Origin of the sequence: Fulverythrobacter ferritrahens (assembly GCF_020539485.1) — a bacterium.
GTDB classification, from domain to species: domain Bacteria; phylum Pseudomonadota; class Alphaproteobacteria; order Sphingomonadales; family Sphingomonadaceae; genus Andeanibacterium; species Andeanibacterium ferritrahens.
In genome coordinates, this window is the sequence record NZ_JACDXU010000001.1 from 1,526,904 (window position 1) to 1,584,574 (window position 57,671).

Below are 57,671 nucleotides of genomic sequence, written 5' to 3' on the forward strand. Positions count from 1 at the left end.
GATCCTGTTCGATCTGCCCGGCTTCATCTGACTGCGCAGAGGCAGTCTGCGGGACAAGCGCCCAAGCCAGCGCTATTCCTGCGGCGGACCACCACCCGTTCCTGCGGATCACGCCGTCCATCCCCATTTCCATCTCCAAAGACCGAATATCACGATGCCGGCGTATTCGCGGCATGTGGCCCAACGTGCCGCCCGGGACGCTGCCTTGGCGGGGGGATCGCCACTATTCGCATGGCAGGTAAGTTATTTACGGTAATTGGGGGTGTTACACATGTTACACAGTCCATATCGTTACCGGACCGACAGTGCGCAGGTGCAGCCGGCAGTGGCCGACTGCACCCAATTTCAAAACCTATCCTTTGAATTCAGTTGGCTTCCGACCAGCCCAGCCCAAGGGCCTTCTGCAAGGTGATGAAATCGATCGTCAGCTGCGCGCGGGCCTGAGTAAGCGATTGCTGCGCGGCATTATGCGCCAGTTCCGCCTCCAGATATGCGGGCTTGCCACTTGCGCCCAGATCGAAGCGCTGGCGTTCCAGTTCCTCGATCCTGGCCGCGCTGGCTTCCGCGCGAGCAAGGCTCGCCACTGTCTCGCGCGAGGCTCGGAAGGCTGCCAGCGCATCCTCCACATCCCGCAGGGCGCCAAGCACGGTGCCGCGATACATCGCCTCTGCCTGATCGCGTCGGGCCTCGGCCTGGCCAACCTGCGCCTTGGCCTTGCCGAAATCGAGCACGTTCCACTGCAGCATCGGCGCGGCGATGGCGGTGAAATCGTCAAGATGCGTGAGATCCTCCACCCGGCTGCCGCCGATACCCAGGATGCCCATGAAGCTCAGACGCGGGAAGCGAGCGGCTTCGGCAACGCCGATCCGCGCCGTCTCCGCGGCCAGACGACGCTCCGCCACGCGGATGTCAGGCCGGCGCTGGATCAGGTCTGCCGGATTGCCCACGGCAATGCTGGCGGGCGGCAGCGGAATGGCTGCTGGGCGTTCCAGCAGGGGATCGACCGCCCCCGGCACTTCGCCCGCAAGAATGGCCAGCGCATTGGCATAGCTATCCGCCTGGGCCTTGAGCGGCGCGACCTGTTGGCGTGCCTGTTCCAGCGCGGAATGGGCGCGTTCGACTTCCACCGAAGTCCCCGCCCCCAGCTCGAAACGCTGGCGGGCGAAATCCGCCAGTTCCTTGCGCTGCTTCACGGCCGCCTGCGCAAGGTCGAGCCGCTGCTGGCGATCGCGATATTCGAGATAGGCGCTGGCAACGGCAGATGTCAGGCTGACCCGCGCGTCCTGCGCGCTCGCCTCCGCGCCCGCCAGTTCAGCGCGGGAAGCCTCGTCCTTGCGCCGCTGTCCGCCGAAAAGATCGATTTCCCAGGCAGCGTTGAGGCCCAGATTGAAGATATTGGTAGAAGTCGTCCCGCCCGATTGCTCGGTCGTGGCAGTATCGCCTTCCTGCGAGCCGCCGCCGAGATCGGGGATACGGACATGGGCGGCAACGCCCATCGCTGAAACCGACGGCTTGCTGCCCGCCTTTTCCACGGCCAGCGCCGCACGTGCCTGCCCGATGCGGGCGCGCGCCGCGGCCAGGTCGGGATTGCCCGCCAGGGCACGCTTTTCCAACTCGTCCAGCACGGGATCGCCCAGCGCGGTCCACCAGTCGGCCAGAGCCGGCTCGGCCTGCGCGAAGTCGCTCACGCCGCGCACATAACCGTCCCCGCCCGAAGCGGAGCCCAGCGCAGGCGGCCCGGCATAATTCGGCCCGACGGTGCAGGCCCCGAGGCTCAGCAGGGCGGGAAGGATCAGGTAGCGGTTCGAATATCGCATCTGTTATCTCAATGGGCCGGAGCGGCGGAAATGTCCTTGGGCAGCGGCTTCAGCAGCAGGACAAGCGGAGTGACCATCAGGATGCCCACCGCGAGCAGCCAGAACATGTCGTTATAAGTCATCACCAGCGCCTCGCGGGTGATGGAGCCGGAAATGGCGCGCAAGGCCGCTTCAGGCCCGCCCAGCATCTGCGCCATGCCGGAAACATGCTCCTGCACGGCAACGCTGTTGGCCTGCATCGTTTCCTCGATGCGGCGCGAATGGAACCACAGGCGCTGTTCCTGCACCGTGGCAATGGCAGCCAGGGCAAAGGAGCCGCCAATATTACGCGCCGCATTGAACAGGCCGGACGCATCCCCCGCATATTGCGGCGGCACGGAAGAGATCGCCGCCTGATTGAGGAAGAGGAAGGCCAGCACCGTTCCCACGCCACGCAGCAACTGGGAGTCCACGAAATCTCCGCCCACGGAGTTGGCAGTGAGCGCCGTATCCACCCAGCAGCTGAGCGACAGGATAAGCAGGCCAGCAATCACGGCAAAGCGGATGTCCAGATATCGCATCATCAGCGGCGCCAGGAACATCAACATCATCGACGGGATGCCGGAGATCATCACTACCTTGCCCGCCTGAAGGGCGTTGTAATCCGCAATCGAGGCCAGGAATTGCGGGATGACATAGGAGGTGCCGTAGATCACCATGCCCAGCATCACCGCCATCACCACCACCGCACCGAATTGTCGGTCAAACAACAGGGCAAGCCGGATGATCGGGCTCTTCGAGCGGAATTGCCCCACGATCATCATGGCATAGCCGATGGCGGAAACCACGGTCAGCTTGATGATGAGAGAGGAGGAGAACCATTGTTCGCGATTGCCTTCCTCCAGCACCACGGTCATGCAGCCCAGACCCACGGAGAGGCCGACCAGACCCAGCCAGTCCGCATCCTTGAGCAGTTCGGGCCGCATCTTCTCGTTCGGCAGGCCGACCAGCAGCAGCACGACCAGAAAGGCACAGATCGGGACGTTGATCAGAAAGGCATAGTGCCAGCTGAATTCCTCGGTCAGCCAGCCGCCCAGCAGCGGCCCGACAACCGGTCCAAGAATGGCCGTCACGCCGAACAGCGCAGTGCCGATGGGCTGCTGATGGCGCGGCAGGCGCGTGGCGATGATAGTCATCGCCGTGGGGATCATGCCACCGCCGGCAAGGCCCTGCCCCGCACGGCCGATGATCATGGTCGTCAGATTGTCGGCAATGCCGCACAGCACCGAAAAGGCCGTGAACAAGGTGGCCGAGATCAGCAGGAAGCGGCGCAGGCCCAGCAATCGCTCAAGCCATGCGCAAAGCGGCACGACGATGATTTCCGCGACGAGGAAAGAGGTGGCGATCCACGTGCCTTCCGTGCCGCTGGCCCCGATCTCGCCCTGGATCGTGGGCAAGGCCGAATTGACGATCGAGATGTCCAGTGTGGCCATCATCGCACCCAGCGTGCCAGCCATCACGGCCAGCCATGCGCTGAGATCGGCATTTGCGGGGCGCCCGCTCTTGGCGGCGGGCGCATCCATCGAGGTGGCGGCGGAAGCCATTACTTCTTCGCCTGCTCCAGAGCCTTCTGTTCACGCTCGATCTTCTTGAGCGCATCCTTGGCCGAACGCGTATCGACCGAGACATGAACCGACATGCCAGGCAGCAGCAATGCGCGGGTTTCCGGTCCGGCATCCACTGCAATCCGCACCGGAATGCGCTGGACGATCTTGGTAAAATTGCCGGTGGCGTTCTCGGGCGGCAGCAGGGAGAACTGCGCGCCGGTGCCCGGAGCGAAGCTTTCCACCTTGCCGTGCAGTTCCACGCCTTCCAGCGCGTCCACCTCGATCTTCACCGGCTGGCCGGGGCGCATCAGGCCCACCTGGGTTTCCTTGAAATTGGCCGTGATATAGAGTTGTTCGAGCGGCACGATCGACATGGTGCGCGCACCCGGCTGCAGGAACTGGCCGGGCTGCACGGTCTTGTTGCCGATCCGGCCCGCGATGCTGGCACGCACCACGGTGAAACCGAGATCGACTTCGGCCGCAGCACGCTGCGCCTGGCTGCCTTCCGCCTGAGCGCCCGCCTGCGCGATCTGCGCCTGCAGGGTGGCCACACGGCGCTGGGCGCTCACAAGGTCCGCCTTGCGGGCTGCAAGCGCGGCTTCCGCGCGCTCATACTGGCTGCGCTTTTCCGCGAAAGTCTCGCGCGATTCAGCACCCGTGGCGGCAAGTGCTTCGTAACGGTCACGAATGATCTTGGCGAAGCGCAGGTCGCTTTCTGCGGACACGAGCCGGGCCCGGGCGCCGTCCACGGCGGCGAGTTGCTCGGCGATCTGGGCGCGCAGCCCTTCGGCGCTGGCCTTGGCGACATCGATCTGGGCCTGCGCCTGGGCGACCTGGGAGCGATAATCGCGCGGATCGATGCTGAACAGCGCATCGCCGGCTTTCACGGCCTGATTATCGGCGACGAACACCTTTTCGACATAGCCGGCTACCTTGGGAGCCACGATCACCGCGTCGGCCTGCACATAGGCATCGTCCGTGCTCTGCTGATAGCGGCCGACCATCCAGAAATTGGCGAACCAGCTCGCACCCAACACCAGCGCGACAATGCCAACGCCCAGCAGGACAATCCGCACTCCCCTGCGCTTGAAGGGGGACTGCTTCGGTTCAGTTACAGACGCGGCATCGTCTGCACCGAGATCTTCGGCGGTGGGGCTCGTCACTGTCTCATGATCCTTTCGAACGACTCGCCAAGAGTCGGAACTGCTTGCCAGATGCTCGCTATTGCAGCATATGGCAATACCATATATTGTGGGCCCTCAACAATGTCCGACCTTGAACATCTCGTAACCGCCTATGCGGACCTTTATCTGGAACTCATGCGGACAGTGGATCGCCGCATGGCGGAGCAAGGCGCATCCCTCTCGCGGACCAAGCTCTTGCTCTGCCTGCAGAAAAGAGGCGCACTCCGGGCAACCGACATCGCGGAATTCTTCAACCAGTCCCCCCGCACCGTGACCGAAGCGGTAGATGGGCTCGAGCGTGACGGGCTGGTCGAGCGCAAACCCGATCCGGAAGATCGACGCGCCAAATTCATCCATGTGACTCAGAAAGGCCACGAAGCGGCCGCCAAGACGGAGCCGCTGCGGCGCCAGCTGATCGATCAGACTTTCGGCACGCTGACCAAGGAAGAACAGGCCACCATGCTGCGGCTGCTCAACAAGGTGGCGAGCAATCTGACCAAGGCCGACCACGCGGGCTGACCCCCTTTCCCCGAGGCTCGGGCCCTCCTAACGCTCCAGCTTGGTTGCCAGAATTACGGACGTGGTGGTCCGCTCCACTCCTTCCAGCAGGCCGATCTCGTCGATCAGATCGTTGAGATGGGCGGTATCCTCCGCCTCTAGCAGAGCGATCACGTCATATTCGCCGCTGATGGCGAACACCGCCTGCACCATGGGGATTTCCACCAGCGCCTGCTCCACTTCCCGGTGGCAGCGCGGCAGGGTCTTTATCATCATATGCGCGCGCACCCGGCTGCCCGAGAAGGCGGGGCCGAGGCGCACTGTATAACCGGCCACCACGCCTTCATCCTCCAGCCGGGCGAGCCGCGAATAAAGCAGCCCGCGCGATATATCGAGATCCTTCGCCAGTTGCGCGATCGGCCGCCGCGCATCGACGCGCAGCAGGGCCAGCAGCCGCTCGTCCGTCTCGTCAAGGCGCGGAGGCGAACCAGCCATCAATCGGCAAAGCCTTCATCCGCATAAATCGCGGTCTGGGCCGGTTCGGCGGAAGAGGCCTTGCCGCGATACATGCCCAGATCGTTGATCGCGAAGGCCGCCGTGCCATCCGCGCCCATTGCGATCAACCCGCCATCGCCGCCGATTGCCCCCACGGCCATGATGGTGGATTGCGCTGCCTGGCTGATGCTCTCGGCATTCCATGCCACACGGTCGCACACCTGGCGGGCGGCGCTTTCGCGGATAAAATATTCGCCCGTGCCGGTGGCCGATACCGCGCATTGCCCATTCTTGGCATAGGTGCCGGCCCCGATGATCGGGGAATCGCCCACCCGGCCCCAGCGCTTGCCGGTGGTACCGCCAGTGGAAGTGGCCGCCGCGAGGTTACCCTCCAGATCCAGCGCCACGGCGCCCACCGTACCATACATATGGGTGGGATCGATCCCGGCCTGCTGCTTCTTGCGCCAAGCATCGAACTGCTGCCAGCGTTCCTCCGTGCGGAACCACGAGGGATCGACCTGTTCCAGCCCCTGTTCCTGCGAGAATTTGTCCGCACCGGCGCCCATCAGCATCACGTGGCGGCTCTTGTCCATCACCGCACGGGCCAATGCGATCGGGTGGCGCGTATGCGTGACCCCGGCCACGGCGCCCGCCTTCTGCGTCTTGCCGTCCATGATGGCGGCATCCAGCTCATTCTTGCCTTCCGCCGTGAACACCGCGCCGCGCCCGGCATTGAACAGGGGATCGTCTTCCAGAACCTGCACCGCAGCCTGCACCGCATCCAGCGCCGCGCCGCCCTGTTCGAGTACCTTGCTGCCCGCCGCCAGCGCCGCGTTGAGGCCCGCGCGATAGGCAGCGTCCTTTTCCGGCGTCAGGTCGCCGCGTTCCAGCACCCCTGCCCCGCCGTGGATGGCTAGAGACCACATCGGCACGATCCCGAACTTGCCCTTGCTGGCGAAATAATCGCGCACGAAAAGCGGATTGTCGACCTTACGTTCGGGGAGATGCAGCACCGATTTCGGTCCGATGCCCACTACGCGAATGCGCGGCGCCTCCAGCGGTCCCCCTGGGGTCAAACCTTTGAGCGAGGAACCGTCCACCAGCCAGGCGATACCCTGCGGATCGGTTGCATAGATGCGCGCCGAACCATCGGCGTCCAGCGCCAGGGCCGCACTTTCATCTACGCCCAGGCCGAACATCGGGGCCTTGTCCGCCCCTTCCCCGGCCTGCGCCTTGGCGAGGAAGGCGAAGAGGCGGCCCAGTCGGTCACGTTCCTTGAAATGGGTATCGGTCACAATCCGGTGCAGCGGCTGGAGATGGAGGAAATCCTCTTCCATCGTCACGGCCGGGCCAAAGGGATCGGCAAGCGCAGGCGGGCTGGTGATGCTGCCGCCATCCATCGCGCCGTAGAGTTTCTCTCCCAGCATGGCGAGGCCCGCACTGGTGCCCGCGATCGGCTTGCCCGCCGCGACATGCGCGTCCAGCAGTTTCGCGATTTCCGTGCCCTTCCAGAAGCGCACATAGTTGGACTGGTCCCCGCCCGCGATAAAGATACCGTCCGCCTTGCGGATAGTGTCCAGCACCTTGCGGTCGGTTGCGGCCTTGCGGCTGGAGAAAACGAAGGTCTGCGCCGAGGCCACACCGCCGATATCGGTATAGAATTCGTCGCCGATCTCGCCCGCATAGGATGCGCGCAGCACCACGATATGCCCACCTCCTGCCTTGGCCACAAACCAGCGCATCGCATCATTGTTGCGATCCCCGCCGCCCATCAGCAGCAGCCCGCCCGAAACCTTGCCCGGAGTCGGGGCAGCGGTGTTTCCCACCACGTAATATTGATAGCCGCGATCCTTCGCCGTGGCGGGAAATGCAGTGAGAACGGGGAAAAGCAGCGCCGCCACAACCAGCGCGATCAGCTTGCGCAACCGCATACAGCCTCCAGACCGGACACCCGAAATCCCGCAGGATGTGGGCAAAATGTTACAGGTTGATGCTCTCTATGCGCAATTTGAGGCTAAAGATCGACATATTGATTGAAATTTTCCGCACCGTCTGTTGAATCCCTCTGCCTGAGCGAAACGGAGGGGTCGCCCCGGGCACTGATTTACAGGGCAATATATGGGGTATTCGATGTCCGTTCCGCGCAAATTCTCCCTCAAGGCCGCGCTCTTCCTGGGCGGCTGCCTGACGCTGGCCGCCACGCCTGCCTGGGCCCAGGATGACGATGCCGCCAATAGCGGCGAGATTCTGGTCATCGGTTCGCGCATTCCGCGCTCCGTGCAGGAAGGCCCTGCACCCGTTAACACGATCACTGCCGACACCATCCGCGACAATGGCTATACCAGCGTGCCGGACATCCTGCGCGCCGTGACGCAGAATGGCGGCGAAACGCAGAGCCAGCAGAGCTTCAGCGGCGCCAGCTTCACGCCCGGCGCACAGCAGGTGGATTTGCGCGGCCTTGGCCCCAATCACACGCTGGTTCTGGTCAATGGCCGCCGCATCGCGGACTTTCCGCTGCCCTATCAGGGCCGCAGCAACTTCACCGACATTTCCAACCTGCCGGTCGGGCTGATCGACCAGGTGGAAGTGCTGAGCGGCAGCGCCTCGGCCATCTATGGTTCCGACGCCATCGCGGGCGTGATCAACTTCAAGATGAAGAAGGAAGTGGACGGCACGACGCTGGATTACCGCATCGGCCTGACCGAACATGGCGGCGGCGAATCCCATCGCGCCACCATCACCACCGGCTGGTCAAACGATCGCTTCCACATCATCGCGGGCGGCGAATATCTGCTCCAGCTTCCGCTCTGGGCCTATGACCGCTCGATTCAGGACAGCACGGCGGACAACCCGACCCTGTCCTATGACCTCTCCCGCCGGACCTTCCTGCGCTACGATCCGGAAAATGACGAATATGTCGATCCGGGCAAGGCGACCTGCGACAAGCTCTCGTCCCTCAATGGCGGTTCGACCTATTACGCCCAGCGCGCCCGCTATGGCGCCTATGACCCCGATCTCGACGATTACGGCCCCGGCTATTTCTGCGGCAGTTCCACGTCGATCGGTTATGGCACGATCATTTCCCGGCGCGAGGGCTTCAACGGCTTCGCTTCGATGGGCGTGGAATTCTCCGACAATGAGGAACTGTTCCTCGACGTGCAATATGGCGTCAGCAATGTTTCGCTGATGCCCGACGTGCTGAACTGGGCCTACCAGCCGAGTTCGGGCAGCAGCGACACCACTTTCTACAACGCCTTCGACGGCCGTCTGGATGACTGGTCCCGCCAGTTCACGCCCGAGGAATCGGGCGGATTCAGCAATGTCATGACCCGCAACCGGCAGGAAACCTTCTCTTTCACGCCGGGCATTCGCGGCCAGTTGGGCAAGAGCTGGAATTACGAGCTGTCGTTCAACCACAGCCAGTATCGCTCGCGCGTGAAGTTCCCGCAGATCATCGCCGCCAAGGCGAACGACCTGTTCCTGGGCGAGCAGCTGGGTGTCGATCCGGACACCGGTTATGCGATCTACGACGCCGATCCGGCGCGGCTCTACACCCCGCTGACCGAGGCTGAATATAATTCCATCGCGGTCTACAGCGTCTACAATCCCCGCAGCTGGACGGACAATCTGCAGGCCACCATCAGCAATGGTGAGCTGTTCGATCTGCCCGCTGGCCCTGTGGGCTTTGCCGCCGTCGCCGAATATGGCGGCCAGGGCTACGAGCTGAATCCCGATCCGCTGGCGCTGACCGATTATTATTATGGCCTGAAGGACAGCGACGGTTACGGCACCCGCACTCACTGGGCCGTGGGCGGCGAGCTTCGCGTTCCGGTGACCAGCTTCATCGAGCTGTCCGGCGCGGGCCGCTACGATTCCTTCAGCTTTGCCGACAATACGATCGACAAGTTCACCTATAATGCCGGGCTGGAAGTGCGGCCCATGTCCTCGCTGCTGCTGCGTGCCGCCTACGGCACCGGCTTCCGCGCGCCAGACCTGCATTATGTCTTCACCGGCCCCGGCAACACTCATCCGGCGGCGACCGACTATTATCTGTGCCGCACCGAAGAACCGGACGAGGATCTGGGCGATTGCAGCTATGCCGATGAAGGCATCGTGGCCCAGCGCAACGGCAACAAGAGCCTGAAGCCGGAGAAGAGCCGTTCGTTCAACGCGGGCCTCGTCTTCGCGCCCTCGCGCAATTTCGATGTGTCGGTCGATTACTTCTGGGTTTCGCTGGCCGATCAGGTGCAGGATCTCAGCATCGATACGCTGCTGCGTGACGAGGCGGATTGCCGTATCGGACAGACCATGGGCGGCAGCGCGGTTGATATCAATTCGCCCACCTGCCAGGACGCCATTGCCCGCGTGCAGCGCTTTGCCGGCGGCGTGAACCAGGGCCGTCTGGATGCGGTCGCGGTCAATCCTGTGAACATCGCCCGCGAGAAGACTGACGGCATCGACATCACCGTCCGGGGCAGCCTGCCGACCAGCTTCGGCACCTTCGGCCTCACCCTGTCGCACACCCATGTGTTCAACCACACCTTCCAGCAATATCCGGGCGATACGCCGATCGACAAGCTGGCCTATGACAGCGGCTATTACATGCCGCGTGACAAGAGCACGGCCAGCGTGAACTGGACGCTGGACCGCTTCAAGGCCACCGTGGAAGGCAAGCGGCTGGGCAAGATCCCGAACTATGACGAGGACGCCTATATCCCGGCGAGCTTCCTCTATAACGCCACGATCCAGTACGACATCACCGATCACCTGCGGGCATCGCTCACGGTGAAGAACCTGCTCGACAGCAATCCGGTGAAAGACCCCACCTATGCCAGCTATCCCTATTACGACATCAGCTGGTTCGACAGCGTGGGCCGCAGCGCCTTCCTGCAGGTGACCTACAAGATCGGCGGCGCCGGCCTCTAAGGCTGGTCCTTACCCCGCATTCCCCCCGTCCGCCCGCTTCGCGCGGTGCGGGCGGGTGATGCGGTGCATCTGGATGAAGCCCGGGGCCAGTGGCAGCCACAGGGTCAGGAAACGCAGCAGCAGAGTGGCGGAAAGCGCCGCCTCGATCGGCACACCCAGCAAATGCAGCGTGCTGGTGCTGGTCGCCTCGAACGTCCCCAGCCCCAGCGGGATCGGCCCCAGCGTGACCACGATTGAGGCGAGCGAGAAGGCGATCAGGGCGGTGGATATGCCCGTTTCCACACCCAGCCCCCTGAGGCAGGTATAGAGCGTTAATATATCGGCCAGGAAGACCAGCGCGTTGAAGCCGGTGACGCGCAGCAGCAGCGCCCGGTCCCCCACCAGCGCACCGGGCGCCTCCGCCATGGTCTGCAGCAATTGGGCGATGGGGCGGATATGCTCCACAACAGGGGGCAGCGGCTTGCTGCCCCGGCGGCGGAGCCATAGTGCCAGAGCGGGAATGGCCAGCGCCACCAGGATGAAAGTCGTAACCAGTCCCGCCATCAGCGCAGTCGCCTGCCCGTGCAGCCACAGCAGGAACAGGCAGGCCAGCGCCAGCAGCAGATAGGCCGCGTAAAAGGCGCGGATCGAGATCAGCAGCACCGCCATGGAAGTGCCCCGCGTTGCCCCGGCGGCAGTCAGCTGATCGACCAGCAGCACATTGCCGCCCATCCCCGCCATGGGCAAAGCCTGATCGGCGAACAGCTTGGAAAAGGCGATGCGGATCAGCAGTTTCAGGGCAGGCGCGCGCCCATCGCCCAGGCGCAGCACTTCGCGCCATCCTAGTGCGAGGCTGACATAGGTGGAGAGCTGGAGCAGCACCGCCGCCAGCAGCCAGCCAGGCCGGGACTGGCGCAGCAGGCGCACGTAATTCTCAAGCTCCCCCATGCGCAGCACGATGCCGAGCAGCGCGGCAACTACCACGATGCCCACCACCCAACGCCGCCAGCCTGTCATGCTCAATCGGCCTGTAAATGGTGGCGGCGCTTGGCCACTTCGGTGACCAGCGCATAGAGCAGCACCAGTCCCAGCATCGCAGTAATCTGCATCGGCGGCAGCGGCACGAAGGCGAACAGGGCCGCAATCGGCCCGCTGTAGGGCAAGGCCAGCGCCAGCGCGGCCACGAAGACGCTGCTCCACAGCAGCAGCCGCGCGGGCGTGCTTTGCCAGAACGGCCGCTTGGTGCGCAAAACGAAGAGCGCCATCAGTTCGGTCAGCAGCGAGACTACGAACCAACTGGTGCGGAAATCCGCCTCATCCGTGTGGAACACCAGCCGCAGCAAGGCGAAGGTCGCCAGATCGAACAGGGTGCTGATCAGCCCGAACAGGATCATGAAATTGCGGATGCGGCGAATGTCCCACCTCTGGGCGGAGGCCAGCCTTTCCTTGTCCACCGCATCCCCGGCAATGGCTATGGCGGGAAGATCGGACAGGAAATTGTTGAGCAATATCTGCACCGGCAGCATCGGCAGAAAAGGCAGCAGCACAGTGGCCAGCGCCATGCTGATCATATTGCCGAAATTGGCGCTGGTGGTGATCGCGATATATTTCAGCGTGTTGGCAAAGGTTCTTCGCCCATCTTCCACGCCGCGCCGGATGGCGTTGAGGTCTGGCCGCAGTAGCACAATATCCGCGCTTTCCCGCGCCACATCGACCGCGCTGTCCACCGATATGCCGACATCCGCCGCGCGCAAGGCTGGTGCATCGTTGATCCCGTCGCCCATATAGCCAACCGCATGGTTGGCCTTCTGGAAGGCGCGCACGATGCGTTCCTTCTGCTGGGGTTCTACTTCGGCGAACACCGATATTCCGCCGATCCGCGCAGCCAGCGCATCGTCATCCAGCGCGGCGATCTGCTCGCCCGTCACCACCTCGCCTTCAGGAAATCCGATAACGCGGGCCATATGGCCGCTGACATAGCGATTGTCCCCGCTGACAATTCGCACCGCGATCCCCCGGCGAAGCAGCGCGGCCACCGTGCGTTGGATGCCGCGCTTGGGCGGATCGTAGAACAGCAGGAAACCTTCAAGACAGGCGGAACCTTCCTGCCCGGTGGAGAGCGCCAGCGTGCGGAAGCCCTCCTCCGCCTTGGCACGCAGGAACGTCTCAACCTTCTGGCGTGCAGCGGCATCGAGCGGCAGGGCCGCCCCGCCCGAGCGGATCGAGGTGCAGCCTTCCAGCACTTCCTTGACCGCCCCCTTGCAGATCCATTCCGCGCTTCCCCCGTCGATCCGCGCCTTTGCGCTGAAGCGCCTGCGCGTGAAATCATAGGGGATCTCCTCGATCTTCTCGAAGCCCGAAAGATCCACGCTGGCGGCGGAGGCCGCGCTCAGGATCGCTTCGTCCAGCGCGCTGGCCATGGAGGTCTGCAAGCGGGCATTGGCCGCCGCCAGCCGCAGCACTTCGCCCGATTGTTCCCCTTCCGGGCCGACTGCCGCGCTCAGCGCGATGGCGCCCTTGGTGAGTGTGCCGGTCTTGTCCGTGCACAGCACATCCATTCCGCCCAGATTCTCGATCGCTTCCAGCCGCCGCACCAGCACGCCATGGCTGGTCATCCGCCGCGCGCCCGCTGCCAGCGTGACGCTGACGATGGCAGGCAGGAGCTGCGGCGAAATCGCCACCGCTAGCGCCACGGCGAACAGCAGGGAGGTTACCAGATCCCGCCCCAGAAACAGACTGCCGGCCAGCACCAGACTGACCACCACTACCATCACCCGCATCAACATCGCCCCGAAACCGGCAAGGCCGCGCGCGAATTCGGTCTTCTCCTCTGCCGCTTCCAGAGTGTGTTCGATGGCGCCAAACTGGGTTTGCCGCCCGGTCTTCACCACCAGCATCCGCGCCGTGCCGCTGCGGATGGACGTGCCCTGAAACAGCGCCCCCAGCCTCTCGGAAACCGGCGCCTCCGCAGCGGAACTGCCGGGCGATTTCTCCACGGGGAAAGCTTCCCCGGTCAGCACCGCCTCATCCACCAGCAAGGCATCGCTCTGCAGGATCGCGCCATCCCCGGGGACAAGATCCCCCGCCTTGAGCAGCGCCACGTCGCCCGGCACCACATCGTCGAGCGGCACGGAAACTTCCGCTCCGCCGCGCAGCACCCGCACCTGCCGGACCAACCGCGAACGCAGCTCCGCAATGGCGCGGGATGCCCCATATTCCTGCGTGAAGCCCAGCACCCCGCTGCCCGCGACGATGGCCAGGATAATCACCGCATCCACCCATTCGCGCAGCACCAGCGAGAGCAGCGCCCCCACGATCAGGATCATGACCAGCGGCGTGGCAAACTGGCTGACGAACAGCCGCAGGGCCGGATGGCGCGGGCCGGTGGCTGCGTGATGCTCCACCCGGCGCTGCGCCTCTGCGGGGGTCAGCCCGCCGGGCCTGCTGCCAAGTCGGGCGGCCAGACCGGCTGCCTCACACGCCCACCATTCATCTCCGTTCGGCATCGTGGAAGAACTCCGCCGGCGACGCGGGCGCGCCGTCAGCCCTGCAATAACCTCTATTCGCAGGGCAAAACAGCCTGAGTGCACTTCCCTGCGCCTTGACGCAGGTCAATGTGGCCGTTGCAGCTACAATGCAGTATCATAAGCCAAGAACTTCCCACCGACGGGAGTCTATTGGTATGGCCGTTCATTCGCCGCTCCAAATACCAGCGGAAGATTTGTCCGCCGTTCTGCGCGCCCATGGCGAGGTGCTACCTTCGCCCGATACGCCAGAATTCAGCGCTGCATTTGATCGGTTTGGCGATGCCCGTATCGTTCTGCTGGGCGAAGGCACCCACGGCACGCATGAATTCTATGCCGCCCGCGCACAGATCACGCGCCGCCTGATAGAACGGCACGGCTTCAATATCGTGGCGGTGGAAGGCGACTGGCCCGATGTCGCCCGGATCGACGATTATGTTCGCCATGGTGCGCCCCGCCCCATGAACGGGGAACCCTTCACCCGCTTTCCCACCTGGATGTGGCGCAATCAGGAAGTGCTGGCCTTTGCGGACTGGCTGCGCAGCCACAATCGGGCCCTGCCCGAAAACAATCGCGCCGCCATGCGCGGGCTGGATGTCTACAGCCTGCGGGAATCGATCCATGCCGTGATCGCCTATCTGGAAGAACATGCGCCCGAGGAAGCGAGCGAGGCCCGCCGTCGCTATGGCTGTCTAACCCCCTGGCAGGACGAGCCGCAGCATTATGGGCGCGCCGTGCGTTATGAAGGGCTGGCAAAATGCGAGGATGCCATGGTGGCGCAGCTTCGTCACCTGCTTGCCCGGCGGATGGAACTGATTGCCGATCACGGGACTGGCGAAGGCAGGAGAGACGGCGAAGCCTATTTCGATGCCGAGCAGAATGCCCGCATCGTGCGCGCGGCGGAACTCTATTACCGGGCCATGTATCGCGGAGCGGCGGAAAGCTGGAACCTGCGGGACCGGCACATGTTCGACACGCTGCAATCGCTGATGGCGCATCACGGGCAAGCGCGCGCCGTGGTGTGGGCCCACAATTCCCATGTCGGCAATGCCTCTGCCACTTCGATGGGATGGCAGGGCGAATTCAACATCGGAGAGCTGGTGCGCAATACCTATGGGGATCAGGCCGTGCTGATCGGTTTCGGCACGGATCGCGGCACGGTGGCGGCGGCCTCCGACTGGGGAGCGGAAATGCAGGTGATGCAGGTGCGCCCGGCGCGGGACGATAGCTGGGAAGGCGCGTTTCGCGGCGCAGGCCTTGCCCGCAGCCTTACCGACTGGCGGTTCACGCGCACCGGAGGCGGCAAGGGCACTGAACTGTCCTCCGCCCTTTCCCAGACCTTGCTCGAACGGGCGATCGGCGTGATCTATCGCCCGCAAAGCGAGCTTGCGAGCCATTATTTCGAGGCGGTTCTGGCCGACCAGTTCGATGCCTATGTCTGGTTCGAACAGAGCCGCGCGGTCACTCCTCTGGGGCGTGAGCGGCCCCATGGCGCCCCCGAGACATGGCCCTTCGGCCTATGAGCGCGGCGGGCACGACCGGGGCAGGCTCCATGCGCACCCTGCCCTCCGATTGCCGCGAAGTGGCGGTGGGGGAGATCGGCCTGGCCGCCATTCTGTGCATACCAGCCAATGCGCGCGGCATTGTGATCTTCGCCCATGGCAGCGGCAGCGGAAGGCTGAGCCCACGCAACAATTATGTAGCCGCCCAATTGCGCCGGGGCGGCTTTGCCACGCTCCTGCTGGACCTGCTCTCCCCGGCGGAAGAGCAGGACCGGCGCAATGTGTTCGACATCGCGCTCCTCGCCTCGCGCCTCAGGCTGGCAGTGGACTGGTGTGCAAGCGAGCCCGCCACGGCCCGCTTGCGCCTAGCCTATTTCGGCGCGAGTACCGGGGGCGGGGCCGCCATCCGCGCGGCGGCGGGCGATCCCCGCATCGCCGCCATCGTCTCGCGCGGAGGGCGGCCCGACCTTGCCGGAGAGCGGGCACTGGCCAGCCTCACGGCCCCCACCCTGCTGATCGTGGGCAGCCTTGACGGGATCGTCATCGATCTCAATCAGGCCGCGCATGACGCCATGCATTGCGAGCGCCAGCTGGTGCTGGTGCCCGGCGCGGGTCATCTGTTCGAAGAACCGGGCACACTGGATCAGGTGGTGGCCCTAGCGCTGGACTGGTTCACCCGCCATCTGCCGGAAGAGAACGCATGAGGCCCGGCCCGGATTATTTCGTCAACAGGCGAGAGGCCGGGCAGATGCTGGCCGATGCGATAGAGCCGCTGGGCCTTGCCGATCCGGTGGTGCTGGCCCTGCCGCGCGGCGGCGTGCCGCTCGCCTTCGAGATCGCACGGCGGCTGAAGGCCCCGCTCGACATCTTGCTGGTGCGCAAGATCGGCGCGCCGGGGCATGAGGAATATGGCATCGGTGCGCTGGTGGACGGTGCATCCCCCCAGATCGTGATCGACGAACGTGCTGCAAGCCTCACCGGGGCGGACGCCACCTATATCGAGCGGGAGACCGCCCGCCAGCTTGCCGAGATAGAGCGTCGCCGCGCCGCCTATCGCACGGGCGATCCCATCCCGCTGGCCGCGCGCAACATCGTGCTGGTGGATGACGGGATCGCCACCGGCGGCACAGTGAAGGCGGCGCTGAAGGCACTGGCGAAGACGGGCGCGGCCTCGGTCACGCTCGCCGTCCCGGTCGCGCCGCGTTCGGCGCTGTGGCAGCTGGAGCCGCTCTGCGCGAAGATCGTCTGCCTCGCCATGCCGGAGCCATTTTACGCCGTGGGCGCTCATTATGGAGACTTCACCCAGACGGACGATGCCGAGGTTGTCGAGCTGCTTGCAAAGGCGCGCGACTGGCGGGCCGACGGGCGTGCCTGAGCAGGCTAGCCGCCTTTATGCGCGCTTCGAGTGCCTTTACGGACGTTCTTTCCGTTGCGAAATTCGGCATATGAATCAATAATTTCACGCATTCTCGCAATCGCCTGCTCGCGGCGGCGCTCGTCCTTGATGCGCGCCAGTTCGCCCTTCAGGCTGGTGACGAAGGCCGCATATTCATTCTGCCAGTCCCGCCCGACCGATTGCTGCACAGCGAGATTTCCCGTTGCCGTCCGCTTGGCGGGCTTGCCGGGCGCGAGGCCATAGCTCTCCCCGATCTCAGGGAGTTTTACCGCCAATTGAGGCATCAGGCGCTGCAATTCCCGGCGCATCCCCTCCAGCCCCTCGGGCTCCCCATGATCGAGGATCAAACTCCCGGAAATCGGCGCCCGCGCACCAATCCAGGCCAGAAGCTCGCCCTGATCGGCATGGGCCGAATAGTGGTCAATCCGCCTGATCTGCGCCCGAACCCGCACATCCGCACCGGAAATGCGCACTGTCTTCGCTCCCTCCAGGATCACCCGGCCCAGAGAGCCCTGCGCCTGAAATCCCACGAATAAAACCGTAGAATCCCGCCGATGGAGATTGTGCATCAGGTGATGCCGGATACGCCCGCCCTCGCACATGCCGGAAGCCGCCAGGATGATCGCGCCCGATACGGAATTGAGCCGGATCGATTCCGAAACATCGTTCACGAAATGGAACGAGGAATGCTCGAACACATTGACCCCGCCCGTATCCTCCAACTCCGCAGCATAACGCGCAAAAACACCGGTCGTGCGGCTGGCCAGGGGGGAATCGATGAACACCGGCACATCCGGAATGGAACGCTCTCGCAGCAGGAAGGCCAGATCGAGCAACAATTCCTGCGTCCGCTCCAGCGCGAAGGCCGGGATCACCAGATTTCCGCCGCGAGTGATGGCGGCAATCACCTCGGCCTGCAGCAGCTTGCGCCGTTCCTCCATGGTGATCTTTTCCCGCTGGCGATCGCCATAGGTGGATTCGCAGATCACATGATCGAACCCGGCAGGCCCCTCCGGATCGAGCAGGAAGGCCTTGTTTTCCGGGCCTACATCACCCGAACACATCACTCTCACCCCGCCCGCTTCCAGTTCGACCGAGGCCGAACCGAGAATATGCCCCGCATTCCACAGCCGCGCCCGAAAGCCGGGCACAGGCTCGAACCATTCCTCCAGCGGCACGGCCCGGCACAGCTTCCAGGCGGCAAGGGCGTCCTGCTCGGTATAGACCGGCTCGAACGGATCTTCTCCCGCCCTGTCGCGACGCCGGTTGCGGCGTTCGGTATCGGCTTCCTGAATACGCCCGGCATCCGCCAGCATATGTTCCAGAAGGTCCCTGGTCGGCCCGGTACACCAAACGTCGCCCTTGAAACCCTGCGCCACCAGCTTGGGCAACAGCCCGCTATGGTCAATATGCGCATGAGTGAGCACGACGGCCTGGATTTGCGCCGGATTGAAGGCGAAGTTCCCCGCGTTGAGGTTTTCCAGCGTGCGGGAACCTTGAAACATCCCGCAATCGACCAGCAGCGAATGGCCATCGCAGCGAAATTCCATGCAGGAACCAGTGACTGTATGCGCGGCGCCGTGGAAGGTCAGCGAAAGGGGATGTTCTGCCATAGGTTCCTCTCAATCCAGCCAGCCCTGAGTGCGGATCGCTTCCGCAATCAGCGGGGCGAGCGGGATCGTTCCGCCCGACCTGCCGACACTGTCGGTAAAACGCAGCTCGGCGATGCCGGCTTCTTCCATCCGGGCAAGATCCACTTGCCGGGCCAGGCAATGCGTGGCCAGCGCCTCGATCCGGGTGGCGCCCGCCTGCCGCAGCAATTGCGCCGCCTCGATCAGGGTCTGCCCGCTCGAAACCACATCGTCCACCAGCACCGCCGGGCGCCCCCGAACCCTCTCGATGCCAGGAATCCGGATCGCGACCTGCCGGTCGCCGCTGCGGATCTTCTCACCCACCAGCACATCGAGCCCCAGCGGCGCGGCGATGGCCGTCACCCATTGGCGGGATTCGCTATCCGGCCCGACCAGCACGGCACCAGCCGCCCTGACCAGCGCAGCCGAAAGCAGCGGCGCAGCGGTAATACATACCGCATCCGTCCCCGGCATGACCTCCGCGAGCGTCGCGATTCTGTGGAGATGGGGATCGACGGTCAGCACGCCGTCAAACCAATGTGCCAGCAATCCGGCAATCACCCGCTGGCTCACGGCCTCGCCGGGATGGAAGGCAATGTCCTGCCGCATGTAGGCCAGATAAGGCGCAATCAGCATCACCCGCCGTGCACCATTCTCCCGCAAGGCAGACGCTGCGAGCAGCAATTCAACGAGCCGGGCATTCGGATCGTCCAGCGAGCGATAAAGCAGCGCCGTGCCTTCCCACGGGTCCACCCGCACAAGGCTTTCCCCATCCGGGAAATGGTGCACGCTGACTTCGCGCAGGGCAATGCCCAGTTCCTGTGCAAGGCGAGCGGCCGGCTCGGCACATTCGGCGAAGGCGAATAATGCAGTTCCCATCAGGCGATCCCATAACCCGAATTCTCGGCGGCCAGATCACGCGCGAAGGCCAGCCCCGTCTCTGAATTGGCGTGAATACGATAGAGCGGCTCATCCACCTTCACTTTGCTGCCCACCTTGTGCAGCAGGTCGATCCCCGCGCCCTTGTCCATCGGTGCACCGGCAAGGCGCGCGATCCGGGCAATGCGCTCGCAATCGATGCCCAGCACCTTCCCTTCACGCGGGGACAGGATTTCGTGGCAATGGGCGCCGGGCAAAAACTGTTCCCGGCAGGGGCCTTGCGCCTCGATCAGCCGCTGCATCGCGGCGAGAGCTTCCCCGTTGTCGAGCAATTCCCGCGCCCTGCGGAGCCCTTCCCCGCCCCTGAGCGATGGATCGAATTCCAGCATATGCCCGGCCAGCAGCAGCCCCCGCTCGCGCAGGTCTTGCGGCGCATCGGCATCGCCGCGCAGCACTGCCATAACGTCCCGCGCTTCCAGCACCGGCCCGATCCCGCGCCCGATGGGCTGCGATCCGTCAGTGAAGACGATATCGGTGATAAGGCCAATGCTGCCTGCCACATATTCGAACAGCTTGCGCAGGCGAACCGCGTCCCTTTGCGTGCGCACCTTGGCAGTGGGGCCTATGGGAATGTCGATCACCAGATGAGTGGACCCGGCCGCGATCTTCTTCGACAGGATGGAGGCGACCATCTGCTCGAACGTATCGAGCCGCAAGGGCCGTTCGACCGAGATCAGCACATCGTCAGCCGGGGAGAGATTTACCCGCCCCCCCCAAGCCAGCACGGCATTCTCACGCGCGACGATTTCCTGCATCCGTGCCTCGGTCAGGTCCACTTCGGCCAGCACTTCCATCGTATCCGCCGTGCCCGAGGGGGAAGTGATCGCGCGCGAGGAAGTCTTGGGGCAGAGCAGGCCGTGAGCCGCCACGATCGGCACCACGATCATCGAGGTGCGATTGCCGGGGATGCCGCCAATGCAATGCTTGTCCACCACCAGCGGCGCTTCCCAATGGAGCCGATTGCCTGCCTCGATCATGGCGCGCGTAAGAGCCAGCGTTTCGTCCGTGGTCATGAAACCGGCGCAGGCCACCAGAAAGGCGCCAATCTCCATCGGGGAATATTGATGGGATGCGACATCGCGGATCACCGCGGTGATCTCCCCCTCCCCCAGAGTATAGCCACCGATCTTGCGGCGCACATATTCGAGACTGGCGGGGGCGAGCGCCTGTTCGAAACTCACTTCCGTCCCTTCGGGCAGGCCAAGGCGGCGGAATGCCTGTTCGCCCAGCCCGATTTCACCGGGGGCGACGATGGCAGGGTCGTCCACCAGCGCCAGCGTCGCCAGAATTTCCCCGCAATCGGCCTTCACCCGCAGCTTGCGCAGGGCCTGGAACTGCTCGGGCGAATATAGATCACCGTGGCGCAGAAGGAATGCGGTGTTTTCCGGATGAGTATCGATCGGTATGCGCCGGATTTTCGGCATCGCCCTGCCCTTGGAATTGCTTCCCGGGCTTTAGGCAGTCGCGGCGGCGGTGTCACCCTTTCGCTGGAGCCGCCTCCGCCCCGCCGTTTTCCGCAAGCCGTCGTGCGATGATGGCGCAGGCGATCAGCTGCAGCTGATGGAACAGCATCAGCGGCAGGATGATAAGGCCCACCTGCGACGGTGCGAACAACACGCCCGCCATGGGAACGCCGGAGGCCAGGCTCTTCTTCGAGCCGCAGAACAGCAACACGATCGCGTCCTGACGCGAGAAGCGCATCAGCCGCGCCGTTCCCCAGGTCGCGGTGAGTACGATGGCCAGCAGTACTGAACACAGCGCAACGATCATCGCGAGATCGAGCCCGGTGAGCCGGTGCCACAGCCCCTCCACCACTGCCGCGCCGAATGCCGTGTAAACCACCAGCAGAATCGAGCCACGATCCACCACCGTCACGAGCTTCTTGTTGCGCTGGACCCAGCTACCGATCACCGGGCGCAGCAAGTGCCCGACCACGAAAGGCAGCAACAATTGCAGCAGGATGGTCTGCACGGCCTCCAGCGAGACACCGCCACTGCCCACCGCGCCATGCATCAGCAACGCAACCAGCGCAGGCGTCAGCACCACACCGATGAGATTGGAGAGCGAGGCGCTGCACACGGCCGCTGCCACATTGCCTCCGGCGATGGCCGTGAAGGCGATGGAAGACTGCACAGTGGAAGGCAGCAAAGCGAGGAACAGGATACCGGTCGCCACTGGCGCGGCCAGGCCCGGAATGGCCGAAAAGCCCAGGCCAAGGACAGGAAACAACACATAGGTCGCCGCGAAGACCGCCAGATGCAGCCGCCAGTTGCGCGCGCCATCAAGGATCGCCTCACGCGAGAGCTTGGCCCCGTGGAGGAAGAACAGCAGCACAATGCCGACATCCGCCAACCCGCCAAATATCTGCACGAACACTCCGACCGGAGGCAGCAGGGAGGCGAGGACCACCGTGCCGACCAGCATCAGGATGAAGGGTTCGAAGATTGAGAGAACACGGCGGAGCATTTGGGGCCTGTCGATTAAGGTGAGGGGATAAGGTGAAGCTGCGGTGCCTTATCAGGCGGTGACTTGCCCGTCGCTACGCTGATTGGTGCGCCTTCCAGAAAGCAGTCGGGATGACGAAGGATGGCGGTACCGGCATGGCCTATCCCGGCCCGATGGCGCGGCTGCCATATCCCGCAAGGCGCGGACGCTATGGAACATCTCGATCACCCCTTCGGGCCGCGAAAAGCGCGGCCAAAAAAGCGCGAGGACATAAGTCCCCGCCGGAAGGTCACCGGGGGCGGTCGGTGGCCGGACTGGCCCGGTGCGGTTGGCTGGGAGCTTGCGGAACACGTCACCAGTGCCGCCACCTGGGCGGGAGGCCCATAGCGAAGACCGGGCCGAGTGGCAATCTCCGCCCGGCTGCCATCTCCGCTCCCCCGCCTCCTCCCTTTGCTACGGCCCTGCCCGCCTGCCGCGTTTCAGAATAGCACAAAAAATGAGATATACTCATATTTACACGTTGTCGTATTGAACCTAGGTAGGCGCCCCGGATTCGTGTGGGAAGGGGAAGTGACTTGTCTCTGGAGGTGCTGGCCCCTTTAGGTTGGGCTGAACGCGAAGCGCTTGAAGCAGCAAATGGCCTGCTGCTGGACTGGGACGGCTGCGTTGCGGTGAACAATCGCATCCTGCCCGCCGCGGCCCGGCTGATCGCGCGCCACCAGCGGCAGGTGGCGGTAATCACCAATAATTCCACACATCTGGCTGCTGATTTCGCGCGGATTTTGGCCCGCAACGGGCTGGACGTTCCGGAAGAGCGAATTTTCACCGCCGGGATGGAGGCCCTGCGCCATGTTCGCGCCGCTGGATACCGGCGCGTGCTGATGCTGGCCTCCACGGCCATGCGGCGCCACGCGATGGATCTGGGCATTCCGCTGGTGCGGGAAGATCCCGATCTCGTCCTGCTGATGCGCGATGCCCGCTTCAACTATGCCAAGCTGGAGCGCGCCGCCAATGCTGTGAGCGGCGGAGCGCGGCTGGTGGTTGCCAATGCGGACCGGACCCATCCCGGCCCGGGCGGCAGGCTGGTACCTGAAACCGGAGCCCTGCTGGCCGCGCTGCTTTCCTGCACGGGCTCGCACGGCCCGGCCCCGCTGATCATCGGCAAACCAGGCCCCCTGCTGTTCGAGCGGGCCTGCAATCGCCTTGGGATCGCCCCGCGCGAAGCCGTCATGATCGGCGATAATCCCGAAACGGATGGCGAAGGCGCGCTGCAACTCGGCATCCGGCCCATTCTGGTGGGCGGCCAATCTCCCCTCAGTCTGGACGACCTGCTGGAACCGTTGGCGGCGGAATGATCCGGTTCAGAATCGCTTGATCGAAAGTACGTCGAAAGTCTTCTTCAGAACATCAGTGGCATGATCGTAATCGGCGAGCGCCAATCCGGCGATCAGCGCGTCAACCACGCAGATCTGCGCGATCCGGCTGGTCATGGCTTCGGTACGAAAGCGCGTCTCGCGGGCCATGGTGAACAGCACGATATCCGCGAAAGCCTGGATCGGCGAACGGGCGAAATTGGTGACGACAATCGTCTTGGCACCCGCCTCCTTCGCCAGCCGGGTCGCGGCGACCGTCTCATGCGTGGCGCCACTATGCGAGATGGTAATCGTGGTGACATCGGGATCGCAGCGCGAGGCGCTGATGGCCTGGATGTGGCTGTCGGTCACTGCCCGTACATCCAGCCCGATGCGCAGCATCCGATATTGAGCATCCTCGGCAATCGGCGCTGACGATCCGATACCGTAGATTTCGATCCGCTTCGCCCCGCGAACCGCGGCGACAGCGCGTTCCAGCGCCGCCGGCTCCAGCACGGAAAGCGTATCGCGCAAGGCCTGTATGCCGGAATGGAAGACCTTGCGGCAGATCGTTTCCATATCGTCGTCCCGTTCCAGATCTTCGTGAATGAACTGGACCGGCTGGACGATTTCCTGCGCCAGGCTGAGCTTCATCTGCTGGAAGCCGGAAAGACCGATGCTGCGGCAGAAATTGATGACGCTGCCTTCGCTCACGCCCGTCGCCTCGGACAGTTCCGTCACCGACATGCCCACGATCTCTTCCGGGCGTTCGAGAATGAACTGGGCGATGCGCTGCGCGCTCTTCGCCATATTGGGCTGGGCCACGCGAATCCGGCCCAGCGCATTCTCAACCGGGCGGTTATCTGTCTGCGAGGCCCGCCCCTTCGGCGCCTTCACTGGCTTGTTCGCATCTGCCACGATCGCCCCCTCTGTTCCATTCCCGCCATCATGCACGCTCACCTGATGAAGCGCCACTATTGAGTATCACTCAATATCGTCAAGCCTCGGAATTTCCGCCCCTTCCCGCTCGCGGCGCAGCATTTCCTCAATCTATAATGCGCTTTTCTTACTTTCTTTATCGCATAGGAATGAGTGTTTTTCATTCAAGTGTCACATGACCCGCATAGTGGCCCCTGGCAGGCGATGACCCGAATCGAGCTGAAGCCCCGAGGGGCCACTCCTCAGCCGGTCCGAGCCCCCGCCCCGGCACAGTTCCAATTCAGGGGATCAGCGGTGAAGAAACGCTCATATCATTCCGTCGCTCACATTCTGGCGATGCTGACAGCACCGGCCATCATGGCGACCGGCACGGCACAGGCAGCAGAAGCGAACGCCGAAGCCGAAGCCGCCTCGGCAGAGCAGGGCTCCATCGTCGTCACTGGCCAAGCCGTGAAGGCATCCCAGGTGGCCGAGGAAGCGGTGAAGTTCGGCAATTACGTGCAGGTCGTCTCCTCGCAGGAGATCGAGGCCAGCGGCGCCAGCAACTTCGCGGAACTGGCCCAGTTCCTGATCAAGGGCGCCAATGTCGGCTACTCGCCCGACGAAGGCGAATATACCATCCGCCTCGATGGCGGCGGGGACCGCGATACGCTGGTCGTGCTCGATGGCGTGCCGCTTTATGACCGTGGCCCGGCGCTGGAAGAAATCTGGGGCACCACCACGATCGATCCGCATATGATCGACCATGTGGAGGTGTTCCGCGGCGGCAACAGCCTGTTCTTTGGCTCCAATGGCGGCATCGGCGTGGTCAGCATCAAGACCAAGCGCCCTACCGGCGAGGACAAGGTGGAACTGGGCGCCAGCTACGGCTCGTTCAATTCGCGCGAATTGTGGGGCAATGCCCAGGCCAAGCTCGATGCCGAAGGCAAGCTGGGCGTGATGGTCTATGGCAGCGCCCAGAACACCGATGGCCCGCGCATCTTCAACCCGGCCGATTTCGTGGACAATGTGGCGGCCGCCGGCGGCATCCAGAAATATCCGCTCAACCGCAACAATGTGGGCATCAAGCTGCGCTATGCCCCCAGCGACAGGACCGAGCTGACCCTCAACGGCCAGTATACGCAGATCGAATTCCAGGATGCCTTCCCGGACGCCGAAACCTATTCCCCCAATCGCGTGCGCTATCCGATCATCGATGGCGGTATTTCCCATCGCTGGTCAGACTCGGTTTTGACCGAATTCACGGCCTATTGGAGCAATCCCAAGCTCAACAATACTGAAACCTATGCCGAAATCTGCCGCCAGCCCGCCGGATGTATCAATCCGGATGATGGCAAGCCGGTCGCTTACGGCAAGGCCACTGGCCATTCGATCCCCTTTCCCAACAAGGGCTTTGGCAAGGATTCCAAGGTCAGCGGCTTCCTGGAATATGGCCTGAACCTGCGCAACACGCTGACTTTCGAGAATGTCGGCGAGGCGGTGCTGGGCGTGCAGCGCACAGCCTATCGCAATGATTCCGATCCCGTCTTCCCGATCAGCAATGACTGGAACACCACCACCGGCCTCTATGCCGATTTGCGCCCGGTGCTGCCTTTCAGCCCGGATACCGCCATCAGCCTTGCCGGCCGCATGGACTTTTCCAAGGCCTTCGACAGCAAGTTCATCTGGAAGTTCGGCCTGCGCCAGCCCATCGGCGATTTCTACATCCGCGCCAATGGCGGCACATCCTACAGCCTGCCCAAGACCAACGAACTCTATGCGGAGAGCGCCACCCTGGTCGGCAATCCCGACCTGAAGCCGGAAACGACCGAAACCTATAATGGCGCGATCGGTTTCCAGAAGGATCTGGGCGGCGCCAATCTGCGGATCGAGGCCGGCCTGTTCCGCACGGACATCACCAACCGTATCCAGGGCACTTCGGGTCTGACGCCGAACACCTATTACAACAACACCGCTCTCACCCAGATTCGCGGCATCACCGCCGACCTGGACCTGACGATCGGCAAGCAATGGGTGCTGAACCTGGGCTTCACCAAGCAGGACGCGCATCTGAAGGGTTCAGATCTGCAGATCAACGAAACGCCCGAATTCATGATCCAGGGCACGCTGAACTGGAATTCGCCTGACCAGCGTTTCCACATCAGCCTGTTCCCCCGATATCAAGGGCCGGAATGGTCGACGGGCGGCGTCGGTGGCAAGCTGCGGCACAATTTCGGCAATTACTTCGTGATGAACGGATCGATTGCCTATTGGGCTGGCGAGGAACAGCAGCACCGCTTCCAGCTGCGCGTCGTGAACATCTTCGATGCAAAATATGCCGAACGCTATGGCTACGGCAACATGCGCTACAGCGAGGCGTTCGTCCGGGGCGAAATCACCACCAGCAGCCCGGAATATTACTACGGCTATCCGTTCGAAGGAAAGCCGCGCAGCGTGTTCCTTTCCTACTCCACCACGTTCTGATGCGCTTGGCCGGGCGGGGGCAATCCCACTCCCGTCCGGCAACCTTTTCCTGAGGACAGATCCTTGGCCCTTCGCCGCCGGACAGTTTCATTCACCCGTCATGCCGCAGGCCTAGCGGCGCGGTTGCACACGCATTCGCTCAGGAGGACGGGACGATGAAACTGAAGTTCAAGACAGCTTTTCTGCCACTGGCGGCGCTGGCATTCGCGGGCCTGGCGGCCTGTTCGGGCAAGAGCGGCGATGCGGAAAGCCAGCCGCTGCATGTTCTGCTGATCCCCGCCGATGGCGGCACCGAAAGCGGAACGCTGGCTGATTACCGCCCCCTGTTCGACGCCGTCGGCAAAAGCGCGGGCATTACATTCGACCTGAAAGTCGCCCAGTCCTATGGCGCCGTGGTGGAGGCTCTGTGCAGCGGCAATGCCGATGTCGCCTTCGTCGGCCCCGTTACCTATCTGCAGGCCAAACAGCGCAATTGCGCTCAATTGCTGGCCGTGGGCGTGAAGGATGGCCAGTCCGTCTATTACGCCGGCCTGTTCGCGCCCAAATCCTCTGCCATCAACACGATCGCAGACCTGAAAGGCAAGGACGTGGCTTTGGGGGATGTCAATTCCACCTCCTCCTTCGCCTATCCCATGGCCATGCTGATCGAGGCGGGCGTTGATCCCGTGAAGGATCTCAAGGCCCTGCGCCTCACCGGCAGTCACGCCAACAGTCTGGCCGCCCTGATCGAAGGCCGCGTGGACGCAGCCGCACTGTCCTTCGATTCCTATGACAAGGCCGTGCGTGAAGGCGTGCCAGGCGCAACCGGCGTGAAGGTGATCGCCCGTAGCGAACCGATCCCCTACCCGCCGCTGGTGGTCAATACGCGCCTGCCCGAGGCCACAAAGCAGAAGCTGCGCGACGCATTTGAAGGTGTGGCCAAAGCCCCCGGCATCAAGCCTGAGATGATCCGCGGCTATGGCGGCGCCCAGATCGATGGCTATGACGCGCACTTCCCGCCGGAGAAATTCGACGGGGCCGCGCGCAAGCTCGCACTGGTCAGCGACGAGCTGAAGGGCGAAATCCTGAAGAAGGCCTCCCAGCGATGAGCCGGATGGGGCTGGACATCCGCTTCGATGGCATCGGCAAGAGCTGGCCCGACGGCACAAGGGCGCTGGAGTGTGTGGATCTGGCAATCCCGGCCGGGCAGTTCTGCGTGCTGCTGGGTCATTCGGGCGCGGGAAAATCCACTCTGCTGCGCTGCGTAAACGGGCTTGAAACCCCCAGCGAGGGGCAGGTGCTGATCGGCGGACAGCCGGTAAACCGCCGATCCCTGCCCGGCCTGCGCCGCCGGATCGCCATGGTTCACCAGCATTTCGGCCTTGTCGCACGCTCCAGCGGCGCGGCGAATGTGATGGCAGGCGCAGTGGCGCTATTGCCGCTATGGCGCGTTCTTTCGGGTCTCTATCCGGCCGCCTTGCAAGAACGGGCCTGCGCCATGCTTGATGCGGTGGGCCTTGACGAGGCGCATCTGTGCCGCCGGGCAGAGCAGCTTTCGGGCGGACAGCAACAACGGCTGGGCATCGCCCGCGCCTTCATGGCCGATCCCGCGATCATCCTGGCCGACGAACCCGTCGCCAGTCTCGATCCTGCGCTTGGCCGCGAAGTACTCGAACTGCTCAAGGCGCAGGCCAGCGAACACGGCACCACTGTGCTGTGCAGCCTGCACCAGCTCGATCTGGCGCGGGCCTTTGCCGACCGGATCGTGGCGCTGCATCGCGGCCGGGTGATCTTCGACGGTGCGCCGGAACAGCTGTGCGAACGCGATCTGGCCGTGATCTATACCCGCGCCGAGCCTGCCCCGCCCTTCGAGCCGCTTCCGCTCAGGGAGGCGGTATGACGACCTCTGCCCCTGCACCGCGCAGCGCCGGCTGGACCTATCCGCAGCCCTATGGCGCGAAAGCCGTCCTCTTTGTCCTTGCCGCACTCGCCCTGCTGTTTGTCACCGGCCAGCGTGTCGAAGTCGGCAAGATGGCATCGCTTACCGGCTCGGCCCTCCTTGCCAAGGCAGGTGTCGGAGAGGACGAAGCGCCCGATCAGGGGTTGGGCAATGTCTTGTCCCGCCTGTTCCCGCTGCAGATCTCCGACCGGCAGGATGTGGCCCGGATCGACGATTTCGATCCGGAACGCCTCCCGCCCTTCGCCTATGTGGAGCAGGTCCGCTCAACCGAGCAGGCGCTGAACCCGGCCACGTTGCAGCTGGAATCCCGCCCGGTGGAAAAGACCTATCTGGTCCATCCCCTGGGCTATCTGGGCCATGTCGCGATCAAGATCGTCGAAACACTGGAAATCGCGCTCTGGGGCACGCTGGTAGGCGCGGTACTGGCCCTGCCGCTCGCCATGCTGGGGGCGCGCAACATCATGCCCTATGGCGCGGCGCGGTTTGTGGCCCATTCCACCGTGGGCTTTCTGCGTGCCGTGCCGGAACTGATCAGCGCGCTGTTTCTGGTGATCGCCTATGGCTTCGGGCCGGTCGCGGGCTTCATGGCGCTGGGACTCCATTCAGCCGGCGTGCTGGGCAAGTTCTACGCCGATGACATGGAAAATGCCGACCCCCGCCCACAGGAGGCACTGGCTGCCATCGGTGCCAGCAAGCTCGCCATCTGGCGGCTGGCCGTAGTGCCACAGGTGATGCCGCAATTCGTTGGCGCTACGCTTTACGTGCTGGACCGCAATGTCCGCATGGCCACGGTGATCGGCCTCGTGGGCGCGGGCGGCATCGGGCAGGAACTGAAGGGCCGCTACGACATGTTCGAATATGGCCATGTCGGCACCATCCTGATCGCGATCTTCCTTGTCGTCCTTGCGCTGGACCAGCTTTCGGCCCGGCTGCGGCGGCGCTTCCTCTGATCAATTCACCCAAGCAGGAGACGGTCCCGTGAAGAACAACAGGCGCGATTTTCTCAAAGGCCTCGGAACGCTGGGTGCCGCCAGTGCCTTCCCGCTGAGCATCGAGCGGGCGCTGGCCCTGCCCGCCAGGCGCGTGACCGGCACGATCAAGGATGTGAAGCACATCGTGATCCTGATGCAGGAGAACCGCAGCTTCGACCATTATTTCGGCACCATGAAGGGCGTGCGCGGCTTTGGCGACCGGCACACCGTGCCCCTGCCCCAAGGCCGCAGCGTGTGGGAACAGTCCAACGGAGCGCGCGTGTTACCGCCCTTCTGGCTGGACACGGAAAAGACCAATGCGATGAAGGTGCCCGGCACCCCGCACAGCTTCTCCGATGCGCAGGCGGCGTGGAACCAAGGCAGCTTCGGCCTGTGGCCCAAGTTCAAGACCGATTATTCCATGGGCTATTACAAGCGCGGGGACATCCCCTTCCAGTTCGCGCTGGCAGAAGCCTTCACCATTTGCGACGCCTATCACTGCTCGATCACCACGGGCACCGATCCCAACCGGATCGTCTTCTGGTCCGGCTCCAATTTCGACCCGGCCGAACAGGCCGCCGGGCGCAATTGCCGGGAAGACAAGTCCGAGCCGAACAATCTGCGCTGCTGGATCAAGGGCTCCCTGCCGGAACCGGGCTACACCTATGCCGGCAACGATCTGGAATGGCCCACCATCCCCGAGGTGCTGGAACAGCATGGGGTGGACTGGCGCATCTATCAGGACCCGAACGACAACTGGACCGGCGCGATGCACGGCGGGCTGGCCTTCAAGGGCTTCCGCAACTGCAAACCGGGCGAACCGCTTTACGAACGCGGGATGAAGCACTGGTCGCTTGAACAGCTGGAACAGGATGTGATGAACGGCACCCTGCCCGCCGTGTCGTGGGTGCTGCCGCCCAAGGAATGGTCGGAACACCCCTCCGCCTCCACGCCCATTGAAGGCGCGGAATATACCGCGCGCGTTCTGGACGCGCTCACCGCCAATCCGGAAGTCTGGGCCAGCACCGTGTTCTTCCAGACCTTTGACGAGAACGACGGCTTGTTCGACCATCTGCCTCCCCCCGCCCCGCCCTCCTACAATCTGGACGGCACGCTCGCCGGCAAGGCGAGTTTCCCGCTGGACGGCCACTATTTCGACGATCACGAGGACAAATACACCTCGCGCGACGACAATGTGACCGGCACCACCCGGCCCTTCGGCCTGGGCCCGCGCGTGCCGATGTATGTCGTCTCGCCCTGGAGCAAGGGGGGCTGGGTCAGCTCGGAAACCTTCGATCACACCTCGGTCGGCCGGTTTCTCGAACAGCGCTTCGGCCTGACCATTCCGGCAATCAGCCCGTGGCATCGCAAGATGTGCGGCGACCTGACCTCCTGCTTCGATTTCAGCATGGAAGGCGATGCCGCCTTCCCGCCGCTGCCCGATGCCAGCGGATCGGTGGCCGTGCTGGCCGAGCACCTCAAGCGCCCGAAGATCCTGCCCCCGCGCGCGGCGGAAGGGCTGTTCCAGGAAGAGGGCCTGCGCCGTGCCCGCCCCCTGCCCTATGTGCTGCATGTCGACGCGAAGGCGGCCAATGGCGCGATTGCGCTCAGCTTCGTCAACGAAGGCAAGGTGGGTGCCACTTTCCATGTCTATGACAAGCTCCATCTCGACCGCATCCCGCGCCGCTATTGCGTGGAAGCAGGCAAGGTGCTGAGCGACGATTGGGCAATCGACCCCAAGCAAGGCGCCGATCTGCTGGTGCTGGGGCCCAACGGCTTCATGCGCTCCTTCACTGCCCGCGCGGGCGCTGCCCTGCCCACCTTCACGGCGCGCTACGATACAGCGGGCCATTCCTTGGGGCTGACGCTGGAGAATGCGGCGCAAGGCGAATTGCCGCTGACGCTGGGCAATGATTTGTATGGCGCGAACCCGCGCAAGCAGCTGACCGTGGCACCGGGCAAGAAGGTCAATGCCACTTGGCCCGCCTCGCAAAGCCATGGCTGGTATGATTTCACGATCGATGCGGAAGGCTGGACCATCCGCCTTGCGGGCCGGATCGAGGACGGCAAGCCGGGCGTAAGCGATCCGCTGCTGCGGGCCTGAAGGTTGGGAGAGCCGGCGCCCGAGCGCCGCGCATTTGTCCGGGCGGGGTGATTGATCACCTCGCCCGGAAACGGTTGAGTGATGTGTCACCTTTGCGGGCCGGGAAATGCCGGTTTTCGTTCGCGGTGTATCGGCCCCGTTCACTGCGGTTTCGAGCCGTTTTTCAGACCGATGGGCGAGCCGGAATGTCACCTTCCAATTCGGGTTATCGTGCAGGCGTGAGGCGTTCCCGCAAACCCGGCTGACACGGGCTATGAGGGCATAAGGCTGAGCGGAAGCAGGGCTGTTCATCGCGCAGGATAAACGCCATTTGGGGGCCTGTAGGAAAGTGTTTTCGAACTTTCCCCTTCTTCGTCATTCCCGCGCAGGCGGGAATGACGAAGAAAGGGAGTGAAAGCCACTCCCCAAATCCGTTCGCCCTACCCCTTCAACGAAGCGATATAGGCCCGCCAGCCGCCGAACGAGGTTACGTCCTTCGATCCCTCCATCGCGCGCGGTTCGGCCACGAAGCCTTTCACTTCGCTGCCATCGTCCAGCGTCACCGTGCCGATGGCGAGCGGTGCGGGGACTTCCGCCACGAAGCTGCCGAAGCTGGCATAGTCCATCTCGTAGATTTCCAGTTCCAGCGCGCTGCCATCCGCCTCGCCCACATGGATCAAGGCAGGCTTGGGCGGCGTGGTTTCCATCGCATAGAGGCGATAGGCAGGTGCGGTCTTGGCCTTGCGGACCAGCCGCGCGTTGCGTTCCTCCAGCTGGAAGTGGAGCGGCATGCCATGCAGATGCGCGCCAACCACAGCGAGTTGAATGTCTGCCTTGTGCGGCGTTTCGTCGAGCGGCGGCGTGGCGGACATGGTCTGGTTCTCCTGAAAGGCAGATGCGAAATCGAGCAGGAAGCCGTCGGCCCAGGCCGGGCCCATCAGCGTCACGCCAAAGCCCGTTCCATTGGCGCGGAACCCTGCCGGAATGGCCAGTGCGCTCATGTCCAGCAGGTTCACGAAATTGGTATAGAGGCCCAGATTGCTGTTCAGCGCCACAGGATCGGCCAGCAACTGCTCCTTGGTGTAGATCGTGGGCGTCGTCGGCAGCAGCAGCACATCCACTGCGCGCCAGATGGCCTGCGCGGCCCGTTCATAGAGCTTGAGGGCATATTGCCCCTCGAACGCATCGACTGCGCTCTTGCTCAAACCGGACTGAACGATCCCGCGCACGACCGGGTGGATCGCCTTGGGGTTGGTTTCCAGCAGGCCCTTGAGCGCGGCAGTGCGTTCCGCCACCCAGGGGCCGGAATAGAGCAGCTGGGCGCAGTCGAGCAGTTGGGAAATATCCACTTCCACCACTTCGCCAAGCGTACCGGCATGGCGGGCAGCCTCGGTGTAGAAAGCAGCGGATTCGGCGTCCCCCAGGAAGTGCAAATCTTCCTTGCGGGGAATGCCGATGCGGGGCCGTTCAGGCGCCGCATGAACCCCGGCTTCGCGCGAGTAGATATCTTCCTCGTCGAAGGCGGTCAGCACGGCATCCACCGCGCGGGCATCTTCCAGCGAATGGGCAAACACACTGACGCAATCGAGCGAGCGGCAGGCAGGCAGTAGCCCGCGTGTGCTCCAGCGGCCCTTGGTAGGCTTCAGGCCGATGAGGCCGTTGAACGCAGCCGGAACCCGGCCTGAACCAGCCGTATCGGTGCCGAGAGCGAAGGCCACAATTCCGGCGGCGACCGCAACCGCCGACCCGGAACTGGACCCGCCGGAAACATAGCTCTTATCGAACACGCAGCCGCATGCCCCATAGGGGCTCCGCGTGCCGACAAGGCCCGTGGCGAACTGGTCGAGATTGGTCTTGCCGATGAGGACCGCCCCGGCCCCCACCAGCAATTCCACCACTCTCGCCGAACGTTCCGCCACATATCCGGCCGAAGGGCAGGCAGCGGTTGTAACCATGCCTGCAACATCGAGATTGTCTTTTGCGGCAAATGGGACACCGGCCAGCGGCAGGTCTTCCCCGGCGGCGATGCGCCGGTCCACCTCCGCTGCGGCTGCAAGCACGTCAGCGGGGGGAACCCGCGCTATCCAGACTTGCGGCTGAACTGCCTCATAGGCATCCGCGCGCACTATCGCCTCGCTCGCCACGCTCCGGGCCGTTACCTTGCCCGCACGCACCGCCTCGGCGATGTCCCCGATCGAGCCAGCCAGCCCGATGCGTCCGCTCATTCCGTTACTCCGTCAGTCACCAGTGCCGGGCGGGCGCCCCGAAAGGCGCCCGTATTAGGGTAATCAGGCGTCGGCGCCGACCTGCCAGAGATCGCGGGCAGCTTCGAACACGCCCTGATCGTAGGAGAATTCGATGGTGTTGCCATCCGGGTCCTTCAGGAAGCAGATGTAGCCCACGTCTTCCTTGGGGAACTGCATCGGGCCCAGCGCGAGACAGCCGCCTTCGCGGGCGAGTTCAGCCACGGCGTCCACCGCTTCCCTTGTGGGCAGCTCGATACCGATATGGGCAAAGGGCCCCAACGGCAGATGCTGTTTGGGCGCGAAGGGATCGTGACCTTCGAAGAACTGCCCCGCCACCAGCACGAATGCCCGTTCCTTCTCATTCGGATCGGCCAGCCAGACGTTCTTGCCATCCTCGTCCTCGCGCTGGCGCAGCACGCGCAGATGCGTGTATTTTTCATACCAGGCGATAGTGTCATCAACGCTTTTTACTGCGAGTGCGAGGTGGGTCCAGGTGGCCTTCCTGGGGCCTACCGAATGAACGATCTGATTCACCTTTTTGCTTCCTTCCACTGCGGATTGGACTGTAACCTAACACCGCAAGCGCATGGGCACTTTGCCACTGATGCCCAGATTTTGAACTCTACGCGCACGACATGAGGTTCCGCCGCGCATTCCTGGCAGGATAACCGCTTATATCACCGGCCAGGGAGTTCTGATCGGCAGGCCAGTGCGGGCGACCAGCGCCTCGCCTGCCGGAATCGCCTCGGCAATCAGCTTCTCCTCGTCGAGCAGCAGGTTGCGCCCGCCATCGAGCACCTGCCGACCGTCGATCCACACACTGTGGACGCCATGCGGCGGGGCATGCTGGGCGAGCTGGCCGACGGTATCGAAACGCGGCCCCCATTCGAGCATCCGCGTATCATGCAGCACGAAGTCCGCCTTGTAGCCCGGCGCCAGCGTGCCGATCCGGTCTTCCCAGCCCATGCCCTTGGCACCGTTCACGGTCATCAATTCCATCAGCGTAGTGGCGGGCAGCAGATCCTGATCGCCGCGCGCATCGCGATAACCTGCCGCCATCAGCCGCGCGGAGGAAAGGATTTCAGTCGCATTGCCGTCCGTCCCCAGCATCACATTGGCGCCGCCTTCCATCATTTCCAGATGGAGGCCTTGCCTCGCGAGGCCCATGCCGCCCTTGAATGCCGCGTCCGGGCAATGGATGCAGGTCGTGCCGGTTTCCACCACCAGTTCCATCTCACTGCGGTCGATCGCGGCGAGGTGCGTGATGCAGACATTGGGGCCCAGCGCGCCGATATCGGCCAGATGTTCCACCGGGCGGCGGTTGTAGCGGGCCATGAACCAGTCCGGATCGGACTGGCGCGGGCTCATATGCGCCGAAACCTTCAGCCCCTTATCGTCCGCCAGCGCCTTCGCCGCCAGCCAGACCTCGTCGGGATTGGTGGAATGGCCCACCAGCACTGGCCAACAGGCCAGCAGGCAGTCGCCATCGTCGGGATAGGCTTGCACCTCGGCTTCCAGCAGGCCGATCGCCTCGGCGATCTTCGCCGCCTGATCGGCGGAGGGATCGTAAGCACGGCCTTCCACCCACTGGCCAACGCGGCCGCGGATGCCGGATTCGGCAAGGCCTTCCATCACCTCATCGAGATGGATCACCGTGCCCGCTTCAAGGAAAGTGGTGGTGCCATAGCGGATCATCGCCAGTGCCGAGAGCTGGGCCGCCAGTTTCTCATCGGCAGGCGTCTGCGACTTGAACAGCGGGATGACCCACTTGGTGAGATTATCGTTCCAGCTATCGGTCGGAACGCGGCGCACGAAACCGCGGGTCAGCGGATCGGCGGTAATATGGATATGGCCGTCAACGAAGCCGGGCGAGATCACGAAATTGCTGCCGTCGCGCATTTCCTTCGCGCGGACGGTCCGTTCGGCGTCCCCTCGCTTGCCCACCATCACGATGCGATTGCCCTTGATGGCCAGCGCACCGTCACGGATCACCTGCCGTTGGGCATTCATCGTGATGATCTCCGCCCCGGTGATGAGGAGATCGGCTTCGATAATCGGCTGTTCGGTCATGCAATCCGTATCCAGATAAGGTCGCGGCTCCTTCCCGTATGCGGACGGGAAGGAGCCGCTATTCAGTTTACTTCACTCCGTCTCAAGAGCGGAGCGCGGCGGCTCAGAACGAGAAGCCAACCGAGAAGATCGCCTGACGAGGTGCGATATAGGTCTCGAAGCCCTGCGAGCTGCCGTAGGGGTCCGAGAAGCGCGAGTTCACACCCGCCTCGTCAAACAAATTGCTGACCGATGCCGAGAAATAGACCGGCAGGCCTTCGGGTTCATATTTGGCATACAGGTTCACCACGCTGTAGGCCGGGGTCGTGTCGTAGAACTCATTGTTGAACACGCGGTAGAAGAACTCGCCGCGATACTGGTACTGGACGCGAGCCGTCAGCTCACCGGGACCGACTTCGCCGTTATAGACCAGCGCAGCCGAACCCTGCCACTTCGGCAGCTTGGGCACCTTGTTGCCGTTGATGTTCGAGCGAGCGCCTTCACGTGCATAGACTGCCGCGAAATAGTTCGACCAGAACAGCCAGTCGGGATAACCGGCAGCATTCTGCGCCGCAGAGGCATCGACCGGATCGAGAGCGTAATAGTCCTTGTCAAATTCGCCATTCAGCTGTGAGATGCTGGTTTCCAGGCGAAGATTGTCGGTGATCCGATAGTTGGCCTCCAGCTCGATGCCGTAGATCTTCGCACTGGGCGCATTGGCCGTACCTTCACCGTACAGGATCGCATCCTCGTCGAGGAACTGCATGTTCTTGTACTTGTAGTAGAAGGCCGAGACATTGAGCTGCAGCGCATTATCGAAGAAGCGGTTCTTCGAACCGATTTCGAACGAGTCGACCACTTCAGGCTGATAGGTCGGCTGGATGCCATATTCGAACTCGAACGGCGGCTTCACGGAAGTGGAAGTGCCGTTGAGGCCGCCCGGCTTGAACCCCCGGGTATAGCTGGCATACAACATGTTTTCGGGCGTAAACTTGTATTCCAGCGCAAGCTTTCCGGTCCATTCATTGGTCGAAAGACCCGGGCTAACGGAAGGCTGGATATAAGGGCCAGAAGTATAGGGCGTCGAACCACTGCTGATGCTGTCGCTCGTGCCGCTATACTCGTCGTGATTGTAGCGAATACCGGCAGTAACCGCCAGTTTTTCGGTCACGTCATAGGTGCCCTGGAAATAGGCTGCCCATGCTTTGCGGGTTGCCGACTGCAAGCTGGCATAGGTCAGATACTGGACATCAGGATCATCCCATGCCGCAGTTGACGGAAGCGGTGGGCGCACCAGCACATCGTCATTGCCGCGATATTCGACGATATACTGATCGTTCTTCGACCAGAGATAAACGCCGCCGACGATCCAGGTGAACGGACCTTCGCCATTGGACGAAAGATTGACTTCCTGCGTCCAGCTTTCGTTGTCACTCTGCCAGAGTGCGACATGGTCATAGGTATAACCACCATAGACCAGCGGGTTATAGGTCACGTCCCAGAACAGCTCGGCATTCAGGCCGTCACCATCCCAGCTCTGTTCGCTGTGCAGCTTCTGATAGCTGGTGATCGACTTCACGGTCGCGAAGCCGACATCCAGGGCGACCGTGCCATAGTAAAGATCCGTTTCGACCTTGGAACGACCCGGATAATCCTGCGTCAGCACGCGCGGATCGGTCGAGGGATCGAGAACGTTCTTCTGAGCAGCCCCATGCGTGTTGCTGTCATACTGGATGGTGGCGAGCGTGACCTTCAGATTGTCGGTCGGCTCCCAGCGCGCCATGGCCTTCCACGACGTGGAATTCTCGTCGTCGAGGTCATATTTGTCATAGCCTTCGACGTCGGTTGCATAGGCGTAACCGTCATGCTTGCGGCGGTTGCCATAGACCCGGAAGGCAAGAGTTTCGCCCACCGGCACATCCATGCCGAGTTCGGCATTGAGGAGGTTGTAGTTACCCAGGCCGACTTCGCCGTTCATGCCGAACTCGCCGAGGACCGGCTCCCGCGACACGACATTGATCGTACCGCCGGTGGAACCCTGACCGAAGGTGGTGCCCTGCGGGCCGCGCAGCACTTCCACCTGACCCACATCCACGAAGGCCGCATTCGCAGCGATCGAGTTGAAGATGTAGACGCCGTCGATGTGATAGGAAACGCCCGGCTGGGAGTTCAGGTTTTCCGGAGTTTCCGAACCGATGCCGCGAATGGTGACCATGCGCTCGCCGCCACCGCTCTTGGCAACCACGAGGCTGGGCACGCTGCCGTTCAGCCCGGTAACGTCGGTGATGTTGTTTTCCTTCAGCGTATCGGCCGAAACCGCCGTCGCCGAAAGGGAGGCCTGCTGGAGGCTGGTGTTCAGCTTCGTCGCCGTGATGACGATTTCGCCCGAATAGTCGCTGGATTCGGCCGCGACTTCTTCAGCCCATGCGCTGCTCGGCGCAACGGCCGCCAGTGCAACGCCGGCCAGCAGGAACTTACGATTATTATAGCGTGTCTTGATCATCGCGCTTCCCCGATTGGTATCGAACCCGCTCGAGGCACCCCCTCATAATCCCTGTTGTGAGGCCCCTGGTTTTCCCGGAGTGCCGCTTGCCTGTATTGAGCCATCAAGCGGCGTTCCAATCTTGAGGAGACGCGCAGAACTTGTTGACGCATTCGAGCCCTCGCCCCTCGCGAGGCGATTCAGGCGGCTATGACATCGGGGTAGAGAGACGCTGCGACGGCGCGAAAACTCGCGATTCGCGCCCGGAACAGAAATTTTGCACGACCGGCCAAGATGGTCTGCGCCAAGCGGGATAGACACATGATTGCGAAAGGCGCGTTACAGTTGCGCCGATTCTGCGACTGGCCGTTCAAGGAGAATATCCAATGTCCGTGACTACCGAGCTGGAACCCGTACGCACCGAGGCCGCCTGGCGCGGTGACGAGCTTTCCGCCCGGCAGGACTGGGTCTACCTGCTGTCCGACGAACAGGTTGCCGAGCTGGAAGAGCTGGGCAAGCGCTTCGTGGAAGACGATCCCGACCTGCGCTTCGTGCAAAAGGAAGACTATCCGCTGGTCGCCTGCGCCGAAGCCGTGAAGGAATGGGGCAAGGATGTGGATTACGGTAGGGGCTTCGTGCTCGTCCGTGGACTGCGCACCCATCTTTACTCCGATGCGCTGTCCTCGGCGATCTACTACATTCTCGGCCTCTATATGGGCGATCCCATCCGCCAGAACGAAATGGGCGACTTGATCGATCACGTCTATGCCACGTCCGACAAGACGATGGACGATCCCACCGCCAAGTCCTCCAAGGTGCGTGACCAGTTGGTCTATCACTCCGACAGTTCGGACGTGGTGGCACTGATGTGCCTGCGCCCGGCCATGGCGGGCGGCGCTTCCTGCCTCGTCTCGGGCGCGCAGATCTATAACGAAATCCTCAAGCGCCGGCCCGATCTGGCCCCGCTGCTGCTTGAACCCTTCCACTGGGACTGGCGCCGGCAGGACCAGGAGGCCCCGGCCGACACTTACACCTCGCCGGTGATCAGCATGGAAGATGGCGTATTCAGCATGTATGCCGGATCGCTCTACATCATCACCGCGCAGAACTATCCGGGCGTGCCCAAGCTGACGCCCGAACAGATCGAGGTGCTCGAACTGTTCGACACGATCACCTATGAAGAAGGCATGGCCATCGAAATGGATTTCCGCCCCGGCGATATCCAGTGGCTTTCGAACTATGCGGCGCTCCACGCCCGCACGACCTTTTACGATTTCCCCGAGCCGCAGCGCCGCCGCCACCTGCTGCGCCTGTGGCTGCACCGCGAGACCGACCGTCCGGTGGTGGAAGGCTTTGGCAAGAACGGCGTGGTCCAGGTCCGTTCCGCTCCGCGCGACGGGAAGACTGAACATCCCGATGCCCATTTCAGCATCCGCGAAGTATGCGTGCCGCGCTTGATCTCCTGATCGGCGGATAAGGCATCCAAACAGAAAGGGCCCGGAAGCGTCATCCGCTTCCGGGCCCTTTTCGTTGTCTGCCAATCAGTTAGACGGGAAAGTTTCCCGGGAAAGCCAGTTGTGAAATGGCCATGCGGCCTGAAGGCACTTCGCGATCCCGCAGATAGTCGGGCAGCAGTTCCGCCGGATCTCCCGTGCGGCCCACGGCCACGGCCATTTCGATACGGAAATCGGCAGGAATGCCCAGTTCCCTGTTGCCCTTCTCGAAATCCAGCCCGGTGATACCATGGGTGTGCAGCCCGTCATGGATCGCCTGCAGGGCCAACTGACCCCAGGCCGCCCCGGTATCGAAAGCATGGCTGTAGAGTTCTTCCTTCGGCTCGCCATTTTCATCGCGCATGAAACGGTCCGACAGGATGAAGATCAGCGCACCGGAATTGGCGGCCCAGCTGCGGTTGAAGGGCACCAGAATATCCAGGAACCGCTCCCAATCCGGCCCATCACGCAGCGCGTAGAGGAAGCGCCAGGGCTGAACATTGAAGGCGGAAGGCGCCCAGCGGGCCGCTTCGAACAGACGGAAAAGGTCGGCTTCCTGCAGCGGAGTGCAGTCAAAGGCGCGGGGGGACCAGCGGCGGGTGAATATTTCGTCGATGGTATGTTCGGTCGCGCGGATGGCGTGGGAGGTCATGAGGTTTCCCGATTATCCTGTTGGTCCAGCATGGAAATAACGGCGGCTGTATCCCGCACGTCGGCGAAATGGAGGCGCAAGCTGAGCAGCGCCGCATTATGTTCCTCTCCGCACACGGTGGCAGTCGCGTCGGAGAGGAAAATTACTTTGAATCCGCGCATGTAAGCATCGCGCGCAGTGCTTTCGCAGCAGACATTGGTGAGCGTCCCGGCCACCACCAGCATCTCGATGCCGCGCTGCCGCAGGGTCGCCTCAAGGGCACCCGAGGGGCAGGCAAAGGCACTGTAGCGATATTTGTCGAGCACCAGATCGGTGTGGAAACGCTCCATCTCCGGGTGGAGGTCGTGCGAGGGCGCTCCCGGCGTCAACGCGTCCATCGCCTCCCGCACCCTTTCGTCTGTGGGATCATACTGCCAGGGCGCCATGGCGAGCGGTGCTTCCCCGCTCACCGTCTGGCGAGTCCAGATCACCGCACCGCCCGCCGTGCGCATGGCGCCGGCAAGGCGGTTCACATTGGGGATGATCGCCTCCGCATGGGGATTTCCGAAAATTTCCCCCTGCGCGACGAAGGCCCCCTGCATGTCCACGATCACCAGCGCGGTGCGCGCCGGATCGATCTCCCCGAATGAATTGAGCCACTTACCGCGCTCAACGGCCCATTCGGGGAGAACGACTTCATGCATCAGCGTATTCCGGGTAAGCGATGGAGAGCGAATAGTTCTTCCACTTTTCCATTTCGGCGCGCAGCAGGTCGGTCTGCCCCTCGGCATAATGGAGTGCATCCTTGCCGAGCAGCAAATGGAGCGGCGGCTCCGCCTCGTCCAGCGCGGAAAGGATCGCGGCGGCGGCCAGCGCCGGGTCGCCCTTTTCCTTGCCCTGCCCTTCAGTGAGCGAACGCTTCGCGAAATGGGCGGTGTCCTTGTAAGCCGGGATGTCCTTCGCCGCGATATGCAGCGAACCGCCGGCGAAGGCCGTGCGCATGCCGCCCGGTGCCACGTTGGTCACGCGGATGCCCATCGGGCCCACTTCCTGCGCCAGCGTCTGCCCGATGCATTCCAGCGCATATTTGCTGGCCCCATAGAGCGCCGTCCCGGCCCAGGGAGCCAGCCCGCTGACGGAGGTGATGTTCACCACATGCCCCGCCCCGCGTTCCCGCATATAGGGCAGCACCGCCTGGATCATGCCGATAGCGCCAAACACATTCACATCGAACAGAGCGCGCATTTCCGCCTGGGAAACTTCCTCGATCGCGCCGACCATGCCGAAACCGGCATTGTTCACCAGCCGGTCGATCCCGCCCAGCTTCTCTTCCGCCAGCGCCGCGATGCGGCCCGGAGCGTCCGGATCGCCAAAATCCAGCACCGCCGCGAATGCCTGTCCGGGAGCCAGTTCCTCGAAAGCATCGCAGCTCGCCTGACCGCGCGAGGTGCCGAACACCTTGTCCCCCCTTGCCAGGGCAGCCTTAGCCAGCTCGCGGCCCAGACCGCCGCCAATTCCCGTGATCAACCAGTTCGTCATCTCAGATGCGCCTTTGCGATTTCATGTCCCATGCAATCTCTAGGCTCCCCCACGCAGAGCGCTTTGCACGGCAAACCGCATTTGTTGTCTGCTGGCGCATAGGAGGGGCTACCGGTTGCGATCATGTCCGGCCCGTGTTGAGGGCACTCGTAGTAATTGCGAGCGAAGGAGGGCGAGAATGGCGGTTCAGGTGGTAGGATCAATCAATGTTGACCTGATCCAGTCGGTCGAAGGCCTGCCGCGCCCGGGCGAGACGGTGCTGTCATTCCGCTCGACAAGGCTTCCCGGCGGCAAGGGTGCCAATCAGGCCGTGGCCGCCGCGCGTATGGGTGCGCCTACCCGCATGACCGGCGCCGTGGGCACTGACGAGGGCGGCGAATGGATGCGCCGCCTGTTGCAGGAACACGGCGTGGAAACGGACGGCATCCGGTCGCTCGAAGACTATTCCACGGGGCTTGCCCTGATCGCGGTGGATTGCAGCGGCGAGAACCAGATCATAGTCAATTCCGGCGCGAATGAGGCGGTGGAGCCATTCCATATCGGCGCGCTGGCGCAGGATGCGCGCGCCCTGCTGGCCCAGCTCGAAATCAAGGCCGACACCGTGCGCGCCCTGTTCACTACCCCCGGCGCGGAAGATCGTATCCGCATCCTGAATGCTGCTCCCGCCTTGCCCGAAGCGCATGGTCTGTTCGAGCATACGGACATATTGATCGTTAACCAGCACGAGCTGGCGCATTATGTGGCACTGGACGTCGCGCCCGAGACTGCTGAGGAAGCCTTGGTGGCACGCAAGCTGATCAGCCGCCCCGATCAGGTGGTGATCGTCACGCTCGGCGCGCTGGGCGCCGTTGCCGTCTGGCAAGACCGGCATTTCCATGCCCCCGCCCTATCCGTCAACCCCGTCGACACGATTGGCGCGGGCGACTGTTTCTGCGGCGCACTGGCCGCGCTGCTGGATGCCGGGGAAACGATCGAATCCGCCCTGCCCCTGGCCAATGCCGCCGCCGCGCTCTGCACCCAGAAGGAAGGCGCCATCCCCGCCATGCCCTCGCGCAGCGAGGCGGAAGCGGCGCTGACGGGTGGGGTGTGAGCTAGCATTACCCTACCCACCATCGTCATTCCCGCGCAGGCGGGAACCCAGCGGCAACCGCTGAATCTGGATTCCCGCCTGCGCGGGAATGACGAAGGTAAGCGAGTAGAGGCCTCATCCAACCCACCACGCGTCTCGGGCCTTTGCAGAGCAAGCCCGCTTCCTCTCGTCAACGGAACACGCAGCAGGCCCGCCAAATTAAATTACGCCCCCGATCAAGATCGCCCGCACACAAGGCATAAGTTCGGCTCCGTCATCAGAAATACGGAATCGAAGAGATATGAGCGAGCTTGAGCACACGCCCTTCGGGTTGCCATCCGATACTGGTGGCAAGGATCTGGGTGTTTTCCTGCCGATTGCGAATGGCGGCTGGATCATGTCCAGAAACAAGCCCGAGATCGACGGATCTTACGATTATTGCCGGTCCTCCGCCGTTCTGGCCGAGCAGCACGGGCTGGATTTCGCCATGGCGATGGCCAAGTTCCGTGGTTACGGTGGCGAGACCCGGCATTGGGACGAACAGCTGGATTCCTTCCTCACTGTCGCCGGCATTGCCGAGGCGACCAGCAAGGTGAAGGTCTGGGGCACGATCCACACCCTTCTCCAGAACCCCGCCGTCGCCGCCAAGATGGTCGCCACGCTGGACCAGATCAGCCACGGCCGCTCCGGCCTCAATGTGGTCACCGGCTCCTATCGCGGAGAGTTCGACCAGATGGGCGCATGGCCCGAAAATGTCGGACACGATCAGCGATACGATCTCGCCCAGGAATGGATCAGGGCGATCAAAGGCCTGTGGAGCGAGGACAGCGTCACCCAGCATGGTGATTACTTCCATCTGGAAGATTGCCACAGCTGGCCCAAGCCCTCCACGCGCCCCTTCCTGGTCTGCGCGGGCACGTCAAAGCAGGGCATGGCATTCACTTCGGCCGAGATGGACGCGATTTTCCTCTATGGCGGCCAGCACGAGAAGCTGAAGCGCGAGAGCGAAGCGGCCAAGGCTGATGCCGCCGCCGTCGGCCGCTCCATCCGAACCTATTCCATGCTGACCGTGGTGTTCGGTGAAACCGACGCCGAGGCTGAAGAGAAAGTCCAGGCGATCCGCGAAGGCTTCGACGAGGGCGCGCTGGCAGGCATGATGCGCGCCTATGGCTTCCTCGACAGCGAGATCGGCAAGGAAAACGATTTCACCCGCAAGGCCCGTTCCGGCTTCATGGCGCCGCATGTCGCCGGATCGCCCGAGACGGTGCTGGCCTATCTCACCGATCTGTTCGAGATTTCCGGCTCTGACGGGCTGATGCTGATCTTCGACGATTATCTGAAGGGCATTCCCACTTTCGGTGAGAAAGTGTTGCCCGCCCTGCGCGAACGCTTCCCTGCGGGGGAGAAGGTAACGGTGCATGGCTGAGGGCGCTGCCGGACTGCCGCATCTCGACGCGGCGACGCTCGCCCCGATGATCGACCCGGCGAAGACCGCGCTGGTAGTAGTGGACATCCAGAACGACTTCGCCGGGCCATCCGGTCTGCTGAAGCGCGTGGGCGTGGACATGACCTTGGCGGAGGCCGCGATCGACCGGATCGAGGCGATCATTCCCGCCGCGCGCAAGGCCGGCGCCACGCTGGCCTTCATGCGCGTGGTGACCGAGCCGGAAACGGATTCCGATGCGCTCAAGGCGCTCTACGCCCGCAAGGGCCGCCCCGGCGGGCAGGCGATCTGCCGCACGGAAGACGGCGGGGCCGATTATTACCGCGTTTCGCCCGAGCCGGGCGATATCGAAATCGCCAAACTGCTCTACGACAGTTTTCACGGCACCGATCTGGAAGACCAGTTGCGCGCAAGGGGCATCGATACGCTGGTGATGACCGGCATTGCCACCGATTGCTGCGTCGATGCCACGACCCGCGCGGGCTTCCACCGCGGTTTTCACGTTTTCGTCGTCTCCGATGCCTGCGCTTCCTATGAGGAAGACCTGCATCTGGGGGCGCTCAAGGTTCTGCATAAGAATTGCGCCCTGCTGACCACAAGCGATGCGCTGGTGGCAGCTTGGAGCGGGGCCGGTCCGGATAGTACGCAAGGAGCACCGCAATGACGGGGTTTTTCGACAGCCGTCGCCAGATGGGCGTGCTCGCGGCCGCAACCACGGGCAGTGTGCTTTCCACCACGGCCACAGTTCACGCCGTCTTCGGAACGTTCCTTGTCCCCCTGTCGGAGAATTTCGGCTGGAGCCGGGCGAGCATTTCGGCGGTGATGGCGATCATCGCCATATCCTGCGCAATAACCTATCCGCTGGCGGGCCGTTATTCCGACAAGCATGGATCGCGCAGGATGATCCTGTTCGGCAACGTCGCGCTGGGCCTGTCCATCGGGGCACTGGCTCTGACCAGCGGCAGCCTTGCCCAGTTCTATCTCACTTTCCTGGCCATTGGCATTTTCGGGGCCCTGCCGAGCACCGCCATGTTCGCAAAGCTGGTGGCTGAATGGTTCGATCGGAACCGCGGCACTGCGATGGGCTTCAGCTCCGGCTTCGGCAATGGGCTCGGCTCGACGATCATGCCCATCGTCGCGGCCGTTCTGGTCTCTACCCTCGGTTGGCGGGCTGGCTATCTTGGCATTGCCGCACTGATCCTGCTGGTGGGCTTTCCGGTATTCTATTTCCTGCTGCATGACGTTCCCAGCCGCAGCGATCCGGTTACGCAGGCCGAGGCTGGTGCGAAGCTGGAGGGGGTATCTCTCAAGGAAGCAATGCGCGTTCCGGCCTTCTGGCTGCTGATGGCCGCCATCGCCGCGGGCGGCGGCATTTCCACCGCCATCCTCAGCCACGTGGTGCCGATCGTGGGCGATCGCGGCTTCAGCCTGGGCGTGGGCACGGCGGTGGTCAGCGTCTTTGCCCTGTCCGCCTCCGCCTGGCAGGTCGCCAGCGGGCGGATGCTCGACAAGGTCAACACGCCCCGGATCGTCGTGCCGATGTATGCGCTGGCCATCCCCGGCCTGTTCCTACTGGAATATGGCGCTTCGGTGCCGATGCTGGTGGCTGGCGGCGCGTGCCTGGGGCTTGCGCTGGGTGCGCAATTCGGCGCCCTGCCCTTCTTCATCGCCCGCTATTTCGGTCTGCGCCATTTCGGCGCGATCCTGGGCGTGATGTATTCCGCAGTGATCGCCGGACAGGGCATCACGCCGGTCCTGCTGGACGCTGCCTTCGACGTGCAAGGCAGCTATCGCGACGCGATCCTGGTCTCGATGGCGGTCATGGGCCTGGGCAGCTTGCTGCTGTTCCTGCTGCCTTCCTATCGCGGGGAACGGGCCGCTCCGGCTCCCGGCGCGATGGCCGTGGCCCATTGAGGGTTCCCCCGCTGCAAAGGGTGAGGGCGCGGGCGATCAAGACTCAAAGGCTGCCGCTCTTCATTCTGCCCCAATAGGTTCTGCGAGAAAGAGGGCTTCTGCCATGACATTCGACGGCCGGTTGAAATACCTGGTTCTTGGCGCGTTGGCGCTGCTCTTCTTCATTCTCAACGCCTGCACGTTCAACGGCTTGGGCGTAGTCCTTCCCTATATGGTGGAGGAATTGGGCTGGGGCTGGGGAACCGCGGGGATCGGCTTTACCCTGCTGGGAATCGCCTGCGGCCTTTCCGGCCTGATCCCCGCCCTGCTGATCCGCAAGTTCGGCGTCTCGCGCACCATGCTGACAGGCGGCACCGTGCTGTTCAGCGGCTTCGGTTGCCTCGCGCTGACTACCAACGCGCCGATCTATTTCCTCGGCACTGTCCTGCTCGGCATCGGTTTCGCGATCTGCGGCCAGGTTCCCGCCGTCAACGTGATTTCCCACTCTTTCAAGAAGCACTCCACTGCGATGGGCTTCTATTTCACCGTGGGCGGCCTCGGCTCCGTCGCAGGCCCGCTGATTGCCTATGCGACGCAGGAAATCACCAATGAATGGCGCCTGTTCTGGGGGGGCGCGGCGATTGCGGCCCTGCTGCTCTCGGTGTTCACCTCCGCCGTCACCGCCAATCGCTGGAACAACAAGGACGCCGGCAAGAAGTCTGCGGCAAGTGACGCAGCCACCGGCTGGAACGTTCGCGCCGCCATGCGCACGCCGCAATATTACGTGATCGTGGGCGCCTATACCTCGCTGCTGCTGATCAGCACCACCGTACATGGCTTTGCAGTGCAGCACCTGTCCGACAGCGGGCTTGGCATGGGTGGCGCGGCCACGGTGATGAGCGCCCTTGCCCTGATCAGCGCCGGTGCCTCCGCTGTAGCGGGTGTCGCCGGTGAGAAGATGAAGCCCCGGGCCCTTTCCATGCTCTCTCTGGCAACCGCCATCATCGGCGTTCTGGCCCTGATGGGCGGCAGCAACCCCGTGGCGATCGGCATTGCCACACTCGGCCTGGGGATTGGCATCGGCTTCAGCTATGTCAGCGTGGCCATGCTGCTGCTCGACGTGTTCGGCAAGCGCCCCAACCTGGAACTCTATTCCACGATGAGCCTGATCTCCACTTCGGCGGCGATCGGCCCGGCATTGGGCGGCTTCGCCCGCGACCAGCTGGGCAGCTTCGGCCTGGTTTTCCTGGTCTGCGGGTTGATCGGCACGGCCTTCCTGATGGCGCTCCTGCTCTTCAAGCGCCCCACCCAGCCGGGTGAAGACCTGGAGAGCGACGCGAAGCTCGCCACGGCTTGAACGCGGCTGCTGACGGCGACCATTTACCAGCTGACCGCGCCCATCGGACGGGCGGGCGCGGTCAGCAAGGACACACAAAATCACCATTCTGACACACTATCCGAATGGCCAGTTGACGCACGGCCTCCGAAATATCACTTAAGCGTGCATAAGAGACACGCCGGGAGAGGGGCCCGTCCAGCATTATAGAGAGCCCCCGTTGCGTTTCACCACTAATGCCTATCCCAAAGAGCAGCGCTACGATGCCTGGCGGTTCGCGCTAAAACGCGCGTCGCTGGCACTCGAAGCTGCCGATGAAGCAAACCTTTATGGCGAGCTGATCCAGTTCAGCAGCGATGTCGGCATCCAGTTCGTGCGCCTGGTAGGCACCGCCCAGGAATATACGCTCGACTATCGTGAAGAGCCGGGCAGCCTGTGGCTGGCCGTTCTGCTTGACGGGATATGCCTTGCGCGCAGCGGCACGGAAACGATCACCTTCAACGATGGTGACATGATCTGTGGGCGCGGCGAAACCCCGGTTTCCCTGCAATTCACCAGCGATCATCGCATGCTGTTGCTGAAGATCCCGGCCAAATCACTGGACCAGCGCCTCAAGGCTCCCTTGCCGGAACAGCCGCGCCGTCTGTCCTCCGATGGTGGGCCGGGCCGTGTGCTTTCCAGCATGCTCCGCTCCGTGGCCGACATGACGACGAGCGACGTGCCGGATGAAGGCCTGCGCCCGGTCGAGCTGGCCCTGCCCGAATTCCTGTTGGCCGCCCTGCTCAGCGATGCCCCGCCCCGCGCTCTGGGCGGCGCTGCGGGCATGCGCGCCGCCTTGCTGGAACGTATCTTCCAGACGATCGAAATGCGTCTGTCGGATCCCAATCTGAATTATCAGCAGGTCGCCAGCGAACACGGCATTTCTCCGCGCTATCTGCAGAAGCTGTTTGAATCGATCGATGACAGTTTCGGCCATTATGTGAAGGTGCGCAGGCTGGAACGGTGCCGGCTCGATCTGCGCAGCCCGCTCCACACGCAGAAATCCATCTCGGACATCCTGTTCCAGTGGGGCTTCAACGATTCCGCCTCGTTCAGCCGAGCCTTCCGCGAACAATATGGCGTTTCGCCGCGCGAATATCGCAAGTCCGGCTTTCCCGAGGATGTCGATCCCAACGATACGCTGCGGCGCGGTCGCCCGGCCCGGCGCACCACTTCCGACGATGCCGCCCTGGCGGAGGCCTTTCCCGAAGCCAATGAAACGGTCGGCATTCCCACCAGCTTGCTGCCTATCGGCGATGACGGCACAGTGCGCCATCACCACCTGCCGGTTAGCCCGAACACCGTCCATTGGGGCTATTTCAGCTCGCTGCTGAAGCCTGTCCTTTCCGTCCGCTCGGGCGATTTCGTAACGGTGGAAACCCTCACCCATCACGCCAATGACGATCCGGAACGGATGGTGGAAGGCGATGAAGGCGCCGAGAGCGTGTTCCATTGGGACGAGCATGGCAAGGCAGTGGAGCGGCGCGGCGCAGGTCCAATGGACGCCAGCGAAGTGGGCCGCGGCGCGGGCGAAGGCTTCGGCGTGCATATCTGCACCGGGCCCATCGCCATTCAGGGCGCGGAACCGGGCGACATCATCGAAGTGCGCATTCTCAGCCTGGAACCGCGCCGCAGCTGCAATCCGCGCTTCCAGGGCAAGGCTTTCGGCAGCAATGCCGCCACCTTCTGGGGTTTCCAGTATAATGACCTGCTGAGCCAGCCTAACCCGCGCGAAGTGGTCACCATCTACGAGGTGGAAAGCGGCAAGGAACGCGTGCCGACCGCCCATGCGGTCTATTCCTTCCGCTGGACGCCGCAGACCGATCCTTCAGGCATCGTCCATGATCGCTACGATTATCCCGGCGTGCCCGTGGACCCTGACACTATCGAGCGGAATTACGACATTCTGCGCGATGTGGAGATTCCTGTCCGCCCACATTTCGGCGTGATCGCGGTGGCTCCGGCCCATACCGGGCCCGTAGATTCCATTCCGCCCAGTTCCTTCGGCGGCAATATGGACAATTGGCGCACTGGTCCGGGGTCGAGCGTGTTCCTGCCGGTGCAGGTTTCCGGCGGCCTCCTCTCGCTGGGCGATCCCCATGCCTCGCAAGGCGATTCCGAATTGTGCGGCACGGCCATCGAATGTTCGATGACCGCGCTGATCCAGGTGATCCGCCACGCCAAGGGCGATCTTTCGGGCATGATGCGCGATCTGGATTACCCGCTGATCGAGACCGAGAGCGAATGGGTCATCATGGGCTTCAGCCACCCCGATTACCTGAAGGAACTGGGCGAGGACGCGCAGAGCGAAGTCTACAAGCGCGCCTCGATCGACAGCGCGATGCGCGACGCCTTCCGCAAGGCCCGCCGTTTCCTGATGACCACCAAGAACCTCTCCGAAGACGAAGCGATCTCGCTGATCTCCGTAGCGGTCGATTTCGGCATCTCACAGGTCGCCAATGGCAATTGGGGCGTCCATGCGATCATCCGCAAGGGGCTGTTCACGGCTTGATTGAACTGACGAATTGCCCTGTCACCCCGGCCTCGTGCCGGGGTCCATCCTGTTGAACCAAAGAAAGCGGAATCCCGGAACAAGTCCGGGATGACGAAGCAAGGCTACCCCGACTATTTACCGGAACCAACCCCCACCGCGGCCCTGTTGAGCAAGGTCCGGATCTTCACCGTGCGCTCGGTAAATTCGCCCCCAATCAGTTCGTTGGTCATCAACAATGCCACCAGATTGCGGCGCGGATCGGCGAAGAAATAGGTATTGCCTGAACCGGACCAGCCACCCGCGCCGGCAGGCATTCCGCCAATCGCCTCGCTCGCCGCATCGCCAATGCCCAGGCCGAGCCCGAACATCACATTCTCATGCGCCTGCCCGCCGGTTTCCAGCAGCGGTGTGAACATGGCATCGACGCTATCCGTGCTAAGCAGTCGGCGCCCATGCCATTCCCCACGATTGGCCAGCATCTGCGCGAAGTGGATGTAATCCTCCGCCGTGCCCGCAAGCGCACCGCCGCCATCGAACATGCGCGCAGGATCGCGATATTCGGATTGCTGGGCGGTTTCGGCCGGAGTCATCCCGTCTACGCTGGCATTGTAGTTGGTTACGAAGCGGGGCAACTGTGCATCGCTGACCACGAAAGTGGCGTCATGCATCTCCAGCGGGCCAAAGATCCGTTCCGTGAAGAAGCGGTCGAGCGGCATTCCGGACGCGCGTTCCACCAGTACCCCCAGCACCCCGGTGGAATTGCTGTAGGAAAAGCGTTCGCCCGGCTGGTGCAGCAATGGGGCCGCCGCAAGGCGCTGGATCAATTCGTCCATGGTGGCGGCAGGCGGCGCGTCGCCGGGCCTGCCGCCCACTCCGCCGCCGCGCATCACGCCATGCTTGCGGTAATATTGCTGGACCGGCGTGTTGCCGGTGAAATTATAAGTAATCCCGCTGCTATGCGTCATCAGATCGCGCACGGTGATGTGCCGGGCAGCCGGAACGGTGACCATATTGTCCAGATCGCCGCTTTGATACACCCGCATATTGGCGAATTCGGGCAGATAGCGGGATATGGGCGCATCCAGCGAAATGCGCCCTTCTTCCACCAGCATCATCGCCGCTACCGTGGTGATCGGCTTGGTCATGGAATAGAGGCGGAAAATCGCATTATCCGGCAGGGGCTTGCCGCTCTCGCGATCAAGCGATCCCAAGTGGAAGCGGACCACATCCTTTCCGCCGCTGGCGATAATCACCTGCGCGTTGGGCAAGGTTCCCTGCGCGATCATGGCAGCCAGCCCGTCGCGCAATTCTTCCACGGCGGTGGGGTGCGAGACGGCAGGAGCCTCGGCATGGGCGACAGATGCCCCGAGAGGCACTGCCAGCCCGATGCCGAGCGCGATGGCCCCCAGCCCCGCCCTCAACGCACCTGATGCCATCAGTAAGGTTTGTCGCCGGCGATGGACACGCGGAAGCCGGAACGCGTTTCGGGGAAGTAATCCCAGGTCGCGAAATGCTGGGTGCAGCGATTATCCCAGAACGCGATCGAATGCGGTTCCCACCGGAAACGCACCTGGAAATTCGGGTTCTCGCAGTGGTGAGCCAGGAAATCGCGCAGCGCCTCGCCCTCAGGCTTGGTCAGGCCGTTGATCCGGATGATCTTCGATTTGCTGAAGAACAGGCATTTCCGCTTCGATACCGGATGGGTCCGCACCAGCGGATGGGTGTTGGTGGGGTACTTCTTGTCCACATCCGGAAACAGCTCGCGATAGATGTGGTTGGAATCATGCACCGCCGTCAGCGGGTCGATAAAGGCCTTCATGGCTGGCGAAAGCGCGTCATAAGCCGCATACATGCTGGCGAACAGCGTATCCCCTCCCGCGGGCGGAACCGTGTGCATATAGAGGATGCTGCCCATCGGCGGTTCCGGATCTTCGGAAAGATCCATGTGCCAGTCTTCCCCGGCAATGAACTTGCTATCCGCATCCGCGTGGATCTTCACCACATTGGGATGGCCTTCAATGCCGCCCACACCACTATGCCCGGCAAGCTCGCCGAAATAACGGCCGAGCCGCTCTTGGCTTTCATGGTCCATAGGCTGGTTGCGGAAGAACAGCACCTGATGCTCCAGCAGGGCAGTATGGAGTTCGTCCAGCACCTTGTTGCTGAGCGGTTCGTTGAGAGCGACCCCCGAAACCATGGCCCCGATGGGCTTGGTCATTGGACGGACATCGAGCACATCATACGGCATGGACAAATTCCTCGTTCCTGGATTGGGCTTCGCTCCGCCTTGCATAGGCCTGCGCCAGCGCGGCGCAGACGATCAACTGGAGCTGGTGAAATAACATCAGCGGCAGGACGACCAGCCCCACCTGCGCCGGGGGAAACAGGGCGCCCGCCATGGGCACGCCGCTCGCCAGGCTTTTCTTCGATCCGCAGAAGACCATCACCGCCTCATCTTCTTGCGAGAAGCCCGCAAGGCGGGAAGCCTGCCGCGTGATCAGCAGCACGGCGCCGAGAAGGATCGAATCCAGCGCCAGGATCGTGGCCAGGTCCAGCCCCGAAAAGCGGCTCCACAGGCCTTCGACCACGGCGGCGCTGAAGGCAGCATAAACTACCAGCAGGATCACGCCCCGGTCCGTCCGCATCACCAGCTTGCGATGCCTGTCCACAAGGCCGCCAATCAGGGGCCGGGCCAGATGGCCGACGATGAAAGGCAACAACAGGGTCGTCCCCACCTTCATCAGGGCGGAAAGGAAGAATTCCTGCCCCGCTTGCCCGCTGCTGACCAGGAGGGTGGCCAGCAGCGGGGTCAGCACGATCCCCAGCACGTTCGAGAGAGACGCGCTACAGACCGCCGCCGGGACATTCCCCCGCGCTATCGCCGTCATCGCTATCGACGACTGCACGGTGGAAGGTACGATGCACAGAAACAGGAAGCCGCTCGCCACAGCAGGATCGATCCAACCGCCCAGCACAGTCACCATGGCAAGGCCGAGCAGCGGGAAGAGACCGAAGGTAGTGCCCAGCACCATCAGATGCAGCTTCCACGCCCCGATCCCCGCCACGATCGCCTGACGGGATAACTTCGCACCATGGAGGAAGAACAGCAGCGTGATCGCCGCATCGGTCAGGTGATCGAGCCACATTGCGCCCTCACCGCGCGCAGGCAGCAAGGTGGCAAAGGCCAGGACGGCCAGAAGCAGCATGAGGAAGCCATCAGGGCGGAAGCGGGAGAACATGATGGGGCGTTTGTGCGGGAAAGCTCGCCGGCAAGTCTTGTCGCCCGGCGTAACCTCGGTTGTCAGGCGACGCCGGAACGGCGGGCGCGATTACGCGTATCGCGCGGCGCTTCGCCGAAGCGTTCGCGATAGGCGCGGCTGAAATGCGCTGACTGGTTGAAACCCCAGCGAAAACAGATTTCAGAGATGCTTAGTTGGGCATGGAGCGGGCTTGCCAGTTCCGCACGCGCACGCTCCAGGCGGCGAGATTTCAGATAGCCTGTCACCGTCTGGCCGAAACGGGCAAACAATTGCTGGAGATAGCGCACGGAAACCCCCTCCGCGCTGGCAATCGCCTGCACGGTAAGGTCAGGATCGCCGAGCTGGCTTTCCAGCGTGCGGCAGATACGCTCATATTGGCGCGCCCGCTGCCCCATTGCCCCACCCTTGCCCGCAAACCCGCCCGAGCCGGCAATTACGGGCACGAGCAATTCAATCAGCGCGCTTTCGATCGCGCCCAATTCGCCCGGATGGCCGGTCCGCAATGAGGTGGCGAGGCTGTGCAGCAGCGCCAGCAGAGCATGGCCCGCGATCGTCCCCGGCTCCACGATGGAAACCCGCGCAGCCAGCGGAGCCAGCAGCCGTGCATCGATTGCCACGCTGGGTATGCGGATGAACAGCTGGCGAAATGGCCCACTGAAATGGAGCGAGGCATCCACGCCGGTGGCGCCGTAGATCAACATTGCAGGGGAGAGCGCCACGGGCGCGTCATCGGTCCGCAGGCTGGCATCGCCTTCGACCAACAGGCCCATCCACAGCCCCGGCTCTGCCTCCGGCGTACGCCCGGCGATGCATTGTGCGCCGCCTGATACCAGTGCGAAATCGAACCCCATTGGCGATGTGACGGCCAGCACCTGCCCCACCGCATCGGCATCCGGCGAGGGCCCGGCGAAAGGCAGGTGCAGCCGCCGCATGGCATCGGCCCATGCGGCGGCGCGTTCACCATGCGGCAGGCTCGCCGCATCGAAGGACCACGCCGCCCGGTCTTCAGTCACGGCCCTTGCGTTTCCGCTCATTCCGGATCGCTGACGCTTCCCTTGTTCGGAAAGATCCCGCGATCGATCCTCACATGGATGCCCTGTGTTCCGTCGACCACCTGCGTCACGCCGAAATCGGCCGCCACGCTCATCAGCGAATAGGCGTCGGTCTTCGACAGGCCCTGATGTTCGTTCAGCAGGTGCAACATGTCCATCGAAGCGCTCTTCATCGCCATGTCGAGATCTTCGCCAAAGCCGTGGACGATCCAGTGATCCGGCGTTTCGAGCAGCGGCGACGGGAAGGAGAAGTCCTTGCGCAGGATGATCTGGAACAGGACGTCCAGCGATGCCTCAATCGCGGTGCCGCTGATCTCGCCGTCGCCCTGGCTGACATGAGGATCGCCGATGGAGAACAGCCCGCCCTTGACCTGTACGGGATAGTACATCCGCGAATTGGCGCCGATCCGCCAGTTATCGATATTGCCGCCATGCAGGCCCGGAGGAATGGTGCTCACCGGCTCATTCACGGCCGGGGCAACCCCCGCGGTGCCCAGATGCGGGCGGGCCGGGATGGTGATGCCTTCCAGCGCCGGCTGGCGATCGCAGCTGGGACAGTTGGTGATGCGGCCGGGAACCAGATAGGTCTCCTCCACATCATAGGCATAGAGCGCCCGCGCCGTATTGGCATTGGGGTTTAGCTCATAGATCGTGACCCGCTCGGTCTCACCGAATTCCTTGTAAAGGTGGCCCCAATTGGCCTGCAGGTTGGACCCGTAATTGAAACGCGGCGTCATCTGGAAATAGCGTACTTCCAGCATGTCGCCCGGCTCCGCGCCTTCGACATAGATCGGGCCGGTCATGATGTGGCAGCCCGGCGTGCGGGTGCTCGGATCAATTTCCGTGAAGATGCGCTGGATGTCCTCGTCGAACATCAGTTCCGGATCGTCGCCCGCGTGATGCGTCACTGCCTGGGCCATGATCAGATCACCGCTCTTGACGGTCAGGGCGGGTTTCAACTCGGGCGAAAAGAAGCCCCAGTGGACCGTCTCGGGCGTTGCCCTGAGATAATGCAGCCCCCTTGGCTGCACTTCGCTACGCCGCAAACCATGATCGCAGATCAACGCCATGTCTTTCCCCTGTGGGTCATTTGGAACAAACCGCCATTTGCCGATGGCATCAGGCGGCACCGATCAGGATGCTGGTCATCCCGAGGGATTTGTGATGAATGAAGTTCGGCCCAAGATCGGCTGTCTCGCCCGGATGGCGGGCGCCCAGCACGTAGAGCAGCGGCCAGAAATGGTCGGGCGTCGGCACCGAAAGGCGCGCATCGTCGCCCAGCCGGGCAAAATCGATCACCGTCTGCGGCCGGTCTTCAACAATGGCATCGAGCATCGCGCCGTTGAACCGATCCGCCCAGGGATAGGGCGGCGCATCGGGATTTTCCCAATCCATCGCCGGCAGATTATGGACGATGTTGCCCGTGCCCATGATCAGCACGCCCTCCTCGCGCAAGGGACGCAGCTTCTCGCCGATCTGCCAGTGCTGGGCGGGTGAAAGCCTGACATCCATGCCGAGTTGAACCACCGGAATATCGGCTTCCGGATAGGCATGGGTCAGCACTGTCCAGGTGCCGTGATCCAGGCCCCAGCTGGCATCCAGCGCCACTGGCACCGGATCGAGCAGCTCACGCACGCGATGGGCCAGTTCTGGATCGCCCGGCGCGGGATATTGCATATCGAACAAGGCCTGCGGGAAGGCCCCGAAATCATGAATCGTGCGCGGCTGCGGCATGGCCGTCACGGCGGTGCCGCGCGTCAGCCAGTGGGCAGAGATGCACAGGATTGCCCTGGGCTTGCCGATCCTGTGGGCAATCGCGTTCCAGGCCGCGGTCGTATCGCTTTTTTCAAGCGCGACCATCGGGCTGCCGTGACCGAAAAAGACGACCGGGAGACGGCTCATGGGAGACACCTCCCGGTCGTTTCAAAGTTGCCGCAGGTGGACGGCCAACTGTGCATTTCTGAATTCGGTTCGCGCATCTGGAACGACGGCCCTGTTCTGCTTTTCACGTGTCTGGTCTTGTTGGAGAAAGGCTATGAAAAGGGGGGCGCCATGGTCTTGCATACTCGCGCACAAGATGTTGGCGGGCGGGCTAAGGCGCCCCCGAAAACTACTTATTCGCGCGTGTAATCGTCGGGAATCTGTGGATTTTCGCCCGCCTTGCCCCACAGCACCACTTCATTGCCCCACGGATCGGCAAAGGCGTGGTTGAAGCCGTTGAACTCGGCCCAATAGTGATTGCGCCACAGGATCTTGCCGCCCAGCTTCTCGGCAGTTTCCAGAATACGCTCGGGGGAATCGTCGTCGCCGATCAGCACCCAGATGCGGGGCTTGCGGCCCTCGGTCGCAATGAAGCGCGGTTCGACGCCATAGGGCTCGGGATGGGGGCGCATATTGGCAACATTGGCGATGCCCATGTGGAGATTGCCGATTTCGCTGTCGGTCCCGTCCTTCTTCTTGAAGAAGCCGCCGGGCACCATGCGGTGATATTTGCCCATCGGGCGGGGATCGTTCTCCCAGCCGAAAACCTGGGCATAGAACTCGCCGGCCGCATTGGGATCATCAGCAGGAATATCGAAGAAGATCAGTGTGTTGGTCATTTTAACCCCTGATATGCAGAGTGGGAAACCTTGTCGGATTTCCGCTATCAGGAGTGGCGGTTGCCGTGCTGGCGCGCTGACGAACAAATAGTTGATTTTTCCGGCCGCGCCTCGCTCCAGAGGGGCTTTTGCAGGGCGCGGCCGGAAGGGGGCAGATCAGGAAGTTGCCCGCAGCTTGGTGACCGGGGCAGACGGACCGCGTCGGCGATCCCATTCGGCCATATAGCGGTCGACCAGCCAGACGTTGAACTGGCGCTGCGCGTCTTCCTGCCAGCTATAACGGCCACGCGGCGCGAACTTGGAACCCAGTCCTTGCTGCACCAGAAGATCGGTGTGCAAATCCTGCGCGAAGATGGAATTCGTATAGTCGCTCGT

The 57,671-nt window shown here is 63.1% G+C and carries 46 protein-coding genes (2 of these 46 cut by a window edge); 18 read left to right on the top strand and 28 right to left on the bottom strand.

The features are described 5' to 3' along the window. From H0274_RS07335 to H0274_RS07350, 4 genes are all read right to left on the bottom strand, one after another. A protein-coding gene (locus H0274_RS07335; protein WP_226794258.1) for a TonB-dependent receptor plug domain-containing protein crosses the window boundary here: on the bottom strand, positions 1–121 show its 5' end (the start). 1,847 nt of this gene lie to the left of the window's left edge; the window shows 121 of its 1,968 coding nt (coding positions 1–121); it begins with the start codon at positions 119–121; its stop codon lies beyond the left edge, outside the window. Between the two features lie 244 nt (positions 122–365). Next, a complete protein-coding gene (locus H0274_RS07340) occupies positions 366–1,817 on the bottom strand; it encodes an efflux transporter outer membrane subunit (RefSeq protein ID WP_226794259.1) in 1,452 nt (483 codons plus the stop codon). 8 nt (positions 1,818–1,825) lie between these two features. Next, positions 1,826–3,400, bottom strand: a complete 1,575-nt coding sequence (locus H0274_RS07345) for a DHA2 family efflux MFS transporter permease subunit (protein WP_226794260.1) — start codon at positions 3,398–3,400, stop codon at positions 1,826–1,828. Then, positions 3,400–4,566 carry an HlyD family secretion protein gene (locus H0274_RS07350; protein WP_226794261.1) on the bottom strand — a complete coding sequence of 389 codons (1,167 nt, stop codon included), beginning with the start codon at positions 4,564–4,566 and terminating at the stop codon, positions 3,400–3,402. Before H0274_RS07350 ends, H0274_RS07345 begins: the two co-directional genes overlap by 1 nt. Before the next feature lie 102 nt (positions 4,567–4,668). On the opposite strand from H0274_RS07350, the gene H0274_RS07355 reads away from it, so the two are divergent. Beyond that, a complete protein-coding gene (locus H0274_RS07355; protein ID WP_226794262.1) occupies positions 4,669–5,106 on the top strand; it encodes a MarR family winged helix-turn-helix transcriptional regulator in 438 nt (145 codons plus the stop codon). A gap of 27 nt (positions 5,107–5,133) precedes the next feature. Here the strand turns inward: H0274_RS07355 and H0274_RS07360 are convergent, their stop codons facing one another. After that, positions 5,134–5,580, bottom strand: coding sequence for an Lrp/AsnC family transcriptional regulator (locus tag H0274_RS07360; RefSeq protein WP_226794263.1), 447 nt, complete (start codon positions 5,578–5,580; stop codon positions 5,134–5,136). Further along, the gene (locus H0274_RS07365; RefSeq protein WP_226794264.1) at positions 5,580–7,511 is read right to left on the bottom strand and encodes an isoaspartyl peptidase/L-asparaginase; all 1,932 of its coding nucleotides are present in this window, start codon (positions 7,509–7,511) and stop codon (positions 5,580–5,582) included. The genes H0274_RS07360 and H0274_RS07365 overlap by 1 nt, the downstream gene beginning before the upstream one ends. A 199-nt stretch (positions 7,512–7,710) precedes the next feature. On the opposite strand from H0274_RS07365, the gene H0274_RS07370 reads away from it, so the two are divergent. After that, on the top strand, positions 7,711–10,506 hold the full coding sequence (locus H0274_RS07370) for a TonB-dependent receptor plug domain-containing protein (protein ID WP_226794265.1): 2,796 nt from the start codon (positions 7,711–7,713) through the stop codon (positions 10,504–10,506). Positions 10,507–10,515: 9 nt separating this feature from the next. On the opposite strand, the gene H0274_RS07375 is transcribed toward H0274_RS07370, so the two are convergent. Both H0274_RS07375 and mgtA read right to left on the bottom strand, forming a co-directional pair. Then, positions 10,516–11,502: a lysylphosphatidylglycerol synthase transmembrane domain-containing protein gene (locus H0274_RS07375; protein ID WP_226794266.1), complete on the bottom strand. Its 987-nt coding sequence runs from the start codon at positions 11,500–11,502 to the stop codon at positions 10,516–10,518. A 2-nt stretch (positions 11,503–11,504) separates the two neighbouring features. After that, the gene (mgtA, locus tag H0274_RS07380; RefSeq protein WP_226794267.1) at positions 11,505–13,991 is read right to left on the bottom strand and encodes a magnesium-translocating P-type ATPase; all 2,487 of its coding nucleotides are present in this window, start codon (positions 13,989–13,991) and stop codon (positions 11,505–11,507) included. A gap of 176 nt (positions 13,992–14,167) precedes the next feature. On the opposite strand from mgtA, the gene H0274_RS07385 reads away from it, so the two are divergent. From H0274_RS07385 to H0274_RS07395, 3 genes are read left to right on the top strand one after another with little or no spacing between them, the layout of a single operon-like run. Next, a complete protein-coding gene (locus H0274_RS07385) occupies positions 14,168–15,532 on the top strand; it encodes an erythromycin esterase family protein (protein WP_226794268.1) in 1,365 nt (454 codons plus the stop codon). After that, positions 15,514–16,215: a dienelactone hydrolase family protein gene (locus H0274_RS07390; RefSeq protein ID WP_226794269.1), complete on the top strand. Its 702-nt coding sequence runs from the start codon at positions 15,514–15,516 to the stop codon at positions 16,213–16,215. The genes H0274_RS07385 and H0274_RS07390 overlap by 19 nt, the downstream gene beginning before the upstream one ends. Further along, complete coding sequence (locus H0274_RS07395) at positions 16,212–16,886, top strand: phosphoribosyltransferase (protein ID WP_226794270.1); 675 nt, start codon at positions 16,212–16,214, stop codon at positions 16,884–16,886. The genes H0274_RS07390 and H0274_RS07395 overlap by 4 nt, the downstream gene beginning before the upstream one ends. 5 nt (positions 16,887–16,891) lie before the next feature. Here H0274_RS07395 and H0274_RS07400 read toward each other — a convergent pair whose 3' ends face one another. From H0274_RS07400 to H0274_RS07415, 4 genes are read right to left on the bottom strand one after another with little or no spacing between them, the layout of a single operon-like run. After that, positions 16,892–18,520, bottom strand: coding sequence for an MBL fold metallo-hydrolase (locus tag H0274_RS07400; protein WP_226794271.1), 1,629 nt, complete (start codon positions 18,518–18,520; stop codon positions 16,892–16,894). A 9-nt stretch (positions 18,521–18,529) separates the two neighbouring features. Beyond that, entirely contained in the window at positions 18,530–19,417 is an 888-nt protein-coding gene (locus H0274_RS07405) for a ribose-phosphate diphosphokinase (protein ID WP_226794272.1), read from the bottom strand. Next, positions 19,417–20,901: a thymidine phosphorylase family protein gene (locus H0274_RS07410; RefSeq protein WP_226794273.1), complete on the bottom strand. Its 1,485-nt coding sequence runs from the start codon at positions 20,899–20,901 to the stop codon at positions 19,417–19,419. The genes H0274_RS07405 and H0274_RS07410 overlap by 1 nt, the downstream gene beginning before the upstream one ends. Before the next feature lie 52 nt (positions 20,902–20,953). Then, positions 20,954–21,943 carry a bile acid:sodium symporter family protein gene (locus tag H0274_RS07415; RefSeq protein WP_226794274.1) on the bottom strand — a complete coding sequence of 330 codons (990 nt, stop codon included), beginning with the start codon at positions 21,941–21,943 and terminating at the stop codon, positions 20,954–20,956. A 554-nt stretch (positions 21,944–22,497) separates the two neighbouring features. Between H0274_RS07415 and H0274_RS07420 the strand changes: the two genes are divergently transcribed. Beyond that, entirely contained in the window at positions 22,498–23,277 is a 780-nt protein-coding gene (locus H0274_RS07420) for an HAD-IIA family hydrolase (protein WP_226794275.1), read from the top strand. A 6-nt stretch (positions 23,278–23,283) separates the two neighbouring features. Here H0274_RS07420 and H0274_RS07425 read toward each other — a convergent pair whose 3' ends face one another. Next, entirely contained in the window at positions 23,284–24,249 is a 966-nt protein-coding gene (locus tag H0274_RS07425; RefSeq protein ID WP_226794276.1) for a MurR/RpiR family transcriptional regulator, read from the bottom strand. Between the two features lie 258 nt (positions 24,250–24,507). On the opposite strand from H0274_RS07425, the gene H0274_RS07430 reads away from it, so the two are divergent. The 5 genes from H0274_RS07430 (at position 24,508) to H0274_RS07450 (ending at position 31,690) form a co-directional block, all read left to right on the top strand. Further along, positions 24,508–26,676 carry a TonB-dependent receptor plug domain-containing protein gene (locus H0274_RS07430; RefSeq protein ID WP_226794277.1) on the top strand — a complete coding sequence of 723 codons (2,169 nt, stop codon included), beginning with the start codon at positions 24,508–24,510 and terminating at the stop codon, positions 26,674–26,676. Positions 26,677–26,831: 155 nt separating this feature from the next. Further along, positions 26,832–27,764, top strand: a complete 933-nt coding sequence (locus tag H0274_RS07435) for a phosphate/phosphite/phosphonate ABC transporter substrate-binding protein (RefSeq protein WP_226794278.1) — start codon at positions 26,832–26,834, stop codon at positions 27,762–27,764. After that, entirely contained in the window at positions 27,761–28,555 is a 795-nt protein-coding gene (locus tag H0274_RS07440; protein ID WP_226794279.1) for a phosphonate ABC transporter ATP-binding protein, read from the top strand. Before H0274_RS07435 ends, H0274_RS07440 begins: the two co-directional genes overlap by 4 nt. Continuing rightward, positions 28,552–29,565: a phosphonate ABC transporter, permease protein PhnE gene (gene phnE, locus H0274_RS07445; RefSeq protein WP_226794280.1), complete on the top strand. Its 1,014-nt coding sequence runs from the start codon at positions 28,552–28,554 to the stop codon at positions 29,563–29,565. The genes H0274_RS07440 and phnE overlap by 4 nt, the downstream gene beginning before the upstream one ends. A 28-nt stretch (positions 29,566–29,593) precedes the next feature. Further along, positions 29,594–31,690 carry a phosphocholine-specific phospholipase C gene (locus H0274_RS07450; protein ID WP_226794281.1) on the top strand — a complete coding sequence of 699 codons (2,097 nt, stop codon included), beginning with the start codon at positions 29,594–29,596 and terminating at the stop codon, positions 31,688–31,690. A gap of 419 nt (positions 31,691–32,109) precedes the next feature. Here the strand turns inward: H0274_RS07450 and atzF are convergent, their stop codons facing one another. The 4 genes from atzF to H0274_RS07470 all read right to left on the bottom strand — a co-directional run bounded on the left by atzF (position 32,110) and on the right by H0274_RS07470 (position 38,467). Next, entirely contained in the window at positions 32,110–33,894 is a 1,785-nt protein-coding gene (atzF, locus tag H0274_RS07455) for an allophanate hydrolase (protein WP_226794282.1), read from the bottom strand. A 63-nt stretch (positions 33,895–33,957) separates the two neighbouring features. Next, a complete protein-coding gene (locus tag H0274_RS07460; protein ID WP_226794283.1) occupies positions 33,958–34,449 on the bottom strand; it encodes a VOC family protein in 492 nt (163 codons plus the stop codon). 138 nt (positions 34,450–34,587) lie between these two features. Further along, positions 34,588–35,985: an amidohydrolase family protein gene (locus H0274_RS07465; protein ID WP_226794284.1), complete on the bottom strand. Its 1,398-nt coding sequence runs from the start codon at positions 35,983–35,985 to the stop codon at positions 34,588–34,590. 103 nt (positions 35,986–36,088) lie between these two features. Beyond that, positions 36,089–38,467, bottom strand: a complete 2,379-nt coding sequence (locus H0274_RS07470) for a TonB-dependent receptor (protein ID WP_226794285.1) — start codon at positions 38,465–38,467, stop codon at positions 36,089–36,091. 365 nt (positions 38,468–38,832) lie between these two features. Between H0274_RS07470 and H0274_RS07475 the strand changes: the two genes are divergently transcribed. Further along, a complete protein-coding gene (locus H0274_RS07475; RefSeq protein ID WP_226794286.1) occupies positions 38,833–39,912 on the top strand; it encodes a TauD/TfdA family dioxygenase in 1,080 nt (359 codons plus the stop codon). A gap of 79 nt (positions 39,913–39,991) precedes the next feature. Here the strand turns inward: H0274_RS07475 and H0274_RS07480 are convergent, their stop codons facing one another. From H0274_RS07480 to H0274_RS07490, 3 genes are read right to left on the bottom strand one after another with little or no spacing between them, the layout of a single operon-like run. Next, positions 39,992–40,591, bottom strand: coding sequence for a nitroreductase family protein (locus tag H0274_RS07480; protein WP_226794287.1), 600 nt, complete (start codon positions 40,589–40,591; stop codon positions 39,992–39,994). Continuing rightward, positions 40,588–41,274 (bottom strand): cysteine hydrolase family protein, encoded by a 687-nt coding sequence (locus H0274_RS07485; RefSeq protein ID WP_226794288.1) that lies wholly within the window; start codon positions 41,272–41,274, stop codon positions 40,588–40,590. Before H0274_RS07485 ends, H0274_RS07480 begins: the two co-directional genes overlap by 4 nt. Next, entirely contained in the window at positions 41,267–42,109 is an 843-nt protein-coding gene (locus H0274_RS07490) for an oxidoreductase (RefSeq protein WP_226794289.1), read from the bottom strand. Before H0274_RS07490 ends, H0274_RS07485 begins: the two co-directional genes overlap by 8 nt. A gap of 190 nt (positions 42,110–42,299) precedes the next feature. Here H0274_RS07490 and H0274_RS07495 point away from each other — a divergent pair, with 190 nt between their 5' ends. From H0274_RS07495 to H0274_RS07520, 6 genes are all read left to right on the top strand, one after another. Next, positions 42,300–43,199: a ribokinase gene (locus tag H0274_RS07495; protein ID WP_319018208.1), complete on the top strand. Its 900-nt coding sequence runs from the start codon at positions 42,300–42,302 to the stop codon at positions 43,197–43,199. Positions 43,200–43,479: 280 nt separating this feature from the next. Beyond that, positions 43,480–44,604 carry an LLM class flavin-dependent oxidoreductase gene (locus H0274_RS07500; protein WP_226794291.1) on the top strand — a complete coding sequence of 375 codons (1,125 nt, stop codon included), beginning with the start codon at positions 43,480–43,482 and terminating at the stop codon, positions 44,602–44,604. Further along, a complete protein-coding gene (locus H0274_RS07505; protein WP_226794292.1) occupies positions 44,597–45,286 on the top strand; it encodes a cysteine hydrolase family protein in 690 nt (229 codons plus the stop codon). The genes H0274_RS07500 and H0274_RS07505 overlap by 8 nt, the downstream gene beginning before the upstream one ends. Continuing rightward, on the top strand, positions 45,283–46,536 hold the full coding sequence (locus tag H0274_RS07510) for an MFS transporter (protein ID WP_226794293.1): 1,254 nt from the start codon (positions 45,283–45,285) through the stop codon (positions 46,534–46,536). Before H0274_RS07505 ends, H0274_RS07510 begins: the two co-directional genes overlap by 4 nt. Before the next feature lie 103 nt (positions 46,537–46,639). Beyond that, positions 46,640–47,872 carry an MFS transporter gene (locus tag H0274_RS07515; RefSeq protein ID WP_226794294.1) on the top strand — a complete coding sequence of 411 codons (1,233 nt, stop codon included), beginning with the start codon at positions 46,640–46,642 and terminating at the stop codon, positions 47,870–47,872. A gap of 199 nt (positions 47,873–48,071) precedes the next feature. Next, positions 48,072–50,402, top strand: a complete 2,331-nt coding sequence (locus H0274_RS07520) for an acetamidase/formamidase family protein (protein WP_226794295.1) — start codon at positions 48,072–48,074, stop codon at positions 50,400–50,402. Between the two features lie 113 nt (positions 50,403–50,515). Here the strand turns inward: H0274_RS07520 and H0274_RS07525 are convergent, their stop codons facing one another. The 8 genes from H0274_RS07525 to H0274_RS07560 form a co-directional block, all read right to left on the bottom strand. Beyond that, positions 50,516–51,820, bottom strand: coding sequence for a serine hydrolase domain-containing protein (locus tag H0274_RS07525; RefSeq protein ID WP_226794296.1), 1,305 nt, complete (start codon positions 51,818–51,820; stop codon positions 50,516–50,518). Beyond that, positions 51,820–52,602, bottom strand: coding sequence for a TauD/TfdA dioxygenase family protein (locus H0274_RS07530; protein ID WP_319018209.1), 783 nt, complete (start codon positions 52,600–52,602; stop codon positions 51,820–51,822). The genes H0274_RS07525 and H0274_RS07530 overlap by 1 nt, the downstream gene beginning before the upstream one ends. Before the next feature lie 19 nt (positions 52,603–52,621). Continuing rightward, on the bottom strand, positions 52,622–53,623 hold the full coding sequence (locus H0274_RS07535) for a bile acid:sodium symporter family protein (RefSeq protein WP_226794297.1): 1,002 nt from the start codon (positions 53,621–53,623) through the stop codon (positions 52,622–52,624). 62 nt (positions 53,624–53,685) lie between these two features. Continuing rightward, positions 53,686–54,678: an AraC family transcriptional regulator gene (locus tag H0274_RS07540; RefSeq protein ID WP_226794298.1), complete on the bottom strand. Its 993-nt coding sequence runs from the start codon at positions 54,676–54,678 to the stop codon at positions 53,686–53,688. Further along, positions 54,675–55,766 carry an acetamidase/formamidase family protein gene (locus tag H0274_RS07545; protein ID WP_226794299.1) on the bottom strand — a complete coding sequence of 364 codons (1,092 nt, stop codon included), beginning with the start codon at positions 55,764–55,766 and terminating at the stop codon, positions 54,675–54,677. Before H0274_RS07545 ends, H0274_RS07540 begins: the two co-directional genes overlap by 4 nt. Before the next feature lie 49 nt (positions 55,767–55,815). Continuing rightward, positions 55,816–56,598 (bottom strand): 4,5-DOPA-extradiol-dioxygenase, encoded by a 783-nt coding sequence (gene ygiD, locus H0274_RS07550; RefSeq protein WP_226794300.1) that lies wholly within the window; start codon positions 56,596–56,598, stop codon positions 55,816–55,818. Between the two features lie 212 nt (positions 56,599–56,810). Then, complete coding sequence (locus tag H0274_RS07555) at positions 56,811–57,296, bottom strand: VOC family protein (RefSeq protein WP_226794301.1); 486 nt, start codon at positions 57,294–57,296, stop codon at positions 56,811–56,813. A gap of 156 nt (positions 57,297–57,452) precedes the next feature. Further along, on the bottom strand, positions 57,453–57,671 hold the end of the coding sequence (locus tag H0274_RS07560) for an aromatic ring-hydroxylating oxygenase subunit alpha (protein ID WP_226794302.1). The gene runs 984 nt beyond the window's last position; the window shows 219 of its 1,203 coding nt (coding positions 985–1,203); its start codon lies beyond the right edge, outside the window; it ends in the stop codon at positions 57,453–57,455.

Bases quoted from the DNA above. Each gene is read 5' to 3' on its own strand.
- H0274_RS07340 (WP_226794259.1), bottom strand. From the start codon at position 1,817: ATGCGATATTCGAACCGCTACCTGATCCTTCCCGCCCTGCTGAGCCTC.
- H0274_RS07345 (WP_226794260.1), bottom strand. From the start codon at position 3,400: ATGGCTTCCGCCGCCACCTCGATGGATGCGCCCGCCGCCAAGAGCGGG.
- H0274_RS07355 (WP_226794262.1), top strand. From the start codon at position 4,669: ATGTCCGACCTTGAACATCTCGTAACCGCCTATGCGGACCTTTATCTG.
- H0274_RS07360 (WP_226794263.1), bottom strand. From the start codon at position 5,580: ATGGCTGGTTCGCCTCCGCGCCTTGACGAGACGGACGAGCGGCTGCTG.
- H0274_RS07365 (WP_226794264.1), bottom strand. From the start codon at position 7,511: ATGCGGTTGCGCAAGCTGATCGCGCTGGTTGTGGCGGCGCTGCTTTTC.
- H0274_RS07370 (WP_226794265.1), top strand. From the start codon at position 7,711: ATGTCCGTTCCGCGCAAATTCTCCCTCAAGGCCGCGCTCTTCCTGGGC.
- H0274_RS07375 (WP_226794266.1), bottom strand. From the start codon at position 11,502: ATGACAGGCTGGCGGCGTTGGGTGGTGGGCATCGTGGTAGTTGCCGCG.
- mgtA (WP_226794267.1), bottom strand. From the start codon at position 13,991: ATGCCGAACGGAGATGAATGGTGGGCGTGTGAGGCAGCCGGTCTGGCC.
- H0274_RS07385 (WP_226794268.1), top strand. From the start codon at position 14,168: ATGGCCGTTCATTCGCCGCTCCAAATACCAGCGGAAGATTTGTCCGCC.
- H0274_RS07390 (WP_226794269.1), top strand. From the start codon at position 15,514: ATGGCCCTTCGGCCTATGAGCGCGGCGGGCACGACCGGGGCAGGCTCC.
- H0274_RS07395 (WP_226794270.1), top strand. From the start codon at position 16,212: ATGAGGCCCGGCCCGGATTATTTCGTCAACAGGCGAGAGGCCGGGCAG.
- H0274_RS07400 (WP_226794271.1), bottom strand. From the start codon at position 18,520: ATGGCAGAACATCCCCTTTCGCTGACCTTCCACGGCGCCGCGCATACA.
- H0274_RS07405 (WP_226794272.1), bottom strand. From the start codon at position 19,417: ATGGGAACTGCATTATTCGCCTTCGCCGAATGTGCCGAGCCGGCCGCT.
- H0274_RS07410 (WP_226794273.1), bottom strand. From the start codon at position 20,901: ATGCCGAAAATCCGGCGCATACCGATCGATACTCATCCGGAAAACACC.
- H0274_RS07415 (WP_226794274.1), bottom strand. From the start codon at position 21,943: ATGCTCCGCCGTGTTCTCTCAATCTTCGAACCCTTCATCCTGATGCTG.
- H0274_RS07435 (WP_226794278.1), top strand. From the start codon at position 26,832: ATGAAACTGAAGTTCAAGACAGCTTTTCTGCCACTGGCGGCGCTGGCA.
- H0274_RS07440 (WP_226794279.1), top strand. From the start codon at position 27,761: ATGAGCCGGATGGGGCTGGACATCCGCTTCGATGGCATCGGCAAGAGC.
- phnE (WP_226794280.1), top strand. From the start codon at position 28,552: ATGACGACCTCTGCCCCTGCACCGCGCAGCGCCGGCTGGACCTATCCG.
- atzF (WP_226794282.1), bottom strand. From the start codon at position 33,894: ATGAGCGGACGCATCGGGCTGGCTGGCTCGATCGGGGACATCGCCGAG.
- H0274_RS07465 (WP_226794284.1), bottom strand. From the start codon at position 35,985: ATGACCGAACAGCCGATTATCGAAGCCGATCTCCTCATCACCGGGGCG.
- H0274_RS07470 (WP_226794285.1), bottom strand. From the start codon at position 38,467: ATGATCAAGACACGCTATAATAATCGTAAGTTCCTGCTGGCCGGCGTT.
- H0274_RS07475 (WP_226794286.1), top strand. From the start codon at position 38,833: ATGTCCGTGACTACCGAGCTGGAACCCGTACGCACCGAGGCCGCCTGG.
- H0274_RS07480 (WP_226794287.1), bottom strand. From the start codon at position 40,591: ATGACCTCCCACGCCATCCGCGCGACCGAACATACCATCGACGAAATA.
- H0274_RS07485 (WP_226794288.1), bottom strand. From the start codon at position 41,274: ATGCATGAAGTCGTTCTCCCCGAATGGGCCGTTGAGCGCGGTAAGTGG.
- H0274_RS07490 (WP_226794289.1), bottom strand. From the start codon at position 42,109: ATGACGAACTGGTTGATCACGGGAATTGGCGGCGGTCTGGGCCGCGAG.
- H0274_RS07500 (WP_226794291.1), top strand. From the start codon at position 43,480: ATGAGCGAGCTTGAGCACACGCCCTTCGGGTTGCCATCCGATACTGGT.
- H0274_RS07505 (WP_226794292.1), top strand. From the start codon at position 44,597: ATGGCTGAGGGCGCTGCCGGACTGCCGCATCTCGACGCGGCGACGCTC.
- H0274_RS07510 (WP_226794293.1), top strand. From the start codon at position 45,283: ATGACGGGGTTTTTCGACAGCCGTCGCCAGATGGGCGTGCTCGCGGCC.
- H0274_RS07515 (WP_226794294.1), top strand. From the start codon at position 46,640: ATGACATTCGACGGCCGGTTGAAATACCTGGTTCTTGGCGCGTTGGCG.
- H0274_RS07525 (WP_226794296.1), bottom strand. From the start codon at position 51,820: ATGGCATCAGGTGCGTTGAGGGCGGGGCTGGGGGCCATCGCGCTCGGC.
- H0274_RS07530 (WP_319018209.1), bottom strand. From the start codon at position 52,602: ATGACCAAGCCCATCGGGGCCATGGTTTCGGGGGTCGCTCTCAACGAA.
- H0274_RS07535 (WP_226794297.1), bottom strand. From the start codon at position 53,623: ATGTTCTCCCGCTTCCGCCCTGATGGCTTCCTCATGCTGCTTCTGGCC.
- H0274_RS07540 (WP_226794298.1), bottom strand. From the start codon at position 54,678: ATGAGCGGAAACGCAAGGGCCGTGACTGAAGACCGGGCGGCGTGGTCC.
- H0274_RS07545 (WP_226794299.1), bottom strand. From the start codon at position 55,766: ATGGCGTTGATCTGCGATCATGGTTTGCGGCGTAGCGAAGTGCAGCCA.
- ygiD (WP_226794300.1), bottom strand. From the start codon at position 56,598: ATGAGCCGTCTCCCGGTCGTCTTTTTCGGTCACGGCAGCCCGATGGTC.
- H0274_RS07555 (WP_226794301.1), bottom strand. From the start codon at position 57,296: ATGACCAACACACTGATCTTCTTCGATATTCCTGCTGATGATCCCAAT.